This window comes from Aeromonas taiwanensis (genome assembly GCF_000820165.1).
GTDB classification, from domain to species: Bacteria; Pseudomonadota; Gammaproteobacteria; order Enterobacterales; family Aeromonadaceae; genus Aeromonas; species Aeromonas taiwanensis.
In genome coordinates, this window is sequence record NZ_CDDD01000101.1 from 56,502 (window position 1) to 110,184 (window position 53,683).

General features: G+C 62.0%; 62 protein-coding genes (2 of these 62 only partly in view). 22 read left to right on the top strand and 40 right to left on the bottom strand.

Translation table 11 applies throughout. The features are described 5' to 3' along the window. Together ptsP and rppH are read right to left on the bottom strand one after the other, a co-directional pair. A protein-coding gene (gene ptsP, locus BN1136_RS17855; protein ID WP_043757662.1) for a phosphoenolpyruvate--protein phosphotransferase crosses the window boundary here: on the bottom strand, window positions 1–304 show its 5' portion. 1,976 nt of this gene lie to the left of the window's left edge; only the first 304 of its 2,280 coding nucleotides appear in the window; its start codon is at window positions 302–304; its stop codon lies beyond the left edge, outside the window. A gap of 13 nt (window positions 305–317) precedes the next feature. Next, window positions 318–845, bottom strand: coding sequence for an RNA pyrophosphohydrolase (gene rppH, locus BN1136_RS17860; RefSeq protein ID WP_082035008.1), 528 nt, complete (start codon window positions 843–845; stop codon window positions 318–320). Between the two features lie 732 nt (window positions 846–1,577). Between rppH and mutH the strand changes: the two genes are divergently transcribed. Beyond that, on the top strand, window positions 1,578–2,252 hold the full coding sequence (mutH, locus tag BN1136_RS17870) for a DNA mismatch repair endonuclease MutH (RefSeq protein WP_043757658.1): 675 nt from the start codon (window positions 1,578–1,580) through the stop codon (window positions 2,250–2,252). Between the two features lie 83 nt (window positions 2,253–2,335). Beyond that, complete coding sequence (locus tag BN1136_RS17875; protein WP_043757654.1) at window positions 2,336–2,665, top strand: isoamylase early set domain-containing protein; 330 nt, start codon at window positions 2,336–2,338, stop codon at window positions 2,663–2,665. 105 nt (window positions 2,666–2,770) lie between these two features. Here BN1136_RS17875 and rplS read toward each other — a convergent pair whose 3' ends face one another. The 5 genes from rplS to ffh form a co-directional block, all read right to left on the bottom strand. Further along, window positions 2,771–3,118 (bottom strand): 50S ribosomal protein L19, encoded by a 348-nt coding sequence (rplS, locus tag BN1136_RS17880; RefSeq protein ID WP_005313505.1) that lies wholly within the window; start codon window positions 3,116–3,118, stop codon window positions 2,771–2,773. Window positions 3,119–3,153: 35 nt separating this feature from the next. Further along, the gene (gene trmD, locus BN1136_RS17885) at window positions 3,154–3,900 is read right to left on the bottom strand and encodes a tRNA (guanosine(37)-N1)-methyltransferase TrmD (RefSeq protein WP_043757649.1); all 747 of its coding nucleotides are present in this window, start codon (window positions 3,898–3,900) and stop codon (window positions 3,154–3,156) included. A gap of 34 nt (window positions 3,901–3,934) precedes the next feature. Next, window positions 3,935–4,456 (bottom strand): ribosome maturation factor RimM, encoded by a 522-nt coding sequence (gene rimM / locus BN1136_RS17890; RefSeq protein WP_043757647.1) that lies wholly within the window; start codon window positions 4,454–4,456, stop codon window positions 3,935–3,937. Between the two features lie 24 nt (window positions 4,457–4,480). Continuing rightward, complete coding sequence (rpsP, locus tag BN1136_RS20060) at window positions 4,481–4,729, bottom strand: 30S ribosomal protein S16 (protein ID WP_010673084.1); 249 nt, start codon at window positions 4,727–4,729, stop codon at window positions 4,481–4,483. Window positions 4,730–4,908: 179 nt separating this feature from the next. Then, window positions 4,909–6,285 (bottom strand): signal recognition particle protein, encoded by a 1,377-nt coding sequence (ffh, locus tag BN1136_RS17895; protein WP_043757643.1) that lies wholly within the window; start codon window positions 6,283–6,285, stop codon window positions 4,909–4,911. A 370-nt stretch (window positions 6,286–6,655) separates the two neighbouring features. Here ffh and BN1136_RS17900 point away from each other — a divergent pair, with 370 nt between their 5' ends. Both BN1136_RS17900 and BN1136_RS17905 read left to right on the top strand, forming a co-directional pair. Next, the gene (locus BN1136_RS17900; RefSeq protein ID WP_043757788.1) at window positions 6,656–7,447 is read left to right on the top strand and encodes a cytochrome C assembly family protein; all 792 of its coding nucleotides are present in this window, start codon (window positions 6,656–6,658) and stop codon (window positions 7,445–7,447) included. A 40-nt stretch (window positions 7,448–7,487) separates the two neighbouring features. After that, window positions 7,488–8,768: an HlyC/CorC family transporter gene (locus tag BN1136_RS17905; protein ID WP_043757640.1), complete on the top strand. Its 1,281-nt coding sequence runs from the start codon at window positions 7,488–7,490 to the stop codon at window positions 8,766–8,768. Window positions 8,769–8,800: 32 nt separating this feature from the next. Here the strand turns inward: BN1136_RS17905 and BN1136_RS17910 are convergent, their stop codons facing one another. Continuing rightward, window positions 8,801–9,268 (bottom strand): Rrf2 family transcriptional regulator, encoded by a 468-nt coding sequence (locus tag BN1136_RS17910; RefSeq protein ID WP_043757639.1) that lies wholly within the window; start codon window positions 9,266–9,268, stop codon window positions 8,801–8,803. Between the two features lie 111 nt (window positions 9,269–9,379). Between BN1136_RS17910 and hmpA the strand changes: the two genes are divergently transcribed. Further along, window positions 9,380–10,573: an NO-inducible flavohemoprotein gene (gene hmpA / locus BN1136_RS17915; RefSeq protein ID WP_043757636.1), complete on the top strand. Its 1,194-nt coding sequence runs from the start codon at window positions 9,380–9,382 to the stop codon at window positions 10,571–10,573. Between the two features lie 83 nt (window positions 10,574–10,656). On the opposite strand, the gene BN1136_RS20550 is transcribed toward hmpA, so the two are convergent. The 6 genes from BN1136_RS20550 to BN1136_RS17945 all read right to left on the bottom strand — a co-directional run bounded on the left by BN1136_RS20550 (window position 10,657) and on the right by BN1136_RS17945 (window position 15,635). Then, a complete protein-coding gene (locus BN1136_RS20550; protein WP_043757634.1) occupies window positions 10,657–11,244 on the bottom strand; it encodes a tetratricopeptide repeat protein in 588 nt (195 codons plus the stop codon). Window positions 11,245–11,635: 391 nt separating this feature from the next. Then, window positions 11,636–12,571 (bottom strand): malate dehydrogenase, encoded by a 936-nt coding sequence (gene mdh / locus BN1136_RS17925; RefSeq protein WP_043757632.1) that lies wholly within the window; start codon window positions 12,569–12,571, stop codon window positions 11,636–11,638. A 242-nt stretch (window positions 12,572–12,813) separates the two neighbouring features. Next, window positions 12,814–13,476, bottom strand: a complete 663-nt coding sequence (gene artM / locus BN1136_RS17930; protein ID WP_043757631.1) for an arginine ABC transporter permease ArtM — start codon at window positions 13,474–13,476, stop codon at window positions 12,814–12,816. Window positions 13,477–13,478: 2 nt separating this feature from the next. Then, the gene (artQ, locus tag BN1136_RS17935; protein ID WP_043757629.1) at window positions 13,479–14,129 is read right to left on the bottom strand and encodes an arginine ABC transporter permease ArtQ; all 651 of its coding nucleotides are present in this window, start codon (window positions 14,127–14,129) and stop codon (window positions 13,479–13,481) included. A gap of 3 nt (window positions 14,130–14,132) precedes the next feature. Then, window positions 14,133–14,870, bottom strand: coding sequence for a transporter substrate-binding domain-containing protein (locus BN1136_RS17940; protein ID WP_043809018.1), 738 nt, complete (start codon window positions 14,868–14,870; stop codon window positions 14,133–14,135). Window positions 14,871–14,894: 24 nt separating this feature from the next. Then, on the bottom strand, window positions 14,895–15,635 hold the full coding sequence (locus tag BN1136_RS17945) for an ATP-binding cassette domain-containing protein (protein ID WP_043757618.1): 741 nt from the start codon (window positions 15,633–15,635) through the stop codon (window positions 14,895–14,897). A gap of 200 nt (window positions 15,636–15,835) precedes the next feature. On the opposite strand from BN1136_RS17945, the gene argR reads away from it, so the two are divergent. Continuing rightward, window positions 15,836–16,306: a transcriptional regulator ArgR gene (argR, locus tag BN1136_RS17950; RefSeq protein WP_005308670.1), complete on the top strand. Its 471-nt coding sequence runs from the start codon at window positions 15,836–15,838 to the stop codon at window positions 16,304–16,306. 82 nt (window positions 16,307–16,388) lie between these two features. Here the strand turns inward: argR and BN1136_RS17955 are convergent, their stop codons facing one another. From BN1136_RS17955 to glnK, 5 genes are all read right to left on the bottom strand, one after another. Further along, window positions 16,389–17,294, bottom strand: coding sequence for a Dyp-type peroxidase (locus tag BN1136_RS17955; RefSeq protein WP_043757609.1), 906 nt, complete (start codon window positions 17,292–17,294; stop codon window positions 16,389–16,391). An 89-nt stretch (window positions 17,295–17,383) separates the two neighbouring features. After that, window positions 17,384–18,418 carry an ABC transporter ATP-binding protein gene (locus tag BN1136_RS17960; RefSeq protein WP_043757606.1) on the bottom strand — a complete coding sequence of 345 codons (1,035 nt, stop codon included), beginning with the start codon at window positions 18,416–18,418 and terminating at the stop codon, window positions 17,384–17,386. Window positions 18,419–18,518: 100 nt separating this feature from the next. Next, window positions 18,519–20,144, bottom strand: a complete 1,626-nt coding sequence (locus BN1136_RS17965) for an ABC transporter permease (RefSeq protein ID WP_043757602.1) — start codon at window positions 20,142–20,144, stop codon at window positions 18,519–18,521. Window positions 20,145–20,183: 39 nt separating this feature from the next. After that, a complete protein-coding gene (locus BN1136_RS17970; protein WP_043757599.1) occupies window positions 20,184–21,188 on the bottom strand; it encodes a Fe(3+) ABC transporter substrate-binding protein in 1,005 nt (334 codons plus the stop codon). Window positions 21,189–21,426: 238 nt separating this feature from the next. Further along, window positions 21,427–21,765, bottom strand: a complete 339-nt coding sequence (gene glnK / locus BN1136_RS17975) for a P-II family nitrogen regulator (protein WP_005332325.1) — start codon at window positions 21,763–21,765, stop codon at window positions 21,427–21,429. A 201-nt stretch (window positions 21,766–21,966) separates the two neighbouring features. Here glnK and arfB point away from each other — a divergent pair, with 201 nt between their 5' ends. Continuing rightward, the gene (gene arfB, locus BN1136_RS17980) at window positions 21,967–22,383 is read left to right on the top strand and encodes an alternative ribosome rescue aminoacyl-tRNA hydrolase ArfB (protein ID WP_043757587.1); all 417 of its coding nucleotides are present in this window, start codon (window positions 21,967–21,969) and stop codon (window positions 22,381–22,383) included. A 25-nt stretch (window positions 22,384–22,408) separates the two neighbouring features. Beyond that, the gene (locus tag BN1136_RS17985) at window positions 22,409–22,903 is read left to right on the top strand and encodes a methylated-DNA--[protein]-cysteine S-methyltransferase (RefSeq protein WP_043757584.1); all 495 of its coding nucleotides are present in this window, start codon (window positions 22,409–22,411) and stop codon (window positions 22,901–22,903) included. A gap of 386 nt (window positions 22,904–23,289) precedes the next feature. Here the strand turns inward: BN1136_RS17985 and BN1136_RS17990 are convergent, their stop codons facing one another. The 7 genes from BN1136_RS17990 to BN1136_RS18020 all read right to left on the bottom strand — a co-directional run bounded on the left by BN1136_RS17990 (window position 23,290) and on the right by BN1136_RS18020 (window position 30,697). Beyond that, the gene (locus tag BN1136_RS17990; protein WP_043757581.1) at window positions 23,290–24,486 is read right to left on the bottom strand and encodes a NupC/NupG family nucleoside CNT transporter; all 1,197 of its coding nucleotides are present in this window, start codon (window positions 24,484–24,486) and stop codon (window positions 23,290–23,292) included. 182 nt (window positions 24,487–24,668) lie between these two features. After that, window positions 24,669–25,604 (bottom strand): LysR family transcriptional regulator, encoded by a 936-nt coding sequence (locus BN1136_RS17995; protein WP_043757579.1) that lies wholly within the window; start codon window positions 25,602–25,604, stop codon window positions 24,669–24,671. An 82-nt stretch (window positions 25,605–25,686) separates the two neighbouring features. Continuing rightward, window positions 25,687–26,223, bottom strand: coding sequence for a glutathione peroxidase (locus BN1136_RS18000; RefSeq protein WP_043757576.1), 537 nt, complete (start codon window positions 26,221–26,223; stop codon window positions 25,687–25,689). Between the two features lie 59 nt (window positions 26,224–26,282). Then, entirely contained in the window at window positions 26,283–26,846 is a 564-nt protein-coding gene (locus tag BN1136_RS18005) for an NnrU family protein (protein WP_043757573.1), read from the bottom strand. 211 nt (window positions 26,847–27,057) lie between these two features. Next, window positions 27,058–28,191 carry a glycerate kinase gene (locus BN1136_RS18010; RefSeq protein ID WP_043757571.1) on the bottom strand — a complete coding sequence of 378 codons (1,134 nt, stop codon included), beginning with the start codon at window positions 28,189–28,191 and terminating at the stop codon, window positions 27,058–27,060. A gap of 9 nt (window positions 28,192–28,200) precedes the next feature. After that, window positions 28,201–29,463 (bottom strand): GntP family permease, encoded by a 1,263-nt coding sequence (locus tag BN1136_RS18015; RefSeq protein ID WP_043757568.1) that lies wholly within the window; start codon window positions 29,461–29,463, stop codon window positions 28,201–28,203. 118 nt (window positions 29,464–29,581) lie between these two features. Next, entirely contained in the window at window positions 29,582–30,697 is a 1,116-nt protein-coding gene (locus BN1136_RS18020) for a sugar diacid recognition domain-containing protein (protein WP_043757566.1), read from the bottom strand. Between the two features lie 213 nt (window positions 30,698–30,910). On the opposite strand from BN1136_RS18020, the gene BN1136_RS18025 reads away from it, so the two are divergent. From BN1136_RS18025 to BN1136_RS18035, 3 genes are all read left to right on the top strand, one after another. Beyond that, window positions 30,911–31,285: a YacL family protein gene (locus tag BN1136_RS18025; RefSeq protein WP_043809022.1), complete on the top strand. Its 375-nt coding sequence runs from the start codon at window positions 30,911–30,913 to the stop codon at window positions 31,283–31,285. A 52-nt stretch (window positions 31,286–31,337) separates the two neighbouring features. Further along, window positions 31,338–31,631: a hypothetical protein gene (locus tag BN1136_RS18030; protein WP_043757565.1), complete on the top strand. Its 294-nt coding sequence runs from the start codon at window positions 31,338–31,340 to the stop codon at window positions 31,629–31,631. A gap of 198 nt (window positions 31,632–31,829) precedes the next feature. Further along, window positions 31,830–32,660: a CPBP family intramembrane glutamic endopeptidase gene (locus BN1136_RS18035; protein WP_043757562.1), complete on the top strand. Its 831-nt coding sequence runs from the start codon at window positions 31,830–31,832 to the stop codon at window positions 32,658–32,660. Between the two features lie 72 nt (window positions 32,661–32,732). On the opposite strand, the gene BN1136_RS18040 is transcribed toward BN1136_RS18035, so the two are convergent. From BN1136_RS18040 to BN1136_RS18060, 5 genes are all read right to left on the bottom strand, one after another. Then, window positions 32,733–33,152 (bottom strand): DUF4426 domain-containing protein, encoded by a 420-nt coding sequence (locus tag BN1136_RS18040; RefSeq protein ID WP_043757560.1) that lies wholly within the window; start codon window positions 33,150–33,152, stop codon window positions 32,733–32,735. A gap of 4 nt (window positions 33,153–33,156) precedes the next feature. Next, window positions 33,157–33,465, bottom strand: a complete 309-nt coding sequence (yggU, locus tag BN1136_RS18045; RefSeq protein WP_043809026.1) for a DUF167 family protein YggU — start codon at window positions 33,463–33,465, stop codon at window positions 33,157–33,159. After that, entirely contained in the window at window positions 33,465–34,016 is a 552-nt protein-coding gene (locus BN1136_RS18050; protein ID WP_043809029.1) for a YggT family protein, read from the bottom strand. The genes yggU and BN1136_RS18050 overlap by 1 nt, the downstream gene beginning before the upstream one ends. A gap of 24 nt (window positions 34,017–34,040) precedes the next feature. Continuing rightward, window positions 34,041–34,865, bottom strand: coding sequence for a pyrroline-5-carboxylate reductase (proC, locus tag BN1136_RS18055; protein ID WP_043757530.1), 825 nt, complete (start codon window positions 34,863–34,865; stop codon window positions 34,041–34,043). Window positions 34,866–35,001: 136 nt separating this feature from the next. Further along, complete coding sequence (locus BN1136_RS18060) at window positions 35,002–35,709, bottom strand: YggS family pyridoxal phosphate-dependent enzyme (RefSeq protein ID WP_043757526.1); 708 nt, start codon at window positions 35,707–35,709, stop codon at window positions 35,002–35,004. A gap of 39 nt (window positions 35,710–35,748) precedes the next feature. Between BN1136_RS18060 and tapT the strand changes: the two genes are divergently transcribed. The 3 genes from tapT to yaaA are packed head-to-tail and all read left to right on the top strand — an operon-like array spanning window position 35,749 to window position 38,723. Further along, window positions 35,749–36,783 (top strand): type IVa pilus ATPase TapT, encoded by a 1,035-nt coding sequence (gene tapT, locus BN1136_RS18065; protein WP_043757522.1) that lies wholly within the window; start codon window positions 35,749–35,751, stop codon window positions 36,781–36,783. A gap of 23 nt (window positions 36,784–36,806) precedes the next feature. Next, window positions 36,807–37,916, top strand: coding sequence for a PilT/PilU family type 4a pilus ATPase (locus tag BN1136_RS18070; protein WP_043757517.1), 1,110 nt, complete (start codon window positions 36,807–36,809; stop codon window positions 37,914–37,916). Window positions 37,917–37,949: 33 nt separating this feature from the next. Then, complete coding sequence (gene yaaA, locus BN1136_RS18075) at window positions 37,950–38,723, top strand: peroxide stress protein YaaA (RefSeq protein WP_043757514.1); 774 nt, start codon at window positions 37,950–37,952, stop codon at window positions 38,721–38,723. 191 nt (window positions 38,724–38,914) lie between these two features. Here yaaA and srmB read toward each other — a convergent pair whose 3' ends face one another. Further along, window positions 38,915–40,135 (bottom strand): ATP-dependent RNA helicase SrmB, encoded by a 1,221-nt coding sequence (gene srmB, locus BN1136_RS18080; protein ID WP_043757511.1) that lies wholly within the window; start codon window positions 40,133–40,135, stop codon window positions 38,915–38,917. Between the two features lie 127 nt (window positions 40,136–40,262). On the opposite strand from srmB, the gene BN1136_RS18085 reads away from it, so the two are divergent. Together BN1136_RS18085 and brnQ are read left to right on the top strand one after the other, a co-directional pair. Beyond that, a complete protein-coding gene (locus BN1136_RS18085) occupies window positions 40,263–40,973 on the top strand; it encodes a tRNA1(Val) (adenine(37)-N6)-methyltransferase (protein WP_043757508.1) in 711 nt (236 codons plus the stop codon). A gap of 235 nt (window positions 40,974–41,208) precedes the next feature. After that, on the top strand, window positions 41,209–42,471 hold the full coding sequence (brnQ, locus tag BN1136_RS18090) for a branched-chain amino acid transport system II carrier protein (protein ID WP_043757542.1): 1,263 nt from the start codon (window positions 41,209–41,211) through the stop codon (window positions 42,469–42,471). Window positions 42,472–42,574: 103 nt separating this feature from the next. Here the strand turns inward: brnQ and BN1136_RS18095 are convergent, their stop codons facing one another. The 3 genes from BN1136_RS18095 to zur are packed head-to-tail and all read right to left on the bottom strand — an operon-like array spanning window position 42,575 to window position 43,717. Beyond that, window positions 42,575–42,802: an immunoglobulin domain-containing protein gene (locus BN1136_RS18095; RefSeq protein ID WP_043757505.1), complete on the bottom strand. Its 228-nt coding sequence runs from the start codon at window positions 42,800–42,802 to the stop codon at window positions 42,575–42,577. Between the two features lie 5 nt (window positions 42,803–42,807). After that, window positions 42,808–43,269 carry a chemotaxis protein CheX gene (locus BN1136_RS18100; protein ID WP_043757502.1) on the bottom strand — a complete coding sequence of 154 codons (462 nt, stop codon included), beginning with the start codon at window positions 43,267–43,269 and terminating at the stop codon, window positions 42,808–42,810. Further along, window positions 43,259–43,717 carry a zinc uptake transcriptional repressor Zur gene (gene zur / locus BN1136_RS18105; RefSeq protein ID WP_043757539.1) on the bottom strand — a complete coding sequence of 153 codons (459 nt, stop codon included), beginning with the start codon at window positions 43,715–43,717 and terminating at the stop codon, window positions 43,259–43,261. Before zur ends, BN1136_RS18100 begins: the two co-directional genes overlap by 11 nt. Window positions 43,718–43,853: 136 nt before the next feature. On the opposite strand from zur, the gene dusA reads away from it, so the two are divergent. Next, the gene (dusA, locus tag BN1136_RS18110) at window positions 43,854–44,840 is read left to right on the top strand and encodes a tRNA dihydrouridine(20/20a) synthase DusA (protein ID WP_043757499.1); all 987 of its coding nucleotides are present in this window, start codon (window positions 43,854–43,856) and stop codon (window positions 44,838–44,840) included. A 2-nt stretch (window positions 44,841–44,842) separates the two neighbouring features. Next, the gene (locus BN1136_RS20065; RefSeq protein ID WP_081843590.1) at window positions 44,843–44,992 is read left to right on the top strand and encodes a hypothetical protein; all 150 of its coding nucleotides are present in this window, start codon (window positions 44,843–44,845) and stop codon (window positions 44,990–44,992) included. 88 nt (window positions 44,993–45,080) lie between these two features. Here BN1136_RS20065 and BN1136_RS18115 read toward each other — a convergent pair whose 3' ends face one another. Next, on the bottom strand, window positions 45,081–45,506 hold the full coding sequence (locus BN1136_RS18115) for a hypothetical protein (RefSeq protein WP_043809030.1): 426 nt from the start codon (window positions 45,504–45,506) through the stop codon (window positions 45,081–45,083). A 113-nt stretch (window positions 45,507–45,619) separates the two neighbouring features. Continuing rightward, window positions 45,620–45,892 (bottom strand): nucleoid-associated protein HU-alpha, encoded by a 273-nt coding sequence (gene hupA / locus BN1136_RS18120; RefSeq protein WP_005305063.1) that lies wholly within the window; start codon window positions 45,890–45,892, stop codon window positions 45,620–45,622. A gap of 338 nt (window positions 45,893–46,230) precedes the next feature. Here hupA and BN1136_RS18125 point away from each other — a divergent pair, with 338 nt between their 5' ends. After that, window positions 46,231–46,713, top strand: coding sequence for an Rsd/AlgQ family anti-sigma factor (locus BN1136_RS18125; protein ID WP_043757493.1), 483 nt, complete (start codon window positions 46,231–46,233; stop codon window positions 46,711–46,713). A gap of 102 nt (window positions 46,714–46,815) precedes the next feature. Then, window positions 46,816–47,205 carry a PilZ domain-containing protein gene (locus BN1136_RS18130; protein WP_043757491.1) on the top strand — a complete coding sequence of 130 codons (390 nt, stop codon included), beginning with the start codon at window positions 46,816–46,818 and terminating at the stop codon, window positions 47,203–47,205. 67 nt (window positions 47,206–47,272) lie between these two features. Here BN1136_RS18130 and radA read toward each other — a convergent pair whose 3' ends face one another. Further along, on the bottom strand, window positions 47,273–48,637 hold the full coding sequence (gene radA, locus BN1136_RS18135) for a DNA repair protein RadA (RefSeq protein WP_043757488.1): 1,365 nt from the start codon (window positions 48,635–48,637) through the stop codon (window positions 47,273–47,275). A 100-nt stretch (window positions 48,638–48,737) separates the two neighbouring features. Between radA and BN1136_RS18140 the strand changes: the two genes are divergently transcribed. Beyond that, window positions 48,738–51,113 (top strand): PilZ domain-containing protein, encoded by a 2,376-nt coding sequence (locus BN1136_RS18140; protein ID WP_043757485.1) that lies wholly within the window; start codon window positions 48,738–48,740, stop codon window positions 51,111–51,113. A gap of 59 nt (window positions 51,114–51,172) precedes the next feature. Here the strand turns inward: BN1136_RS18140 and BN1136_RS18145 are convergent, their stop codons facing one another. Both BN1136_RS18145 and serB read right to left on the bottom strand, forming a co-directional pair. Continuing rightward, window positions 51,173–52,078, bottom strand: coding sequence for an alpha/beta fold hydrolase (locus BN1136_RS18145; RefSeq protein WP_043757482.1), 906 nt, complete (start codon window positions 52,076–52,078; stop codon window positions 51,173–51,175). 28 nt (window positions 52,079–52,106) lie between these two features. Next, window positions 52,107–53,111 carry a phosphoserine phosphatase SerB gene (gene serB / locus BN1136_RS18150; protein ID WP_043757479.1) on the bottom strand — a complete coding sequence of 335 codons (1,005 nt, stop codon included), beginning with the start codon at window positions 53,109–53,111 and terminating at the stop codon, window positions 52,107–52,109. Between the two features lie 150 nt (window positions 53,112–53,261). Between serB and BN1136_RS18155 the strand changes: the two genes are divergently transcribed. Continuing rightward, on the top strand, window positions 53,262–53,683 hold the 5' portion of the coding sequence (locus BN1136_RS18155; protein ID WP_043757478.1) for an AhpA/YtjB family protein. 196 nt of this gene lie beyond the right edge of the window; the window shows 422 of its 618 coding nt (coding positions 1–422); the start codon lies at window positions 53,262–53,264; its stop codon lies off the right edge, out of view.

A 53,683-nucleotide genomic window follows, 5' to 3' on the forward strand; every position in this document is an offset into this window, starting at 1 on the left:
CATCGGGCAGGAACTTGAAACTGGGATGTGCGGGCGCATCGGCCAGGTTGATCAGCTCTTCACGCTGACCCACCAGACCGACGATGCCCTGCTCGAATGGCAGGGTGGCCTTGCCCACGGCCGACTCGGCAAGACCATCGGTGGCCGCCAGCCGGTAGCGACGCATCTCGGGCTCGGCGACATAGACGGAGCAGCAGTCCACCGTCATGGCGAGCCTGGTCTGGCTTACCAATGCTTGCAGGGCCTGTTCGAGGGTATTGGCCTCGGCCATGCTCTCCACGATGCGTCTGAGTTCCGTCAGCAACTAGTCATGCTCCTTAGCGCGAGCGGTTGCGCCGCCCATCCTTTCGATTAGCCTGCACCACGGGGACTGGCATCGCCAGCGGGGCAAACTCCTTCATCACCCGGCGGTAAACTTCCCGCTTGAAGGAGACGACCTGGCGAACCGGGTACCAGAAGCTGACCCAACGCCAATCATCAAATTCCGGGTGACCATGACAGCCAAACTGGATCCTGGACTCTTTGCCGGGATCGAGCTGCAACAAAAACCATTTCTGCTTCTGGCCAATACAGACCGGTGAACTGTCCCAACGGACAAGACGCTTGGGTAAACGATACTTCAGCCAGTTGCGACTGGTCGCCAGTATGGTCACATCGTCCGGCTTGAGGCCTATCTCCTCATACAGCTCACGATACATGGCCTGTTCCGGCGATTCACCATCATCAACCCCCCCCTGCGGAAACTGCCAGGAGTGCTGCCCATAGCGCTTAGCCCACAATACTTGTCCGTCACGGTTACAGATCACGATGCCGACATTGGGACGAAATCCGTCACCATCTATCACGTGATCACCTTATAAAGGCTGAATCTATAAAGGGATTGTTCCACATTCACTCCGTGGCGGCAAACAGGGACTGTCATCTTCCATTCATGAATAACTTGCTATTTCAAGCAAAGTTATAAACAAACCAGAGGCACAAGCCGGGCAAGTTGCCCACCCAGACTGTGCATAAACCTGTGATCAAGCAGGTATATACAGTAGTTTGATACTGTGGCCTCTCACGGAGTCATATCATAACCGATTCATCAGATAACAGAATATGCATTTAAATACATAAACTTAGACTTTGATTACTGGATCTGGATCCATGCGTTTCGCCCCCAAGGATCCTCCATGTCAATTGTGAACAAGTTCGACTGCTCAAAGATCCATCAAGGCTGATTTATCCACAGATATGGCGCACTATCTGCACCGAAATGGCGAGAAAAATTGGCGTGCTCTCACATTTATTTCTGATGAAGAGCTCCGTATCACCACTTTCCCCCAGTTATCCAAGATTTCTGTGGATAAGTATGTGAAACAGCCGACCCAAACCCTTGGACAACTCATTCGAGCGGAGATCTCCCCCTTTACCAGGCTGGATAAAAAAGACAAATTCCTTTAAAATCATCGCGATATACATAAATCAACGATCTCCCCCCCTCTGTGCATAGCTGGACAGGGATCGGTTACAAAATCGACGATCCTTGGCAAGGATCCACCTTGCCAGGACCGTTCTCACTCACAGGAGCCCTCATGCCCGCCAATCCCCAGTCAGAACAGGAGCTGCTGGCCCGCGCCTACGCCATGGCGGGCCTCACCCTGGCCCAGCTCGCCGCGACGGCAGGGATCCCGGTTCCGCAGGATCTCAGGCGTGACAAGGGCTGGACGGGGCAGCTGATCGAGTGGCAGCTAGGAGCCAGCGCAGGCAGCCGGCCCGAGCAGGACTTCCCGGAACTCGGCATCGAGCTCAAGACGATCCCTGTCGATCCTCAAGGGCGACCGCTCGAGACCACCTTTGTCTGCGTGGCCCCCCTCATCGGGATCAGCGGCCAGCGCTGGGAGGAGTCGAACGTGCGCAACAAGCTGTCACGGGTCCTCTGGATCCCGGTGGAAGGGAGCCGCGAGATCCCGGTCGGCGAGCGCCGCGTCGGCATGCCCCTGCTGTGGAGTCCGAGCGAGGAGGAAGAACAGCTGCTGCGCCAGGACTGGGAAGAGCTGATGGACATGATAGTGCTGGGGGAAGTGGAGCAGATCAGTGCCCGCCACGGCCAGGTCATGCAGCTTCGCCCCAAGGCGGCCAACAGCAAGGCCCTGACCCGGGCCATCGGCCGCAATGGCCAGCCGATCCAGACGCTGCCCCGTGGCTTCTATCTGAAGATCGACTTCACCTACCAGCTGCTGCAGCGCCATTTTGCCCTCCCCGGTTGATCTTGCTTATCAACATCCTTGTCATAAAGTGGTATAAAAATAACCAACCCTACTTTCTTCGCAGCCAGTGACAAGGAGTCAACATGCCGATCAACAAGCAATTTCTGAAATCGCGTCCCGAGGTCAAGGTGACCTTCGCCGTGGAAAAGGAGGCCGCAGGCGAGGCCGAACAGGTACTGCTGCTGGGTGAATTCAGCCAGTGGCAGCCCATAGAACTGAAAAGAATGAAGAGCGGGGAGTTCAAGGCGACACTCAACCTGCCCACCGATGGTCCCAGCCATTTCGAATACTGCTATCAGCTGGTGCAACCGAACGGGGAGACCCTCTACGACAACGATTGGGAAGCGGATGACTATGTGCCCGGCCCCTTCGGACGGGACAACTCTGTGGTGCGGGTCAGCCAGACCGGCTGAGCTCGACGCTTGCAGACTCTGGAAACAAAAAAGGCTCGCCATTGGCGAGCCTTTTCACTACCTGTCGAGCTTTTCGCCGACATATCGACACCAATTCGAATCGAATTAGTTGAGCTTCTCTTTGATACGAGCAGCTTTACCGGACAGGTTGCGCAGGTAGTACAGTTTGGCGCGGCGAACATCACCACGACGCTTCAGTTCTACACTGTGGATCAGCGGAGAGTGAGTCTGGAATACACGCTCAACACCTTCGCCGTTGGAGATCTTGCGAACGGTGAAAGCAGAGTGCAGACCGCGGTTACGCTTGGCAATCACGATGCCTTCGAAAGCCTGCAGACGCTCTTTACCACCTTCTTTAACACGAACTTGAACACGTACGGTGTCGCCCTGGGCAAAAGCCGGGATGTCGGTACGCAGTTGCTCTTGTTCAAGCTGCTGAATAATCTTGCTCATTGTCTTTCCTTACCTAGGATAAACTGAAAACTCTACTAAACGTTGTCACGCAGTTCGCGGACATACTCGGCAAGAAGTGATTCTTGCTCGTCAGTCAGAGCTAGGTTGTTAATAAGTTCCGGCCTTCTTTGCCAGGTTCGTCCGAGCGATTGCTTGAGTCGCCAGCGCCGAATCACTTCGTGATTGCCGCTTGTCAGCGCCTCGGGCACCGTCAACCCATCCAACACCTCCGGCCGAGTATAGTGGGGATGATCCAGCAGGCCATCCGTGAAGGAGTCCTGCTCGGCACTGGCCTGATCGCCCAAAACCCCCGGGACCAGACGCGAAACCGCATCGATCAGGGTCATGGCAGGCAGTTCGCCACCACTTAACACGTAATCTCCGATAGACCACTCTTCGTCGACTTCGGTTTGTATCACGCGTTCATCGATACCTTCGTATCGACCGGCTACCAGAATCAGTTTCTGATTCGTCGCCAACTCGGTTACGCCCGCTTGAGTCAGCTTGCGTCCCTGAGGAGAGAGATAGATGACTTTCGCCCCGTCTCCCGCCGCTTGCTTGGCTGCATGAATGGCATCACGCAGCGGCTGAACCATCATCAGCATGCCGGGCCCACCACCATAAGGACGATCATCGACCGTACGGTGTTTGTCGTGGGTAAAGTCCCGGGGGTTCCAGCACTCAATCTGCAGCAGGCCACTCTTGACGGCCCGACCCGTTACCCCGTGCTCGGTAATGGCTCGGAACATTTCAGGGAAGAGGCTAATGACCCCAATCCACATAAGAAACCTCCGGCACCCGTATCAGCGCGGGAAACTAGAAACCAGGATCCCAATCAACTTCGATTGTTCGAGCAGTCAGATCAATGTTCTTGATCACCTGCTCTTCCAGGAACGGAATCAACCGCTCCTTTGCACCAAAGGCATCTTTTACATTGGCCTCAACCACCAACACATCGTTGGAGCCGGTTTCCATCAATTCGGTCACCTTGCCCAGGTCGTATCCCTTGGTGGTTACCACTGTGCAACCAATCAGGTCACGCCAGTAGAACTCCCCTTCGGGCAACGCAGGCAACAGATCGGCGGGGACGCCAATCTCGACGTTGGTCAATGCCAGGGCTTCCTCGCGCACGTCGATACCATCGAGTTTGCAGATCAGACCCTTGTTGTGACGCTTCCAGGACGAAACCCGAATCTCACGCCACGCCCCGTTCTGATTGATCAGCCAGGGGTTGTAATCGAAAATCGCTTCGGCAACATCGGTGAAGGAGTTCACTTTAAGCCAGCCCTTGATCCCGTAAACGGTCCCCAGGGTGCCCAGAACTACAGGTTTTTCCACCTTAACTCCCTACCGTTTGGCTGATTAAGCAGCTTTGGCAGCGTCTTTGATCAGCTTGGCAACGCGGTCAGAAACAGCGGCACCAGTAGCAACCCAATGCTCGATACGAGCCAGGTCCAGGTTCAGCTTTTCAGCGTTACCAGCAGCAACCGGGTTGAAGAAACCAACGCGCTCGATGAAACGACCATCACGGGCGTTACGGCTGTCAGCAACTACTACCTGGTAAAACGGACGCTTTTTCGCGCCACCACGTTGTAAACGAATGGTTACCATATCGTCCTCATTAACATCTAATGAACAAGGCCCGCAAACACGCGGACCCTAGCTTAAAATAAGCCGCATAATTCTACTTGGATTCGTAATAATTGCAACCAAGCCAGCCATTTTTTGCGCAGAGCCCTAATGAAAAGGGCCTGCCGATGGCAGACCCTCTCTCAATACGGCAGGGATGATCAGAACGGGCCGCGGCCGCCGCCGAAGCCGGGGGGGAGCATATTCTTCATCTGGCTCATCATCTTGCGCATCCCACCCTTGCCGGACATCTTCTTCATCATGCGCTGCATCTCGGTGAACTGCTTGAGCAGCTTGTTCACGTCCTGCACCTGCATGCCGGAGCCCGCAGCGATGCGGCGCTTGCGGGAGCCCTTGATGAGATCGGGGTGGGCACGTTCCTTCGGGGTCATGGAGCTGATGATGGCCTCCATCCGTACGGTGAGCTTGTCATCCATCTGATCCTTGACGTTGTCCGGTAGACCGGACATGCCGGGCAGCTTGTCGAGCATGCCCATCATGCCGCCCATGTTGCGCATCTGGGCCAGTTGCTCGCGGAAGTCTTCCAGATCGAAGCCCTTTCCGCTCTTGACCTTGCTGGCCAGCTTGGCCGCTTTTTCCTTGTCGACGTTGCGCTCCACCTCCTCGATGAGAGACAGCACGTCCCCCATGCCGAGGATGCGGGAGGCGAGGCGGTCCGGGTGGAAAGGCTCGAGCGCGTCGGTCTTCTCACCCATACCGATGAACTTGACCGGCTTGCCGGTGATGTGACGCACCGACAGGGCAGCACCACCGCGGGCGTCGCCGTCCGCCTTGGTGAGGATCACGCCGGTGAGCGGCAGCGCCTCGTTGAACGCCTTGGCGGTGTTGGCTGCATCCTGACCCGTCATGGCGTCGACCACGAACAGGGTCTCCACCGGCTTGATGGTGGCGTGAAGGTGCTTGATCTCCTCCATCATCTCGCCGTCGACGTGCAGACGACCTGCGGTATCGACGATCACCACGTCATAGAATTTCTTGCGTGCGTGGTCGATGGCTGCGGTGGCGATGGCGACCGGCTTCTGGGTGGCATCGCTCGGGAAGAAGTCGACGCCGATGTCGCCGGCCAGGGTCTCCAGCTGCTTGATCGCTGCGGGGCGATAGACGTCGGCACTGACCACCAGTACCTTCTTCTTGTTGCGCTCCTTGAGCAGCTTGGCCAGTTTGCCGACGGTCGTGGTCTTACCGGCGCCCTGCAGACCCGCCATCAGGATGATGGCCGGCGGCTGGGCTGCCAGGTTGAGCTGCTCGTTGGCTTCCCCCATCACGGTGACCAGCTCGCCGTGCACTATCTTGATGAAGGCCTGGCCCGGGCTCAGGGACTTGGCCACTTCCTGGCCTACCGCCCGCTCCTTGACGCGAGCGACAAAGTCACGCACCACCGGCAGGGCGACGTCCGCCTCGAGCAGCGCCATGCGGACTTCGCGCAGGGTATCCTTGATGTTCTCTTCCGTCAGGCGACCACGGCCGCTGACGTTGCGCAGGGTGCGCGAGAGTCGTTCAGTCAAATTCTCAAACATGACGCTTTCCGGTTCTTGGCGTGACGATGGGGGCATTATACCCCGATCCGCACTGTGGGGACGATGACTCGCCGCTTGTGGCGGCAACCCGCCATCGGGCGGGCAAATTAACCAATGAGGGCATTATACCCTCACTAACACTGCAGGGATGATTGCGTGCCGCTCTTGTGGCGGCCCCCATCGGCGAGCAGGTTAACAAATGGGGGGCATTATACCCCAGTCAGTGCCCGAGGACGATTATTCACCGCAAGGGGCAATCAGCGACTACTTATATGTGGGCAGTTAGCCCCTGGCACAACTGGCGAGCATATCTTGTGCAAGGTATACTGCCCCTCTTATTCCCTAAAGCTTGTTTGACAACGACCTGGTTATGATCGTGATCTCTGTTCTGGCCCTGGCGTTTTACCTGCTGGCCATCATCGCCTCACTGCACCTGCTGCTCAGCGCCAAGCCTGTCGGGCAAGTTCCGCTGTTTGCCTGTATCGGCCTGGCCCTGACCGCCCATGGCGTGGCGGTCGGCAGCGAAGTACTGGCCACCCATTCCGGCCAGAACCTCAGCATGCTGAACGTGGCCTCTCTGGTCAGCCTCATCATCAGCTGCTTCATGACCTGCGTCACCCGTCGCTTCAACGGCTGGATCCTGCTGCCCGTGGTCTACAGTTTCTCTGCGTTGCTGCTGGCTGCCAGCGCCCTGATCCCCGGCCGCTATATCACCCATCTGGAGGCACATCCCCAGCTGTTGCTGCACATCGGTCTCGCGCTGATGGCCTACTCGGTACTGATGATCGCCTGCCTGTTTGCACTCCAGCTTGCCTGTCTCGACCGGCAACTCAAATCCAGGAAGATCAGCCACCTGCCGGCCATGCCGCCCCTGATGACGGTAGAGAGACGCCTGTTCCAGCTCATCTCGGCGGGGTTGCTGCTGCTGACACTTTCCATCGCCTCCGGCCTGTTCTTCCTGGAAGACATGTTCGCCCAGGGCAAGTCCCACAAGGCCATCCTCTCCATCCTGGCCTGGTGCGTCTACGCCCTGCTGCTGTGGGGCCACCACACCCGCGGCTGGCGGGGCCGCAAAGTCATCATGCTGAGCCTCGTCGGCAGCGTTATTCTGACCCTGGCCTATTTTGGCAGCCGCTTCGTCAAGGAAGTCCTGCTCAGCTGACCACCCGCTTCCCCCTCAACCACCCATACAGGAGCCCTGCTTGGACAGTATCTCAACGAGTACATTGCTGATTGTTCTCGTTATCTTGATCCTTTTGTCAGCCTTCTTCTCCAGTTCCGAAACCGGTCTGATGTCCCTCAACCGTTACAAGTTGCGGCACCTTGCCCAGACCAAGCACAAGGCCGCCCGCCGGGTCGAAAAGCTGCTCGCCAGGCCGGACAGGCTGCTCGGCCTCATCCTCATCGGCAACAACCTGGTCAACATCCTGGCCTCCGCCATTGCCACCATCGTCTGCATTCGCCTGTTCGGGGATCTCGGCGTCGCCATCGCCACCTTCGGCCTGACCCTGGTGGTGCTGGTCTTCGGGGAAGTGACCCCCAAGACCCTGGCCGCCATGTTCCCGGAGAAGATTGCCTATCCCGCCTCCTGGGTGCTCAAGGGGCTGATGGTTCCCCTCTCACCCTTCGTCTGGCTGATCAATGGCATCACCAGCGGCCTGCTCAAGATGCTGAGGATCAACCCGAACACGGACGACTCCCTCAATACGGAGGAACTGCGCACCATCGTCAACGAGGCGGGCAGCCTCATCCCCCAGCACCACCAGGAGATGCTGATCAGCATCCTGGACCTGGACAAGATGACGGTGGAAAACATCATGGTGCCCCGCAGCGAGATCTCCGCCATCGACATCAACGATGACTGGAAGGTCATACTGCGCCAGCTGGCCCACTGCGCCCACACCAAGACCCTGCTCTATCGCGACAACATCGACGACGTGGTCGGCTTCCTGCACGCGCGCGACGCCCTGAGGCTGGTCGCGCGGGATCAGTTCAGCAAGTCCAGCCTGCTGCGGGAGGTCGATCCCATCTACTTCATTCCGCAGGGCACCCCTCTCAACGTGCAGCTGGCCAAGTTCCAGCGCAACAAGGAGCGGATAGGGCTGATTGTCGACGAATATGGTGACATCCAGGGGCTGATCACCCTGGACGACATCCTGGAAGAGATTGTGGGCGACTTCACGACCTCCATGGCGCCGGCTCCCAGCGACGAGATCCATCCCCAGCCGGACGGCACCTTCCTGGTCGAGGGCTCGGCCAACATCCGCGAGCTGAACAAGGAGATGAACTGGCACCTCCCCACCGACGGCCCGCGCACCCTCAATGGTGTGATCCTGGAGTACCTGGAAGAGATCCCCCAGCCTAACATCAGCGTCAGGCTGGCGGGCTATCCCATCGAAATCGTCGAAGTGGAGAACAACATGGTGAAGATGGCGAGGATCATGCCGCACCTGTACCGTGACGACTCGGATTACGAAGATTGAAAAAAAGGCTGCCGATGGCAGCCTTTTTCGTCTCACTCGTTCTCGTCATCCGGCTCCAGCACCAGGGTCGGGATCAACTCGCCAAACACCTGCTGCAGCTCGTCACGGTTGGCCAGCAGATCTTTCAGTGTGTAGCCATCCATCACGGCGAGGAAAGCGTTCATCGCCTCCTTCAGGGCGCTCTTGAGCAGGCAGACGGAGACGATGTGGCAGACCGGTGAACCGCAATCGATGCCGTCCAGATTGCCTTCCAGCGCCCGGATCACCTGGCCTATGTTCACCTCTTCCGGCGCGCAGGCCATGCGGATGCCGCCGTTCTTGCCACGCTGGGACTGCAGGTAACCCAGCTTCACCAGCTGGTTCACCACCTTCACCATGTGGTTGCGGGACACGTCGTACAAGGCGGACACCTTGGCCACGCTAGACAGTTCACCCTCCGGCAGGGTGGCCAGATAGAGCAGGGCTCTCAATCCAAAATCGGTATAGCTAGTCAGTCTCATAGTGCCTGCGGCGCATAGCGCAAAGAATTGATGATTGATCCAGGTCAATTAAACATTTAGGATGCAACTTAGTAAGTGACATTCCAGATGCTTAATTAAAAGGGACCTCCTATGTTAGACCAAGCCACCATCGCCGTCATCAAGAGCACCATTCCTTTGCTCGAATCGGCGGGTCCTGCCCTCACCCAGCACTTCTACCAGCGCATGTTCAGCCATAATCCGGAGCTGAAGGATGTGTTCAACCTGGCGCATCAGCGCAGTGGCGGACAGCCGCTGGCGCTGTTCAGTGCAGTGGCAGCCTATGCCAGGAATATCGACAACCTGGGGGCCCTGGCCGGTGCCGTGGAGCGCATCGCTCACAAGCACACGGGCTTCCTGATCCAGCCGGAACAATATCACATTGTGGGTAGCCATCTCTTGGCCACGCTCAAAGAAATGGGCGGTAGCGCGGTCACCGACGAGGTACTGGCGGCCTGGGGCAAGGCGTATGGGGTGCTGGCCGACATCTTTATCGGCCGGGAGGGTGAACTCTACCGGGAGAAGGCAAGCCAGGAAGGTGGCTGGCAGGGGACCCGCCCCTTCCTCATCAAAGAGAAACGCCAGGAGAGCGAGCTCATCACCTCCTTCGTGCTGGCGCCCGTCGATGGCAAGCCCGTGCTGCACTTCAAACCGGGGCAGTACATCAGCATCAAGCTGGTCCATCCCGATCTCGAGCATCAGGAGATCCGCCAATACTCCCTCTCCGATGCACCCAACGGCCGCGACTACCGCATCAGCGTCAAGCGCGAGCCACAGGGACAGGCCTCCAACCTCTTGCACGACAAGCTTCACGTCGGTGACGAGGTGGCACTGATGCCGCCGGCGGGTGACTTCTTCCTGCAAGAGGAAGCCACCACCCCGGTGGTGCTGCTCTCTGCCGGGGTGGGGCTCACCCCCATGCTGAGCATGCTCAACCACCTGCTGGCCGGTCAGCATCAGGCCGAGATCCGCTGGCTGCACGCCTGCGAACAGGGTGCCCTGCATGGGTTTGGAGAAGATATCCGGGAAAAGAGCCGGCAGCACGCGCACCTGCAGAGTCGCACCTGGTACCGGATCCCCGGCGAGCGGGACGTGCAGGGGGTGGACTACGACTTCAGCGGCACCATGCAGCTGGAGCAGGTCACCGACCTCATCCCGGCCAACGCCCACTACTATTTCTGCGGCCCCGTCCCGTTCATGAAGTCGGTGAAGGAGCAGCTGGGCAATCTGGGCGTACCTGCCGGGCGGATGCACTACGAGGTCTTCGGTCCCCATCAGGAGATCTGATCCCGACTCACCGCCATGCACAGATGACAAGGCCCGGACACCTAGGTGTCCGGGCCTTCTTCATGATGTCTGGCCGCCTGGGATCAGCGCATCGCCTTGGCGCGGGCGATGGCATTGGCGGGCATGCGATTGCCGAGCCGACTGAGCAGGCTCGCCGCCTTCTGGTGAGCCGCCTTGTCGCCGATGACGGCACCGTGCAGCCAGTGATAGGCCTCCTCGTAATCCAGCGGGCTCCCCATGCCCTGCAGCAGCATCTCGACCCACTCCATCTGTGCTCGCAAGAAACCGAGGCTGGCGGCTTCCCGCATCAGGGTCTCGGCCCGCACCAGATCCTTCTGGACCAGAATGCCCTTCCAGTAATAGCGGCCGAGCTGTTCCAGCGCGGGTGCCAGCCCCTGGTTGGCGGCATCCCACATGTACTGCACGCCTATCTGGGCGTCTGGCTTGATGCAGACCCCCCAGGCGAGCATGTCCCCCCACAGGAACTGATAGGCGGGGATCTTCATCACCGAAGCCCTCGCCTCGATGTCCTGGGTCAGCTGGCATCTGTCCTGCTTCACTCTGGCCAGATGGCGCCCCTGCTCTATCCAGTTGAGCAGCTCGTCCTGCCGATAGAGCGGCACCGCCTGCAGATCACCGGTGGCGGGTGACACGGGCGCCGCCTTGGGCAAGGGTGCCGCAGCTGGCGCAGTCGCTTCCGGGACTGCGGCTGCCGGAGTAGGCGCCGGTGCCGTCGACTCCGGCACTGGAGCCGGGGTCGCAGCCGAGGGCAATTGTGCCGGCGAGGGCGTTGTCGAGGCGGGGGCGAGTGCCGTGGCAGCCGAGGGGGCCTGAACAGACGCAGCCGTTCCCCCCTGAGTGGGCGCGGCAGCCGACACCGGCTCGGCCCCCTGCACGGGGAGGCTGCACAAACCGACGATGGCGATGAGGGTACTGGGTTTCATCATAGGGATCTCCTGCTGCCCTCTGTTATCGGCAGCCGGGTCCATCTCCTTAGCCCGCCACACGCCGCCAAAAACGACAAAGGGGAGCCGAGGCTCCCCTTATGAACGGCGCTGCGTCTTATTTGACGAAGTCGACGCCCAGCTGGATGTCGGCCTTCAGAGTGGCCAGCATGCTGTCCATCGCTTCCTGCTCGAAGGCGCTCAGCTTGCCGTAGTCCAGCACGGTCTCGACGCCGTTCTTGCCGAGCAGCACCGGCTGCGCGAAGAAGGTGGCGTGCTCGCCGTTGCCTTCCACATAAGCGCACTCGATGACGTTGGCTTCGCCCTGCAGGCCCTTGATGAGCGACAGACCGAAGCGGCAGGCCGCCTGACCCATGGAGAGGGTGGCAGAGCCGCCACCGGCCTTGGCTTCCACCACCTCGGTACCGGCGTTCTGGATGCGCTTGGTCATGGCAGCGACTTCTTCAGCGGTGAAGCTGGCACCTTCGACCTGGGAGAGCAGCGGCAGAATGGTCACGCCACTGTGGCCACCGATAACGTTGACGCGCACCTTGTCGACGTTCAGACCCTTGGCGGCAGCCACGAAGGTCTCGCCACGGATCACGTCCAGGGTGGTGACGCCGAACAGGCGACGCTTGTCATAGACACCGGCCTTCTTCAGCACTTCGGCGGCGATGGCGACGGTGGTATTGACCGGGTTGGTGATGATGCCGATCAGCGCTTTCGGGCAGGAGGCGGCACACTTTTCCACCAGATTCTTGACGATACCGGCGTTGATATTGAAGAGATCGGAACGATCCATGCCGGGCTTGCGCGCCACGCCGGCGGAGATCAGCACGACATCGGCGCCGACCAGAGCCGGGCTCGGATCTTCACCGCAGAAACCTGTTACTTTCACGTCAGTCGGGATATGGCTCAGATCTGCCGCCACGCCCGGGGTGACCGGTGCGATGTCATACAGGCTCAGTTCGGAACCGGCAGGAAGGCGATTTTTCAACAGCAGAGCGAGGGCTTGGCCGATGCCACCGGCGGCACCCAGAACGGCAACTTTCATGATCAACTCCATGTCTAAGCGTAGGTTTAAGGTTGTTTCTAGTTGGGGTATGGCTGTCTTTTATTGTGCGCCTCACCTTAAAGGATCCCCTCCTAAAAAACAATCTGATAACAGTTGTAATCACAGGTTCTGTGAGCCAGGGAACAAGCGGCGACGAAAGCGGAGAGGAATATGCGATAAATGGGAGGAAAGACACAGATTTCCTGTGCCACCCTCACCATTAAGAGGTAAATACGACTGCTTCAGGACTGGAATGCCAGTGCCCTGCGCTCACACCAGCGGAAACCTATTGTTAACAATCCATTCATGGTCAGGTAGAGGGCGCCGGCCACGGTAAACACCGCCAGGGTGTCATAGGTCTGGGCGTTGAGACGCTGAGCCAGCCCCATGATGTCCATGATGGTGATGGTACTGGCGAGCGAACTGCCCTTGAGCACCAGGATCACCTCGTTGGAGTAGGCGGGCACCAGTCGCCGGGCGGCGTGGCGCACCTTCATCCACAGGGTCTGTCCGGCGGAGAAGCCGAGTGCGCGGCAGGCCTCTACCTCACCGGCGGGGATGGCGTCGAGCGCCCCCTTGAACAAGCGGGTGGAGTAGGCGGCGGTGTTGAAGCCAAGCGCCAGCACGGCGCAGAACCAGGGCTGCTTGAGCAGCGGCCAGAGCGCGCTCTGTTTAAGCCACTCGAACTGTCCAGGCCCATAGTAGATAAGGAAGATCTGGATGAGCAGCGGCGTACCGGTGAAGACCAACACCCAGAGCTGCACCAGCTGGGTCGCCACCGGCAGGCGGCGCTCCAGCACCCAGGTCATGCCGGCCGCCAGCAGCACCCCGAGCAGCAGGCTGAACGCCGTGAGCTGCAAGGTGATGGCCAATCCTCCCAGCAGGGTCATCAGGTAATCCTGCATCATCAGCCTCCGTAACGGCGGGTATAACGGGCCGCCAGCTTGAGACCGAACTCACTCACCAGGCTGATGGCCAGATAGATGAGGGCGGCGGCGGCGTACCAGGTAAAGGGTTGATAGGTACTGGCAGAGGCCATCTGGGCCTGGCGCATCATCTCGTTCACCCCGATGAGGGAGACCAGGGCGGTGTCCTTGAGCAGCACCAGCCACTGGTTGCCCAGCCCCGGCAGGGCGTGACGCCAGGCCTGGGGCAGCACGATGCGAAAGAAGGTGTGCCCCTTGCCCAGTCCCAGCGCCAGCGCGGCCAGCCGCTGCCCGGCGGGCACCGCATTGAGGGCGGCCCGCAGGGTCTGGGTGGCATAGCTCGCGAACAGCAGGGAGAGGGCCAGCACGCCGCAGGCGAACGGGCTGAACTCCACGTATTCACCTGTGATGAGGAAGAGCACCTGGGTCGAGCCGAAGTAGATGAAGAGCACCACCAGGAGTTCGGGCAGGCCGCGGATCAGGGTGGTCAAGGTGGCCACCGGCCACACCAGGGCAGGCCGCTTGCTAAGCTCGGCGGCGCTGAACGCCAGCGCCAGTACCATGCCCCCGACCAGGGATGCCAGGGCCAGCCCTAGGGTCATCCAGGCTGCATCCAACAACAGGCTCAACATGGCTTACTGCGCGAAGTACTTGTCATAGATCTTCTGATAGGTGCCGTTGGCCTTGATCTCGGCCAGCCCCTTGTTCAGCTGGGTCAGCAACTCCTGGTTGCCCTTGGCCACCGCGATGCCGAAGCCGGTGCCGAAGTACTTGGCGTCGGTCACGGGGGAGCCGATCACGCTGTACTCCTTGTGCTGCTTGAGCCAGTCGGCGGCGACTGCGGTATCGGCAAACACACCGTCGGTACGGCCGTTCATCATGTCGAGGAAGGCGCTCTGGTAGCTGGCGTACGGCACGGTCAGCAGACCCTTGCCTACCCAGTTGTCCACCAGATAGGACTGGTGGGAGGTGCCGTTCTGCACGCCGACTGTCTTGTCCACCATCTCTTCCGGCCCCTTGAAGGCGCCCTTCTTGGCGACGAACACGGCGGAGTTCTCGTAATAGATGTCGGAGAAGTCGACCTGGGCAGCCCGCTCCGGGGTCACGTCCATGGCGGCGATGGCGGCGTCATAGCGACGGAACTTGAGGCTCGGGATCAGGCTGTCGAAGGCCTGGTTGTGGAAGCTGCATTCCAGCTTGGCCTGGGCGCAGATGGCGCGGGCCAGATCGATGTCGAACCCCTGAAACTCGTTCTTGTCGTCCAGGTATTCGAACGGCGCGTAGGTAGCCTCGGTGGCGAACTTGATCTCTTTCGCCAGCACCTGGGTGCTCAGCAGGCCCATGGCGGCGACCAGCAACAGACTCTTTTTCATGACAGCTTCCTTATCGATTCAATATCAATGCATCAAGAATTCGGCAAACCGGCTGGTTTGCGGGGCCTGGAAGATGGCGGCGGTGCCGGATTCGATGATCCGCCCCTTCTCCAGATAGATCACCTGACTGGCCACCTTGCGGGCGAACTCCACCTCGTGGGTCACCACTACCTGGGTGATGCCGGTCTGGCTCAGGGTGCGGATGATCTCCGCCACCTCTTTGGTAATTTCAGGGTCGAGGGCCGCGGTCGGCTCGTCAAACAGCAGCACCTGGGGATCCATCATCAGGGTACGGGCGATGGCCACCCGCTGCTGCTGGCCGCCGGAGAGGCGAGCCGGCCAGGCATCGCGCTTGTCGGCCAGTTGCAGCTGGGCCAGCAGGTAGGCGCCCTTCTCGATGGCGGCCTCACGGCTCATCCCCAGCACCTTGACCGGGGCTTCAAGCAGGTTCTCCATCACGGTGAGGTGAGGCCACAGATTGTACTGCTGGAACACCATGCCCACCTTGCGACGCAGCGCCTGAGCCTGACGGTTGAACTCGGCGGCGGGAAGGGTCGACGGGAAAGAAAATTCACTGCCTGCGATGCGCAGCACACCGGCATCCGGGGTGTCCAGCAAGTTCATCATGCGCAGCAGCGAGCTCTTGCCCGCCCCGCTCGGTCCCAGCAATACCAAGGTCTCGCCGGGGGCAGTCCGAAAACTCACCTGTTGCAGCACCGGCACCTTGTGCCAGGATTTTTCGACGCCGATTAATTCGATACCCATACAGCCCAACTGAATAAGTTTTCAAAATTTCGTCCTGATTCTAGCGTCAGCATACGTTGATGCAAGCTATATTTGAATCAATATGCAGAACAAGCGCCGCTTCCTTGCCAAAACAGGCATATGAATGCAAAATAGCAGCGCTGTTCGTATCTGCCGCCTGAGCGTGACAGGCGGTCACCACCCTCACTCGTGAGTCCAAGATGAAACATAACGACAAGCAAGAAAAACTGGCCAAGGCCTTTAAAGCCTTGCTGAAAGAGGAGCGATTCGGCTCCCAGGCAGAGATAGTGACTGCCCTGCAAGAGATGGGCTTCGAGAACATCAACCAGTCCAAGGTCTCGCGCATGCTGAGCCGCTTCGGCGCCGTTCGCACCCGCAATGCCAAGATGGAGATGGTGTACTGCCTGCCGGTGGAACTGGGCGTCCCCACTACCTCCAGCCCCCTCAAGAATCTGGTACTGGACGTCGACCACAATGGTGCCCTGGTGGTGATCCACACCAGTCCGGGTGCGGCCCAGCTCATCGCCCGCCTGCTCGACTCCCTCGGCAAGGCCGAAGGGATCCTCGGCACCATCGCCGGTGACGACACCATCTTCATTACCCCGACCAGCGACACCGACATCGAGGAGCTCTACCTCTCCGCCCTCGAGCTGTTCGAACAGACCCCGTAAGGGGATCCACCGCCCAGCGGCGGTCGCGCCAGAACGCAAAATCCCGGCCAAGGCCGGGATTTTTGTTATCTGCAGACCGGGCTTATTTGCCCTGGGCCACCAGGAAGTCGACGGACGGCGCGAAGAAGGCCGCCCCGGTCACCGCCCTGGTGAAGCGCAGCAGGTGATCGAAGTGGCTGCCCTCCCCCTTGTACATGCTGGCCAGCATGGCGTTGAAGTGCAGCGGCGTGCGGCAGCAGGAGATGAAGTAGAGCCCCTGCTCGCTCATGGTGCCCCAGGGCATGCTCTGGCGCAGGATCTCCATGGACTCCCCCTTGGGGGTCTTGAGGTTGACCCGCTTGATGTGGGAGGTGAGCGGTTTGTCGGCAGACTCGTACTCGATGTTGTCGGCCTTGGTGCGACCTATGATGTCTTCCTGCTCCTTCAGGGCCAGCTTCTCCCAGTCGCTCATGGCGTGGACCCAGCGCTGAACATGGATGTAGGAGCCACCGGCGAATTCGCCCCCTTCGAGCAGCGCCACCTCGGCCCTGTGATCCTCCTGCGGGTTCTCGGTGCCGTCGACGAAACCGGTCAGATCGCGACAATCCAGATTGCGGAAACCACGCACCTCTTCGGCCAATTCCACCAGGCCGGCCAGCAGGGCCATGACGCGCTGACCGGCATGATGCAGCACGTCCACCCGATCGGCACGCAGTTGCACGAACAGATCGAAGGGAGTATTCGGCGCAGTCTGGCCATTGGCGGACTGTGCCATGAAGCCGCGGAACTGGGGCGGACGGGCGGCGGGGTAGAGGTCATCCCAGGCATCGGCGCCCACGGCGATCAGACCGCTGAAGCCGGCATCGGGGAAATCGGCGCTCACCGACTCCCACAAGGTCGGCAGCCTGGCCAGACGGGCCGTCAGTTCGGCGGCATCACCGGTGCGGTTGAACATCAGATAGAGGGCGTGCAGATTCGGCTCTGCGCAGATCCCGGCTTGGGCTTTCATGTCTCTCTCCAAAGGCGTTGGCTATGGGCGTGGCGCGATTATAAACCAGTGCCATTTCAGTTCATTGATTTCGCGACGATATCGCGCGCTCAGGGCAAGGGGTCAAACAACACCAGGGAATGGGGGGCCACGGCCACCCGCGCCCTCTCTCCCTCCAGGGGCTCCCCTATGCTGGCCTCCAGCTGCTGCCCCGCGCACTCCACCAGCACGCGGCAGTGATGACCCAGGAACTGCTGCTCCCGCACCGTCAGCTCGCCGTCAGCCGCCGTCGTCAGCGCCAGCTGCTGGGGCCTGAGCATGAGCTGCAGCCGCTCCCCGACCGCACGGCCATGAGGCTCGTGACCACAGATGGTCCCGAGGATGGTCTGCACGCAGTGGCTGTCCACCACCTCGGCGTCCAGGTAGTTGACCCCGCCGAGAAACTCCGCCACGAAGCGGTTCTCGGGGCGGCGATAGAGCTGCTCCGGCTGCCCCGCCTGCTCGATGTGGCCGGCCCGGAACAGTGCCAGCCGATCGGCGAAAGCGAAGGCCTCCTCCTTGCTGTGGCTAACGAAGATGGCTCCTATGCCCTGTTGCTTGAGCAGGGTGCGGATCTCGAGGATGAGCTTCATCCGCACCTGGGTGTCGATGTTGGAGAAGGGTTCATCCAGCAGCATCAACCGTGGCTTGCACACCAGGGCACGGGCAATGGCGACCCGTTGCTGCTGGCCGCCGGAGAGCTGATGGGGATAGCGCTCCCCCAGCCCCTGCAGATTGACCAGCGTCAGCGCCTCCTCCACCTGCTGCTGGCGCACGGAACGCTCGAGCCGCGTCAGGCCGAAGCCGATGTTGTCCGCCACCGTCAGATGGGGAAAGAGGGCGTAATCCTGGAAGATCATGCCGATGTTGCGCGCCTCGGGAGGCACATTCTCCCCCGGTCCTTCCAGCAGTGTCTCGCCGAGGCGGATCGCCCCCCCGGCCAGCGGCAACAGCCCGGCAATCGCCTTGAGCAAGGTGGTCTTGCCACAGCCACTCGCCCCCAGCAGGCAGACAATCTCGTTGTCGGCCACCGTCAGGGACAGCTGCTCCAGCACATTGCGACCGTTGTAGCGGCAGCTGACATTCTCAACCTGCAGGCAAGACACGACTGACATCCTCATATTTCTGTTGTTCCAAAGCGGCGGCAACCGCTCGACACCCTGCACGCCAAGGCGCGATGGCGCCGTTTATATCACGTTTTCGGGCTCAATGGCCCGGGCCATCCAGGCTGCGGTTGATCCAGACCAGGGGGATGAGCCCCACCAGCACGATGACGATGGCGCCGAGCGCTCCCCGCTCCAGCATCTCGTCCGAGACGAACTGGTAGACGTGGGTCGCCAGGGTCTCGAAGTTGAACGGTCGCAGCAGCAGGGCGGCGGGCAACTCCTTCATGGATTCGATGAATACCAGCATGGCGCCGGCAAAGAGGCCGCGCCGCACCAGCGGCAAATGGATGCGACGCAGCATGCCGCCCGCCCCCTGCCCCAAGGATCGGGCCGCCATGTCGAGGCTGGGGGAAATCTTGTTCATGCTGCTCTCCACCGAGCCGATGGCGATGGCCACGAAGCGCACCAGGTAGCCGAACACGATGGCGGTGAGGGTGCCGGTCAGGAGCAGACCCGGCCCCTGCATCCCCAGCCACTCGGCCAGATCGTTGATGCCAAAGTCCAGCGCCGTCAGCGGCACCAGCACCCCGATGGCCAGCACCGTGCCCGGCATGGCATAGCCCATGGCGGCGATGCGCAGGGGCAGCAGACTGCGCGTACTTCCGTCGAGGCGGCGGAAGAAGCCGAGCAACAGGGCGATCCCCATGGCAAGCAGGGCAGCCAGGGTCGAGACCGCCAGGCTGTTGCCGGCGAAGCGGACGAACTCCGGCGTCCACGACAGCGCGAAATAGCGCACCCCGTAGTCCAGCAGGATGGCGAACGGCAGGGCGAACCCCGCCAGCACCAGCCCCCAGCACCAGAGGCCAGCCAGCACGCACCGCATCCCCGTGAGGGGGTAGCACAGCGGCTGCTCGAACCCCATGGACTTCTGGAACACCTGCTGGCGTTGGCGTGAGCGGCGCTCCACGGCGATAAGCAGCACCACCGCCAGCAGCATCAGACAGGAAAGCTTGGCGGCGGTGGCCAGGCTGCCATAGCCGAGCCAGGTGTCGTAGATGGCGGTCGTCAGGGTATTGATGGCAAAGAAGTGGACGGTGGCGAAGTCCGCCAGGGTCTCCATCGCCACCAGGGACACCCCCACCATGATGGCGGGACGGGCAAGGGGCAGGCTCAGGCGGCGAAAACTCTGCCAGGGTGTGCAGCCGAGCAGGCGACTGGAGTGAATGAGACTGACCGACTGCTCCAGGAAGGAGGCTCGCGCCAGCAAGTAGACATAGGGGAAGAGCACCAGGGCCAGCACCCAGGCGGCGCCGCCAAGGGAGCGAATGGCCGGAAACCAGTAATCGGCCGGACTGTTCCAGCCAAAGAGTGCTCGCAGCCCCGCCTGCAGCGGGCCCGAATAGTCGAGCAGGTCGGTGTAGACGTAGGCGACGATATAGGAGGGCATGGCCATGGGCAGCATCAGCGCCCACTGCAGGGCGCGTCGTCCCGGCACCTGGCACATGGCCACCAGCCAGGCGGTGGGCACCCCGAACAGCAGACTGAGCAGCACGACCCCCAGCACCAGACCCGAGGTGTTGCGAAGGTAATCGATCAGTACCGTATCGGCGAGGTGGGCAAACAGATCCCCGTCAGCCGAGAGGGCCGAAAAGACGAGGGCAAGCACCGGCAAACCCAGCAGCAGGGCGGTGGCCCAGCTGCCGGCAATCCATCCAAAATTTTTCATGAGTCCACAGAGGTTGATGGGGCCCTTGGCCCCATCTGATTACAAGTCGAATTTCACTTCATCCAGCAGCTGCAAGGCGTCCTTGCGGTGCTTGGCGTAGTCGCTGACCGGCAGGGCGTCAGCCTTGAAACTGCCCCAGGACTTGACCATGGCGGAAGGCTCGACACCGGCCTTGACCGGGTACTCGGCATTCACATCCGCATACATGTGCTGGGCGGTGTCGCCGGAGAGGAACTCCATCAGCTTCCGGGCGGCGTCCTTGTTCTTGGCATACTTGGTCATGGCCACGCCGCTCACGTTGACGTGGGCACCGCGATCACCCTGGTTCGGGAAGTTGATCTCAACTGCATCAGCCCAGGACTTCTGCGCCGGATCCTTCAGCATGGCGCCCAGGTAGTAGCTGTTGCCCAGGGAGATATCGCAGATGCCGTCCTTGATTGCCTTGACCTGATCCCGATCGTTGCCCTGTGGCTTGCGTGCCAGGTTGGCCTTGACCCCTTCCAGCCAGGTCTTGGCATCCGCCATACCGTGATGGGCGATCATGGAGGAGACCAGCGCCACATTGTACTCGTGCTTGCCGCTGCGAGTACAAATTTTTCCTTTGAATTCAGGCTTGGCCAGATCTTCGTAGCTGATGGTGGCCAGCTTGCCGAGGCGCTCCTTGCTGGAGTAGATGGCGCGCACCCGGGTAGTCAGGGCGAACCAGCGGTTCTCCGGATCCCGATAGATGGAGGGAATGTTCTCCTGCAGGGTCTCGCTGTCCACCGGCTGCACCAGGTCCTTGTCCACCAGGTCGGTCAGACGGCTGATGTCGACGGTCAGCATCAGATCCGCCGGGGAGAGCTTGCCTTCCCGCTCCAGACGCTCGTTCAGCCCCTCTTTGGCGAACACCACGTTGACCTTGATCCCGGTCTCCTTCTCGAACTGCTGGATGATGGGCTTGATCAGCTCATCCTGGCGGGTGGAGTAGACGTTCACTTCAGCGGCGAATGCCGACTGGGCGGCCAGGGTGGAGAGAGCCAGCGCCAGCATCTTCATTTTCATTGTCCGTTCCTTGTGTGCGTATCGATTGATAACCATTTTCGTTTGCATTCTGCACGAGGCGCGGCCACCGGATCAAGGCGGTTCAGGGAGGTAGGATCACATATTTAACCATTGACCAAAGGAAAAGGGCCGGATGGTGTTCCATCCAGCCCCTTGAAGGCCAGTTTTTCATGCTACAGGCATCGCACTCCGGCCATCCCTGCCGCCCCCCGCGGCAGCGACATGACCGGTCGCGGCATCAGAGCGCCTCGTCGTCGCTCTCGCCGGTCCGGATGCGCACCGCCTGCAGCAGGTCGTAGACGAAGATCTTGCCGTCACCGATCTTGCCGGTATAGGCCGCCTTGCAGATGGCCTCGATCACCCCTTCCACGTTTTCGTCGGCGGTGGCGATCTCCAGCTTCACCTTCGGCAGGAAGTCGACCTGGTACTCGGCCCCCCGATATAATTCGGTATGCCCCTTCTGGCGACCAAAGCCCTTGACCTCCGAGACGGTCAGGCCTTCCACCCCCAGGTTGGCGATGGCCTCGCGCACGTCGTCCAACTTGAAGGGTTTGATAATCGCAGTAATCAGCTTCATCTGGTTGCTCCCAATCCATGGTATGTCATGAATGGGTCATCAATTCTTGTGCCAATTATTTTTATTGTTTACTTTCATAAAGATAGCCATTAAACCTCGAGCCTTTGCGGCTCCGGATCACCAAGGACGCGCATCTCGCCCCATTATGAGGCACCAAGCTGCACCAGACTTCCTTGATGCACCAAATGAGAGCATCACCCCATGTTAGTCATCTCCAACAGCGTGATCATCCCCTGGCACGAGCTGCAGTTTCAGACCATGCGCGCCCAGGGAGCCGGGGGCCAGCACGTCAACAAGACCGACTCCGCCGTCTGGCTGCGCTTCGATTACCGCGACTCCCCCAGCCTGCCGGATCTCTATAAGGAGGGGCTGGAGAAACTCAGTGACAGCCGGGTCCACGACGGCTTCATCCAGATCAGGGTCGAGACCCACCGCAGCCAGGACATGAACCGCAAGGAGGCCATGAGCCGCCTGACCGAGCTGCTGAAAAAAGCCGCCTGGCGCCCCAAGGCCCGCCACGCCACCAAACCGACCCGCAGCTCCCAGCGCAAGCGGGTCGACGCCAAGAAGCGCAAGGGGGAGATCAAATCCACCCGTGGCAAACCCGTGCTGGATTAGCTCGCCATCCTTCGGAGGAGACACCGTGAAGTACAGTTTTTGTGAGTGCCGCCAGGGGCCCCTGCTCGTCGCCATCGATCAGGGCGGCCTGCGTCACGTGGAGTTCATGCAGGGGGAGCGCCCCATCCTGCCGCAGCCGGACTGGCAGCGGGATGACCAGGCCCTGGCCCCCTTCGTCGAGCAGTTTGACGCCTACTTCGCCGGCCGGCTGCGCCACTTCGATCTGCCCATGGCCGCCCGGGGTACCCCGTTCCAGCAGTCGGTGTGGCGCGCCCTGTGCGACATTCCTTACGGCCAGACCGTCAGCTACCTCGAGATAGCCCAGGCCATCGGCAACCCCAGGGCGGTGCGGGCGGTGGGCGCCGCCAACGGGCGCAACCCCTTGAGCATCATAGTGCCCTGCCACCGGGTGATCGGTCGCAGCGGCGAGCTGACCGGCTATGCGGGCGGCATCCCCATCAAACGCTGGCTACTGGCGCTGGAGCAGCAGGCTGCCGGCGACTTCGTACTGCGCCCCTGAAAATGACATCCCCACCATCAAGTGCTGACTGCTGGCGCTAGAATCACAGCAAGCCGTGACCGGGAGCCAACCCCTTGCCAGCGGATAAAACACTGATCATTGAAATGAATGCAGCATGAGCCCTGCACCTCACAGGCATCAGCCAGTGTTTCCAAAATGAACGGAATATGAAGCATCACCTCAGAAGGGCTTCAGACACCCTCAGGCATCATGACTTCACACTTGGATGACATGGCTCATCCCTCATTCAAGTGGCACCCATGTGACGCTTCCAATCTGTCTTTTTCCCCGCGCCTCCTCTGAGGCGCTTTTTTTTTGCCGACGAACAGCCACAAAAAAGCCCGCCGAAGCGGGCTCTGACCGGTGGTGCCGGTTGAGTGGATCAATCAGAGGGCGAGGAAGAGCCCGGCCAGCGAGGCGCTCATCAGGTTTGCCAGCACCCCCGCCATGATGGCACGCATGCCGTAGCGGGCGATGAAAGACTTGCGCTCCGGCACCATGGCCCCCAGGCCGCCGATCAGGATCGCCATGGAGGAGATGTTCGCGAAACCGCACAGGGCAAAGGTGACGATGGCCTTGCTCGAGGCATCCAGCGTCTGATCCTGCACCAAGGCGATGAAGGCGACGAACTCGTTGATGACAATCTTGGTGCCGATCAGGGCGCCTGCGGCCTGGGCCTGCTCCCAGGGCACACCGATCAGCCAGGAGACGGGGGCGAACAACCAACCCAGGAGGATCTGGAAGCTCAGCTCCAGCCCCACCAGGTCACCGGCCCAGCCCAGCAGACCGTTGAGCAGGGCGATCACCCCGACGAAGGCCAGCAGGGTGGCGCCCACGGCGACGGCGATGTTGAGACCGGACATGGCGCCATCGGCGGCCGCCTCAATCACGTTGGTGGCGCGGGGGATCACCACGTCCTCGTGATGATCCACCTCTTCGGCAGCGGGCGGCACCAGGATCTTGGCCATGGCAAGCCCCGCAGGCGCCGACATGAAGGCCGCCGCGATCAGGTATTTCAGCTCGACACCTATGCTGGCATACCCCACCAGGGTGCCGCCAGCGACCGAGGCGAGGCCGCAGCTCATCACCGCGAAGAACTGGGAATCGGACATTTTGGAGAGATAGGGTTTGACCACCAGGGGCGCCTCCACCATGCCGACGAAGATGTTGGCGGTGGCGGAGAGGCTCTCGGCCCGACCGGTGCCCAGCAACTTCTGCAGGCCGCCACCTAGAAGGGCAATCACTTTCGGCATCAGGCCGATGTGGTAGAGGATGGCGATCACCGCGGAGAAGAAGATGATCACCGGCAGCACGTTGAAGGCGAAGATGAAGCCGAGCTTGAACTTGGCCAGATCGCCGAACAGGAAGGCGATCCCCTCCTGACCGTAACCGATCACGCTGCTGACGCTCTCGCTGACGCCGTTGAGCACCTGCTGACCAGCGGGCAGCCAGAGTACCAGGGCAGCGAAGAGCACTTGCAGGCAGAGGGCCAGGCCCACTGTTCGCAACGGGATACGACGACGATTATCAGAGCAGAGCGTGGCCAGGGCCAGGATGCTCAGGATGCCGAGCAGGGCAATCATAGGAACTCCATCAGGTGGGGCAAAAGATGGGCGCGGATTCTGCGCCCCCTGCCCCGCCACTGCAAGTCCAGTTGGTTACAGCCCTGTTAGCAAAAACGTTTGCACGATACCGGTTGCGGCAACTGACTGATTTGGCTCGATTTTGGTATCAAGCGAAAGTCAGTGTTCTTATATGGAAACGATCATTTCTCCAGGCCGGACAATTTTCCCCCGAGCCAGGGGGCGAGATGCTGCTCCCAATAGGGATGGGGGCCGAAGCTCTCCTTGAGGAAGTCGATGAAGAGACGGATCTTGGGGTCCAGGTGCTCCCTTCTGGCGTAGACGGCGTGCACCGCCATCTTCTGGTTCGGCTGCCACTGGGGCAGCAGGGGAATGAGCTGGCCTGACTGCAGCTCCTTGTCCAGCAGGTAGTTCGCCACATAGGCGATGCCGAGCCCGGCCAGGGCGGCGTCGCGCACCGCCTCCGCCAGATCCACCCGGTAGTTGCCCGCCACCTGCACCGTCTGGCGCTCCTTGCCCTGACGAAACGACCACTCGTGGTAGCGCCGCTCCCGGCTCTGGTAGGTGATGCAGTTGTGCTGGGCCAGATCCCTGGGGTGCAGCGGCGTGCCGTGGCTCAGCAGATAGTCCGGCGAGGCCACCAGCACGAAGCCGATATCCGCCAGCCGCTGCCCCACCAGCCCCTGGGGCTTGTCCTCAAAAGTGGTGATCCAGAGATCCAGCCCCTCATCCACCAGATTGGTACGGCGATCGAACAGGGAGACTTCCAGCTCCAGATCGGGGTAACGGGTCTGGAAGGCCTTGAGCAGCGGGATCACGTGCAGCCGGCCGAAGGACTGGCCGACCCCCAGATGCAGCACGCCGCTCACCTTGCCGCGACGCTCCGCCACCATGGACTCCGCCTCCTGGGCCACCGCCACCAGGGCATGGCAGTGGCGGGCATACTCCTGGCCGAGCTCGGTCAGGGCGAAGCGGCGGGTGGTGCGCTGTACCAGCTGAGCCCCGAGTCCGGTCTCCAGCAGGGCGAGCTGCTTGCTGATGTGGGACTTGGAGACCCCGAGCCGGCGCGCGGCCGCCGAGATGCCCTGCTCGCGAACCAGGGCATCGAAGATCACCATTTGGGGAAGACGTTGCAGCACGGGATAACCAGAGTGAGGGGCGGGCCCCCATTATTCCAGAGCGGCCCGCCAGGGGGTAGGGTCAGCGTGCCAGCGCCTCGATGATCTGCCCCTTGAGCGGATCCCTGGCCGGATTCTGGTTGGCGCCATAGCTCGCAATCAGTTTGCCATCGCGGCCCACCAGGTATTTGTGGAAGTTCCAGTTGGGGGCGTCACCGTCGGCAGCAGCGGCCAGCCCCTTGAACAGGGGCACCGCATCCGAACCCCGCACCGCCACCCGGTTGAACATGGGGAAAGTCACCCCGTAATCGCGCCGGCACACCTCGGCGGTCTTGTTCTCGTTGCCCGCCTCCTGCCAGAAGTCGTTGGAGGGGAAGCCCAGCACCATCAGCCCCTGCTCCTTGTAACCCTGATAGAGCGCCTCCAGATCCCGGAACTGGCCGCTGTACCCGCAGTAGGAAGCGGTGTTGACCACCAGTACCACCTTGCCCTCGGTCAGCTGGCAGAGGTTGTGGCGCCGGGTGCTGTTGAGCTCCCGCATCTCCACGTTGAGGTAATCGGGGCAGGCGGCAGACGCCGCGCCCGAGCCGAGCAACAACAGCAGGGTGAACCATTTCATCGACGTGACTCCTCGCGTTTTCTCCATCATACGCAAGATCCACGCACTAGGTTCAGGGATCAGTGCAGCGGGATCCCGGTCAGCCAGCCATGGCCCCAGAAGATGAGCAAGGCCGTGATCGCCAGACCGGCACCCAGGCTGATCCCGGTTCCCTGCCAGCTCGCTTCGGGCCGCGGCTTCTGCTGCCAGTCCCGCACCGAAATCCAGACGATGCTTACCAGCGCCCAGAGGCCGATACCCCCGAACAGCACCAGGGAGCGGGCCTCGCTGTTGACCGTCAGGTGGGCGCCGGCCCAGAGCAGGGTACCGAGCAACTGGGGATGCACCAGCCAGCGGCGCAGGTGATTCTGGCCCTGCCCGCTGCACAGCAGGATCAGGGATACCGGCATGGCCGCCATGGTCAGGATCGGGCCCCAGGCGGGCAGCGGGTAGAGCGGCAATGGGCTGGCGCTGCGCCAGCCGGCCAGGATGCAGGCAATGGCGACGAACACCAGCAGCGAGAAGAGCCCCTTGTAGCGGTTCTCCCCCAGCCGTTCGCGCAGGCGGGCCCGGTGGGCCGCGGCGAAGCAGGGATAGAGGTGGGTCAGGGTAAACAGCACTACCCCCAGGGTCAGCAGGATCATGGGTGGCTCCTCGCACATTGCCCCTCGCAATTGAGGAGATCACTATGCCGCAAAGCCTCGCGTCAGAATACAAAAACCATATAAAAGACAGCAGGATAATAAAAAAGCCGATCCGGGGATCGGCAAGTGCGTCGAAGGCGCGGCAGGCAAGCTGCCGCCTCGGTTGCACGGGGCAGGGTGAGGCCGGTGCCAGGCACCGGCCAGAAGAGCATCAGTTGCGCAGCAGATAGAGGGCGGCCACGTTGCGGGCCGTGAGCTGCAGGTTGGTGGTCGCGGTGGCGAGCGCCTCCGGCAGGGACATGGCCCGGTTGACCACGGCGAAGACCGCGTCCAGCCCATGCTCGTGCACCACGCCGCAGTCGTCGGTGAGACAGCCCGCGATGCCGATCACCGGCTTGCCAAACTGCTTGGCGCAGCGGGCCACGCCGATGGGCGTCTTGCCGTGGATGGTCTGGCTGTCGATCCGCCCCTCACCGGTGATCACGAGATCCGCATCCGCCACCGCGTCCGCCAGCTTCAGCGCCTCAATGACGATCTGGATGCCGGGCTTGAGCTCGGCGCCGAGCAGGCCGATCAGGGCGGCCCCCATGCCACCGGCGGCGCCGGTGCCCGGGATCTCCTTCACCTGATGGCCCAGCGCCTGTTCGATGCAGTCCGCATAGCGGGCCAGGTTGGCATCCAGCTCGGCCACCATCGCCGGTGTGGCCCCCTTCTGCGGACCAAACACGGCAGATGCCCCCTTGGGCCCGCACAGCGGATTGTTCACGTCGCAGGCCACCTCGATGTGAAGCCCACTCAGACGCGAGTCCAGCATGCTCAGGTCGATGCTGGCCAGCTCACTCAGGCCACCGCCCCCCAGGGCGATGGGCGAACCGTCCGCCTTCAAGAGCTTGCCGCCGAGGGCCTGGATCATGCCGGCACCGCCGTCGTTGGTGGCACTGCCACCGATGCCGAGGATGAGGTGGGTCACCCCCAGATCGAGGGCCGCCAGGATCAGCTCGCCAGTGCCAAAGCTCGAGGTGAGCAGCGGATTGCGCAGCTCCGGCTCCACCAGATGCAGGCCGGAGGCTGCCGCCATCTCGATGACGGCACGCTTGCCATCCCCCAGCAAGCCGAGGAAGCCCTGCACCCGGTTGCCAAGGGGCGCGGTCACCTCGACCGGCAGGATGCGGCCTCCGGTGGCATCCACCAGGGACTGCACCGTCCCCTCGCCACCATCGGCCATGGGCAGCTTGACGTAGGTGGCATCCGGCAGCACCTGCTTGAAACCGGCCTCGATGGCATCAGCCACCGCCATGGCGCTCAGGCTCTCCTTGAATGAATCCGGGGCGATCACAATTTTCATATCAGTTCCTTAGGCGAGGCCAAACACGCCAAACATCAGGGTGGAGACGGCGGCAATGGTCAGGCCGACGGCGGTTTCGTAGGGGATGAGCTTGAGCCGCTCGCTGACCCCCATGTGGACGCTGCCCCCGGTAGCGTGGAAGAAGGAGCCATGGGGCATGTGGTCAAACACGGTGGCACCGGCGTGGATCATGGCGGCCCCCGCCAGGCTGGTAACGCCGAGCTCGATCAGGGTGGCGCTGAACACGTTTGAAGCAACCACTGTACCGGCCGTGGTCGAAGCGGTCGCCAGCGACATCAGGGCGCCCGAGATGGGGGCCAGCAGGTAGGAGGGCAGGCCGGAGGCGGTCAGGCCGCTGATCAGCACATCCTTCAGGCCGGAGTTGGCGATGATGCCCGCCAGAGTCCCTGTCCCCAGCAGCATGATGGCGACCGGCGCCATGCGGGCGAGGCCCGAGACCGCAAACTGGTTCACTTTGGAGAACTTGCCCATCATCAGGGCGCCGACCAGACCGCCCAAGGGCAGCGCGATGAGCGGATCCACCACTATGCCGGCGACGGGGCGCAGGGCCAGCAGCAGGATGGCCACCAGGGGCGCACTGATGGCGGCGGCAAAGCCCGGCAGCTTGACGCCGTCGAAGCTCACCACCTCGTCGGCAGCTACCTTGCTGCCCCTGTTGTTGAGGCGCTTGGCAAGCCAGTAGGCCATCACCAGGCCGAACAGGCCCGGGATGATGCCGGCCGCCATCACCGAGGTGAGGGGCAGGTGGAAGGCATCGGAAGCGGCAATGGCATTGGGGTTCGGGGACATGACGTTGCCCGCCTTGCCGCCGCCTATCATCGCCAGCAGGATGGCCGCCTTGGAGAGATCGGCACGGCGCGCGATGGCGAGCGCTATGGGGGCGACCGTGATGACCGCCACGTCCACGAAGACGCCGACCGCAGTCAGGATCAGGGTGGCCAGGGCCAATGCCAGCAGGGCACGGGTCTCACCGAGTTTGCGGACTATGGTCTCGGCGATGGTGGTGGCGGCGCCCGACTCGATGAGCACGCCGGCCAGCACGCCAGCCGCCAGGATCCGCATCACGGCGGTGGTGATCCCCTGGGCGCCGCCGATCATCAGGGCGACGGTCTGGGTCAGATCGGCCCCGCCGATCAGGCCGCCGGCCAGGGCGCCGACGATCATGCCGTAGGCGGGCGGCACCTTCTTCAGAATGAGGAAGATGGCGATGGAGAGCGCGGCGAGAGCGCCGAGCGCGGATACAGGGATCATGACGGGCACCTTTTGTTGTAATGAGTGGCGCCATTATGGAGATCCCCGCCCGGAATGCTTTGGCAAAAAAGCCAAAAATCACCGTTTTAAAATCAACATTTATGTTCAAAAAAACAAATCAACTGTCGAGACTGAGCCCGAGATAGAGCAGAAACTTGTCGTCTAACTTGTTGAAATTCAACCCGGTTATCTGCTCTATCCGGGTCAGCCGATAACGCAGGGTATTGGGGTGAATGAAGAGGGCATCGGCACAGGGATGCAGATCACAATCCTGCAAGAAATATTGGCGCAGCGTCTTTTGCAGCACCCCCTTGGTGTCCTCTTTCGCGAGCGCCAGCAGGGGCGCCCGCAGCTGATCCGCCTGCCAGGAGTCCGCCAGGCTGCCGAGCAGCACGGGCAGCCGGTAATCCTCGAAGAAGTAGACCTGCTTGCGGGGCGCCTGGCGCATGCCACGGTGCAAGGTGTCCCGCGCCGTCTGGTAGGAGAGCGCCAGCCCCTCTATCCCGGCGAAGTAATCACCCACCCCGATGCGCACCCGGAAGTGGGGAATGCGGGCGAGCAGCTGCCTGATACGGCTGCGCTCCTGGGCCGACTGCCACACGCCGTCGCTCAGTTGGGCCGGCTTGAGCACCACTATCTCGTCCAGGCCGTTGATGGCCACCAGGTTGTCCCGCTCCGGGTGCTCCAGCAGATGCACCAGCTCCCGCAGGCGGGCGGGCTCTGCCTCCTCCAGGGCCAGTACCGCCACCACCCGGGGCTGGGTCAGATCCAGTTCTAGGAAGCGGGCCGCCTGCTGCAGCTGGTCCACCCGCCCCTCGCCACGGATGAGTTGCAACACCAGTTCCTCCTTGTGGCGCTTGTCCCACTGCAGCTGCTCGGTGAGCGCCGCCTGCTCCAGGATGAGCTCGGCAGTCATGCGCACCAACTCGGCGTAAGCACGAACGATGTCCGGATCCCCCGAGATGCCGATGACCCCGAGCAGCTCCCCCTGGTAGGCGATGGGCAGGTTGATGCCGGGCCTCACCCCTTTGAGCTGCTGGGCCGTCGCCTCGCTGATCTCCACCACCCGGTTCTCGGTCAGGGCCAGCACCGCCCCCTCGTGGCGCTGATGCAGCCGCTCCGGATTGCCGGATGCGATGATCAGGCCATGCTCGTCCATGACGTTGACCGAGAAGGACAATATCTTCATGGCCCGGCTGACGATCTGCCGCGCGAGAATGGCATCAAGCTGCATGAGGACTCCGCTCTAGGAAGGGGGAACAGGATATGAAGGGCATGGAAACTCCGTGTAAAAGCCTGGGTAGCAGCGCAAAGATGCCACATCATCAAGACAAGCGAGGGGGGGATCGCTAGAATAGGCCACTTTACCTCAGGTGTGACCCGCCCGGGATCACGGATTTGACGCGACCCTTGGCGATGCACCTGCCGTTATCTGATGGATTCCGCTATGGACTATGAATTTCGCCGCGACCCGTTCGGTGGCTATCGCGCCCGGTTCTCCATGGGCCACGAAGCCATCGGCCAGTGGCTGATCGACGAGGTGGGCAAGGATGAGGAGAAGCTCGACGAGCTGTTCTCCATCATCGACGAGCTCTCCAGCCGTACTCGCGTCGAGTACCAGCTGGCCGGGGGGGACTACTCCCTGCTGCTCACCCATGAGGAGGCGGAGGTCAAGGCCAACGTCCTCAATATCGCGCTGGACGAGGATCTCGACGATCTCGCCTACTACGATGATGAACAGCTGGCCATGTGCGGGCTGGAAGATTTTGCCCAGGTCCTCACCTCCTGGCGCGCCTTTATCCGCAACGAGGATATGGGCTAGACCCTTTTATCGACCGGGCGCGACCGCCCGCTGCAACCCAACAGGATTGACTATGTCTATTTACGATTTTGACGACGAACTGCCAGAAGAAGACGAACAGGATCAGCCGAAGAAAGCCGCCCCGGCCAAGAAAAAGGGCAAGCAGGTGCTGAACACCCAGGTCAACCTGAGCCCACGCGATGCCAGCCGCCTGAACGGCATGCACGTTGAGGCCATCACCACCCTGGACGACGTCAGCCTGCCGAAGAACGTCATCTTCAAGGCCGGCCTCATCGCCCTGGGCGAGCTGGAAGCGACCAAGCGCGCCGACATCATCGCCCGGGTCATCGCCGAGTCAGGCCGCTAAGGCCCACGCTCACGCCGATGGCGAGACATGCCGACCCGGTCGTCAGACCTTGCAAAAAGCCGGAGCCCTGCTCCGGCTTTTTTTATGGTGCCGGAAGCGGGCTCACCGGCAGCCAGGGCTACGACCACGCTATTGACCCTTGTGTCATGGCGGGACGGCTCGTTAAGGTGCGTCCCCTCGAAGATCAAAGGAGACTCAATGCTGCCACTTCCTGATTCCCTGATCTGGGCCGTACTGGCGCTGGCCGTGCTGCTCTGCCTGGTCCGCCAGCGCATCCCTGGCCTCTTCCTGCTTGGCATCGCCCTGCTCGGCGCGCTCTGGCTGGGCCGCATCACGCCGCTGGCCCTCACCGTCAGCGTCGCGGGCTTGCTGCTCGCCTGGCGTACCCCCGCCCTGCCCCAGCCCTGGCGCGGGATGGCCCTCGCGCTGGTGATGCTCTGGGCCATCGCCCTGACCCTGCACCTGGTCCCGGGTTTTGACAACTTGCGGGTGCTGGACAGGGTGCAGGCCGGCCCCGCCAGCGTGCCCTTCACCCTCTACCTCAACCTGGACAAGCCGCTCATCTTCTTCGGCCTGTTGCTGGCCTGGCCCACCCTGCTCGGCCCGGGAGGCCCCCTGCGCTGGCGACCACTTGCCCTGTTGCTGTTACCCCTGGCCGCCCTGCTGATCGCCGCCTGGCAACTGGGCGCCCTCAAACCCGAGGTCGGCCTGCCCCGCTGGTGGTGGCTGTTCGCGTTCAACAACCTGTTGTTCACCTGCGTGGCGGAGGAGGCGCTGTTTCGGGGGGTTATCCAGCAGGCCATCACGACGCGCAGCCGTGCCTGGGCAGGCATCTGCGTCGCCAGTCTGCTGTTCGGGGCCGCGCACCTGGCTGGTGGCCCGCTGCTGGTGCTGTTCGCCACCCTGGCCGGCGCCTGCTATGGCCTGGCATTCCAGCTGAGCGGGCGGCTCGGCGTCGCCATCCTGCTCCACTTCCTGTTCAACCTCGCCCATCTGGCCCTGTTCACCTACCCGCTGGCCAGCCGCTGACAAGCCTCGGTTTCACGGATAAAAAAATGCCCCGCACCGGCAGGTGCGGGGCATCTCGTCAGGCCCGGGGTGTCAGTCCACGTAGAAGGTCTGCTGGAAGGTCAGCGTCTGCTTCTGCCCCTCCCCCATGATCGTCAGGGTGAACTGGTAGGTGTCCTCGTTGCGATAGGGCAGCACCGCCAGGTAGTAGATGGAATCCCCCTCCTTCACCTCCTGAAACTGCAGGGTACGGAGTGTCCCGGTGAGGTTCTTGGCCTCGCCGCTGATCCCCACCGCCTGCGCCACCCCCTGCTTGTTTTGCACCGCGATGTTGACGATGCCGTTGTAGCGACTGCGCTCCAGACCATAGGCCTTGGCCACCTCGGGGGTGAGGAAGCTGGAGTTGAAGGCGCTGTAGTGCACCCGCCAGGGGCCCAGCTCCTTCATCTGTTCGGCCCGCACCGGCAGCACCATCAGGAGTGCCAGCAGGCAGCTCATCCAGACTGTTTTCATGATGTCATCCTTCTCGTGTTCCACTCTCCAGCAGGGCGGCGATCTCGGCGGGGATCTGCCTCGGCGCCTCGATGGCAACCGTCTTGTGGCGACCCAGCTCCCCCCGCACGATGCGAACCTGCCCCTTGGCCACCTTGCACTGCTTGGCCAGGTACTTGATCAGGTGACTGTTGGCCTGACCATCCACCGGCGGCGCCGTGATGGCCACTTTCAACTCGTCCCCGTGCAATCCGACGATCTGATCCCGGCTTGCCTTGGGCTGGATCATGAGATGCAGCACAAGCTCGTTCCCTTCCCGCAGGACGGCTGGCATCAGATCATCCACCACAGCTGACCGAACAGATCCCCCAACAGATAGTTTATGGCCTGCAGCGCGATGAAGGCGACCAGCACGGAGAGATCCAGCCCGCCCAGGGCCGGCAGGATGCGGCGGATCGGCGCCAGGAAGGGCTCGGTCAGCTGGTGCATCACGTATTCGATGGGGTTGCGGCCCTGGCTGACCCAGCTCAGGATGGCGCGGATCAACAGGATCCAGAAGATCATGGAGCCCGCCTTCTTCAGCACGGTGAGCGCCGCAAACAGGCTGAGGGTCAGCCAGTCGGTCAGCAGCACGTTCATGCTCTTGAGCAGCGCCAGCTTGGCGAAGGCGATGAGGAGCGCCAGCAGCACCGAGGCCATGTCCAGCCCGCCAAAGCCGGGAATGACGCGACGCAGAGGCACCACCAGCGGATTGGTCAGCTTGACCACCATCTGGCTCATGGGGTTGTAGAAGTCGGCGCGGGCCCACTGCAACCAGACCCGCAGCAGCACCACCATGAGGTAGAGATCAAAAACCGTGTTAATCAAAAAGTAAGCCGTGTTCATCCGGGCTCCTTGCTCAAAGAGGGTTCAAAAAAGGGTTTCCATCTCGCCGGCCCGGGTAACGGCCGCCTGCATGGCACGCGCGGTCAGCGGCATCAGCCCCTGCTCCTGGAATGTCTTGACGGCTTCGGCCGTGGTGCCGCCCTTGCTGGTCACCTGCTCGCGCAGGGTCTGCAGCGACAGATCGGGATTCTGCGCCACCATGGCGGCAGCCCCCAGCGCCGTCTGCTGTACCAGCAGGCGGGCCTGCTCCGGTGTAAAGCCCATGGCCTCCGCCTCTTCGGCAATCGCCTGCATGAACAGGAAGAAGTAGGCCGGGGCACTGCCCGCCGCCGCGATGACGCCGTTGATACCGGACTCCTGCTCCACCCAGAGGGTCTTGCCCACCGACTGCATCATCTGCTCGGCAAAGTCGCGATCGGCCTGCTCGATGCCTGACGGCGCGTAGAGCCCCGTCATCCCCAGCCCCAGCAGGGAGGGGGTGTTGGGCATGGTGCGGATGATGCGGCCATGGCCCCCCGCCATCTCCTGCAACCGCTCAACCCGGATGCCGGCGGCGATGGAGACGAGCAGCTTGCCTTCCAGCGACCCGAGTTTGGCTACCAGCGCGGCCAGCATGCCCGCCATCAGCTGGGGTTTGACCGCCAGTACGATCACTTCGGCCTCGCGGGCCGCCTCGGCATTGTCCTGGGTGATGCGAATGCCGAACTGGCTGGCCAGTTCGTCAAGCTTGGGCCGGCTGGGGTTGGCCGCGATGATACGTTCAGCCGGATAGCCAGCCTGGATCAGGCCTGCGATGATACTGCGGCTCATGTTGCCTGCGCCGATGAAGGCCAGCACTCTGTGTTGCATCACTCTCTCCTGTCGCAGGGGTGAAGGGGACTGCCGTGCCTGCCCGCTCCGGCGGCAACGTGGCGTACCATCCCGCACTCCTCATTGATGATATGAATGGGGAGCCCGCGCATCCTGGTGCGAGCCCTTGTCTGTGTCATGCCTGTGAATAGTCGCGGGCGCCGAAGATGGCGGTACCGACCCGCACCATGGTGCTGCCATGGGCGATGGCGAGCTCGAGGTCCTCGGTCATGCCCATCGAAAGGGTGTCGACGCTCGGATATTGTTGCGCAAGCTCGGTGAACAGAGCCTGCATGCGCGCCATCTGGGCAGCGAGGACCACCTGGTCCCGGGTGTGCTCCGGAATGGCCATCAGACCGCGCAGCACCAGCCGCTCGCTGCGGGCCACCAGGGCGGCCAGACGGAAAATCTCTTGCTCCGACGTACCGGATTTGCTGCTCTCTCCGCTAATATTGATTTGCAGACAGACATTTAGCGGTGCCAACCCGGCAGGACGCTGGCTGTTGAGCCGCTCGATGAGCTTGTCGCGATCGACGCTTTGCACCCAGTCGAACCGCTCCGCCACCAGTTTGGACTTGTTCGATTGCAGCGGGCCGATAAAGTGCCACTCTATGTCTGTACAGGCGGCCTGCTCGCGCAGGGTATCTATCTTGAGCGCCGCCTCCTGGGCATAGGATTCGCCAAAGCGCCGTTGTCCGGCGGCATAGGCGGCCTGGATGTCCACCAGCGGCTTGGTCTTGCTGACCGCAAGCAACTGGATGTGATCGGCGCCACGGCCGACGCGCCGGGCGGCCTCTACAATACGTTCCTTTACCTGAAGCAGGTGCTGGGCAATCTGGCTCATATTTCGTTCGTGATCTTGTGATGGGAGAATAACAAATCTATGGATATCACAGAGTTATTGGCATTCAGTGTAAAGCATAAGGCCTCGGATCTACACCTCTCCGCCGGGGTTCCTCCGATGATCAGGGTTGACGGAGAGGTTCGCAAGATCAATTTGCCCGCCCTGGAACACCGGGAAGTTCACGCCCTCATCTACGACATCATGAACGACCACCAGCGCAAGGAGCTGGAGGAGAACTTCGAAGTGGACTTCTCCTTCGAGGTGCCCGGCATGGCGCGTTTCCGGGTCAACGCCTTCCAGCAGGCCCGCGGTTCGGGCGCGGTGTTTCGGACCATCCCGAGCACTGTCCTGACCCTGGACGATCTGGAGGCCCCGAGGATATTCAAGCAGATAGCTGAATTTCCCCGCGGCCTGGTGCTGGTGACCGGACCGACCGGCTCGGGCAAATCCACCACCCTGGCGGCCATGGTCGATTACATCAACGACAACTTCCACCACCACATCCTCACCATCGAGGATCCCATCGAATTCGTGCACGAGAACAAGCGCTGCCTGGTCAATCAGCGGGAGGTGCACCGCGACACCAAGAGCTTCAGCAATGCCCTGCGCTCGGCCCTGCGTGAAGACCCGGACATCATACTGGTGGGGGAAATGCGCGACCTCGAGACCATTCGCCTCGCCATGACGGCGGCCGAAACCGGTCATCTGGTGTTTGGCACCCTGCATACCTCCTCGGCGGCCAAGACCATAGACCGTATCATCGACGTCTTCCCGGGCTCGGAGAAAGACATGGTGCGCTCCATGCTCTCCGAATCCCTGCGGGCGGTCATCTCCCAGACCCTGCTCAAGCGGATCGGCGGCGGCCGGGTGGCGGCCCACGAGATCATGATGGGCATCCCGGCGGTGCGAAACCTCATCCGGGAAGACAAGGTGGCCCAGCTCTACTCCGTCATCCAGACCGGGATGACCCACGGCATGCAGACCATGGATCAGAGCCTCAAGCAGCTCGTCAATCGGGGCATAGTCGCCGCCCTCGATGCCAAGGCCAAGGCGGTCGATCCCAACACCATTTAAGCCAGCACACCCAAGGAGACGCTATGAACATGGATGTTCTGCTCGCAGCACTGGTTGAACAGAAGGGCTCGGATCTCTTCATCACCGTCGATGCCCCTCCCACCCTCAAGGTGAACGGGCGCTTCGTCCCCCTCGGCGATAAACCGCTGGACAGGGAAGCGGCGCTGGCCCTGGTCAAGGAGAGTCTGGATCAGGCCCACTTTGAGCACTACACCCGCACCCGGGAGGCCAACTGCGCCATCCAGCGGGCAGCCCTCGGCCGGTTCCGGGTCAGCGCCTTCTGGCAGCAGGATATGCCGGGCATGGTGCTGCGCCGCATCGAGACCAAGATCCCCACCTTTGACGAGCTGATGCTGCCCTCCATACTGCAGGACGTCGTCATGGCCAAGCGCGGGCTGGTGCTGTTCGTCGGGGCCACGGGCGCCGGCAAGTCCACCACCCAGGCGGCCATGATCGGTTACCGCAACCAGCACGGCGAGGGCCACATCCTGACGGTGGAGGATCCGGTGGAATTCGTCCATCAGCACGATCGCTGCCTGGTGACCCAGCGGGAGGTGGGGATAGACACCGAATCCTTCGACACAGCGCTCAAGAACTCCCTGCGCCAGGCGCCGGACGTCATCCTCCTCGGCGAGATCCGCTCCCAGGAGACCATGGAGTTCGCCATCCAGTTCGCCGAGACCGGTCACCTCTGCCTCGCCACCCTGCACGCCAACAACGCCAACCAGGCACTCGATCGCATTCTCCACCTGGTGCCGCAGGAGAAGCACCGCCAGTTCCTGTTCGATCTCTCCTTCAACTTGCGCGCCATCGTCGCACAGCAGCTGCTGCCCGCCGTCCATGGGCAACGCCGCGTCGCCGCCTTCGAGATCCTGCTCAACACGCCTCTCATCACCGACATCATCCGCAAGGGGGAGATGCAGCGGCTCAAGGAGGTGATGACCAAATCCAGCGAACTCGGCATGCAGACCTTCGATCAGGCGCTGTTCACCCTGTTCTGCGCCGGCCAAATTGGCTACAGTGAGGCCCTTGCCCATGCCGACTCCGCCAATGACCTGCGGCTGCTCATCAAGCTGTCCGGTCGCGAGCAACTGGGAGCCGGCACACTCGACAACGTCACCCTGGATGAATGAGGGGGCGTCCGTCACCGCAATGAAAGGAGAGTTATGCTGATTGTGGTTTCCCCGGCCAAGACGCTGGATTACGAGTCGCCTCTGGTGACGTCCCGTTTCACCCAACCCGAGCTGCTGGACCACTCCGCCGAGCTGATAACGCGGGCCCGCGAGCTGAGCCCGGACCAGATCGCCAGCCTGATGAAGATCAGCGACAAGCTGGCCGGCCTCAACGCTGCCCGGTTTGCTGAGTGGCAGCCGGACTTCACCCCGGCCAATGCCCGCCAGGCCTTGCTGGCCTTCAAGGGGGATGTCTACACCGGGCTCGCGGTGGACGACTTCAGCGACGGTGATCTCGACTTCGCCCAGAACCATCTGCGTATGCTCTCCGGCCTGTACGGGGTACTGCGCCCGCTGGACCTGATGATGCCCTATCGCCTTGAGATGGGCATTCGCCTGGACAACGCTCGTGGCAAGGATCTCTACCAGTTCTGGGGCGACATCATCACTGCGCACCTGAACAAGGCGCTGGCGGCCCAGGGGGACGACGTGCTGATCAACCTCGCCTCTGACGAATATTTCAAATCGGTACGCCCGAAATCCCTGCAGGGGCGCATCGTCACGCCGGTGTTCAAGGACGAGAAGAACGGCCAGTTCAAGATCATCAGCTTCTACGCCAAGAAGGCGCGCGGCATGATGGCCCGCCACATCATCAAGCACCGCCTGACCAGGGTGGAGCAGCTGACGGGCTTCGACGCCGAAGGCTACTACTTCGTGCCGGAAGAGTCCGATGCCAGCACGCTGATGTTCAAGCGCGCTGAAAATTAATTACAAACGGAGGGAACCAAGTCAGGGATCCTCGGGTCTGACTCTGTGAATCCTCTGTTGTAAGCACTTTTTGTTGGCCGACGTTCATGCGTCGGCTTTTTTCTGCCCGCTGCATCCCGGTGCTGGCCCGCCCGGCAGCAGGCAGCAAAACGGCCATCCGAGGATGGCCGTTGCAGCTGCGTTCTGGGGCATTACTTCTTTTTCTTCTTCGCCGACTTCTTGGCATCCTTCGGCTTTTTCTTCTTCACCGGCACTCGCGCCTCCTTGTGCTTGGGGCGCAGCTCGTCGATCACCCGGCGCTTGAGGCGCTCCTCGGTGTAGCGTTCGATCTTGGCCACCATGGCCATGTCGTGGGCTTCCACCAGGCTGATGGCGCAGCCGCGGTTGCCGGCACGGCCGGTACGGCCGATGCGGTGCACATAGACATCGGCGCCGTAGGGCATGTCGTAGTTGATGACATGACTGACGTTCGGCAGATCGATGCCACGGGCGGCCACGTCGGTGGCGATGAGGAAGGGCACCTCCCCTTCATGGAACTTGCGGATCGACTCGATGCGCTTGGCCTGCTCCATCTCGCCGCGGATCCAGGCGCAGGGCACGCCCGCCGCCTGCAGCTGGCCGGAGAGCTCCGCCAATCGCTCGCGGGTCTTGACGAAGATGATGGCCTTCTGGGTTTCCGGGTTCTTCAGGATGTGCACCAGCAGGGCCAGCTTGTGGGCGGCGTCGTCCGCCAGGTGGACCCACTGGGTGATGGGGCGGCGTTCGCTGCGGGGCGGCTCGGCGTGCAGCTCGACCGGATCTTTGAGGATCTCGCTCGCAAACTTCTCGAGACCGGCCCCTTCCAGAGTGGCGGAGAAGAGCATGGTGTGCTTGCGGTAGCGCGCCTCTTCCACGATGCGGTTCACGTCCTTGATGAAGCCCATGTCCAGCATGCGGTCCGCTTCATCCAGCACCAGCACCTCGATGTCGTGGCTCTCGAACTCCTCTTTCTCGATGTACTCGAGCAGACGGCCCGGGGTCGCCACCACGATGTCGGTGGTCTTGGTCAGGGCGGGCAGCTGCTCTTCGTGGCTCACACCGCCGATGATGGTCTCGATGCTGAGATGGGTGTGCACCGCCAGCGCCTTGGCGTGGGCGCTCACCTGCAGTGCCAGCTCGCGGGTCGGGGTCAGGATCAGCATGCGGCAGGGGCCCGGCTTGCGGCGCGGGAAATCCAGCAGGTGCTGCATGGCCGGCAACAGGAAGGCGGCGGTCTTGCCGGTCCCCGTCGGGGCGGATGCCAGAATATCGCGGCCGTCCAGGGCTGGCTCCAGCACCATCTGCTGGATGGTGGTGGGGCGGGTGAATCCCATCTCGGCCAAGGCCCGGCTGAGGGCTGGATTCAGGTCGAAATCATCAAAGGACTGGCTCATGGCAATACTCGGTCATTAAGGAAACGGCAGATTATAGGCGATTATGTCGTCGGCTCCTATGGTGACTGTGTCTTAGCCGCTATAATCGCCGACCATTTTCTGCGGGCAGGCACAGGACGGGAGCCGGATGGGACGAAACAGCGGTTTTACCTTCAAGCAATTTCACATCGATCACGACCGTTGCGCCATGAAGGTGGGGACCGACGGCATCCTGCTGGGGGCCTGGGCCCCCGTTGCCGGTGCCCGCCGTGTGCTGGACATCGGGGCCGGCAGCGGCCTCATAACCCTGATGCTGGCCCAGCGCACCGCCGACCATTGCATGATTGACGGGGTCGAGCTGGACAAAGATGCAGCCGAACAAGCCAGGGAGAACGTGGCGGCCTCCCCCTGGCACGGCCGGGTCAACATCATAGAGAGCGCCATCCAGGACTATAGTGCCACCCCCTACGACCTCATCGTCTCCAACCCCCCCTACTTCGTGGCAGGCCAGACATTTAGCGACCCGGCAAGGGCGCTGGCACGCCATACGGGGGCGCTGGGTCCCCGCGAATTGCTGGCCGCCAGCCAGCGCCTTTTGAGTCAGGATGGTCTGCTGGCTCTGGTGCTGCCCACGGCGATGGCGGATGAAATTTTATGCATTTCGTCGAGTTATGATCTGCACGCCGTTTGTTATACAGCTGTTATCACCAGGGCCGGAAAAGAGGCAAATCGTGTTTTATTGCTGCTTGGCAGAGGATTAAACAAGTGCGAGAGGGGTGAAATTGTGATCCATTCTGCTGATGGAACCTATTCCGACAGATACATCCAACTAACCAGCCCCTTCTATTTGAAGATGTAAATTTTGCCTTGAACTATTTTTTCACATCATTATGCTGACTACCAAATGAGCGCCCGCTCAAGACCAGTTCAAACCACTGGTCGTGATGAAAAAATCAGCGGGGCTCTTTTTTTTACCCCCGAACAGTACCGGTCACTGACCAATAAAAAACTATAACAAGCAATAGTTTACAAGACAGACGAGGTTGAACTTGACGAAATCACTCACATTGTCCGACGTACTCGGATTGGGCTTCATGACCTTCGCCTTCTATCTGGGCGCAGGCAACATCATCTTCCCGCCCCTGGCCGGCTTCATGGCCGGTGAGCACCTCTCCCTGGCCATGCTGGGCTTCCTGGTTACCGCCGTGGGTCTGCCCCTCATCACCATCATCGCCGTCGCCAAGGCCGGCAACGGCTGGGCCGGCATGACCAAGCTGCTGCCCGCAGGCGTGGCCACCGCACTGGCCGTCGCCATCTACATCATCATAGGCCCGGCCTTTGCCGCCCCCCGCACCGGCCTGGTCGCCTATGAAATGGGCCTCAAGCCCTTCCTCGGCGACATGGGCCAATCCGGTCTGGCCGCTTATACCGTGCTCTTCTTCGGGGTCGCCATCCTGGTCTCTCTCAACCAGGGCAAGCTGATGGACGCCATCGGCAAGTACTTGACCCCGGTCCTGATGGTGCTGCTGCTGACCCTGGCCATCGGCGTCTTCGTCGCCCCCCAGGGCACCATGCCCGCCGCATCCGGTGACTACCAGAGCGCGCCTTTCGTGAAGGGCATCCTGGAAGGCTACAACACCATGGATACTCTGGCGTCCCTGATGTTTGGCGCCCTGATCGTCGATCTGCTGCGCCAGAAAGGCATCAACGACTACCAGAGCCAGTTCAAGTACCTGGCCATCGCGGGCATCATCTCCGCCATCGGCCTGTCCGTGGTCTATGTCTCCCTGTTCCAGCTCGGCAACACCGCTGCCGGCGTCGCCACCGACGTGACCAATGGCGGTGCCATCGTCAACGCCTATGTGCTGAGCCTGTTCGGACAGCCCGGTCAGTTCATTCTGGCCGCCATCATCACCCTGGCCTGCTTCACCACCGCCGTGGGTCTGATCTCCGCCTGTTCCGACTTCTTCCACAACCTCACCGGCATGAGCTACAAGAAACTGGTGGTCTTGCTGGGCGTCATCTGCGCCGTGGTGGCCAACGTGGGCCTGAGCCAGCTCATCAGCCTCTCCATCCCGGTACTGGTCGCCATCTACCCGGTTGCCGTGGCACTGGTGCTGGTCACCTTCCTGAAGGGTTACTTCGGCCGTCCCCGCCTGGTGTTCCGCTCCGTGCTGCTGGTCGCCTTCCTGTTTGGCTGCCTGGACGGCCTGGGTGCTGCCGGCATGAAGATGGATGCATTCGCCTTCCTGCCGCTGTTTGACAAGGGCCTGGCCTGGTTACTGCCGACCCTGCTGGCCTGCGGTCTGGGTGTCATGGTGCGCGGTGGCGATAAACTGGCTGCCGAAGCCGCCTGATATCACGACATCACAAACCAGATAAAAAAAGAGGCCAGCATCCGCTGGCCTCTTTTTTTTGAGTGATCATGGGGACGGGAACGCGCCCCCTATCGACAGGGGATCAGAGCAGGGACACCGGCTTGGGCTTGCCGGCCAGGCCGTACCAGTGGTGCTCAATCCGACCGGCATGCCAGCGCAGGGTGCACCAGGGCTGATCGGCCTGCCAGCGCGGGAAGTTGATCTCCACGCTGTTGTCTTCGTACTTGTAGATGGAGGTGCTGATCTCGATGTCCGACATGATGAGCAGCACGACCCCACCGATGAAACTCCATTTCAGCATCTTCCACATGGCGGTTACTCGAAGCAGATCTCGATGGTGGCACGGCCATACTCAGAGTCGAACGGCATCATGATCTTGGCGCCGTCGGCCCGGTGAGTGATGGTATGATTGGGACCGGAGACGATGACGGGGGTCGCCATGTCGAACTCATACCCCTTCTCCCCCAGCATGCGCTTGGCGCCGCCCGTCACCATATTGGTGATCTCGCCCACCATGTCGGTCACTTCCTCATTGATGGTGGTCGGCGCTTCCCCCAGCATGCGGCGCATGATCTCCAGCGCCAGCCCCTTCTCGAAGCTGATGGAGAGGGAGCCCCGGGTCTGCGGACCCACCATGCCGATGAGGCCGGAGACGTCCCCCCGCGCCAGCTCGTCCGTCTTGCGCTTGGGGGCACCGGGTTTAAGCTCCAGCTGCGCCATGGTGGAGAGCACGTTGAGCAGGGAGAGCAGGAACGGGTTTACAAAATCAGCCTTCATCTTGACTCCCTACGGTGGCAGAGCAGCTCGCACATTGACCATGGGCTTCTATGGTCTTGTTGGTAATAGTAAAACCATGCAGGCGAGCCTGCTCGGAAAAGGCGGCGTCGATGGCCGGATCGTGCAGCTCCACCACCTCCTTGCAGCGATCGCAGATCAGCAGCTGCATCGGATGGGCATGGTCGAAGTGGCAGCAGAAGATGAAGGCGTTGAGCGACTCCACCTTGTGGGCAAATCCCTGCTCGAGCAGAAAGTCGAGGGCCCGATAGACGGTAGGGGGCTTGGCATGGGCCTCGGTCTGCTGCAACTGGGCCAGCAGATCATAGGCGCTGATGGCATTGCCATGGGCGGCAAGCAGCCGGAACACCTGGCGCCGGGTCGGAGTGAAACGGATCCCGCGCTGCTCGCAGAGGCGCTCCGCTCGTTGTAGAAGTTGGTCTTGATTCATGTTCACGCAGATACCCTGTCAATTAGCCGGATACTATCACAGGGCCTCCCTGGCGCGGGGACAAAATTCATTTTCGGAGCCTGTCTCACGTTGTGGTAGAATCCGCCCCCTTGTTTGGCCAACCCGGATGATTTTTATGCAGGCGCAGCGCTTCTCCATCGCCCCCATGCTGGACTGGACCGATCGGCATTGCCGTTACTTCCACCGTCTGATGACCCGTCAGACCCTGCTCTATACCGAGATGGTAACCACGGGCGCCATCATCCACGGCAAGGGGGACTACCTGGGCTACAGCGAGCAGGAGCACCCCATCGCCTTGCAACTGGGTGGCAGCAACCCGGCGGATCTGGCTCGCTGTGCCAGGTTGGCCGAGGAGCGTGGCTATGACGAGGTCAACCTCAACGTGGGTTGCCCGTCTGATCGTGTCCAGAACGGCCGCTTCGGCGCCTGCCTGATGGGCGAACCCGCCCTGGTGGCCGACTGCATCAAGGCGATGCGCGACGTGGTGGATATTCCGGTGACCGTGAAGACCCGCATCGGCATCGACGAGCAGGACTCCTACGAGTTTTTGCAGGCTTTCATCGAGCAAGTGCGGGATGCCGGCTGCGATACCTTTATCGTCCACGCCCGCAAGGCCTGGCTGAGCGGCCTGAGTCCGAAAGAGAACCGCGAGATCCCGCCGCTGGACTACCCCCGCGTCTACCAGGTCAAGCGAGATTATCCGGATCTGACCATCGCCATCAACGGGGGCGTCACCAGCCTGGAGCAGTCCCTCGAACACCTGCAACACCTCGACGGGGTCATGATGGGACGCGAGGCCTACCAGAACCCCTACATCCTGGCCGAGGTCGACAACCGGATCTTCGGCATGACCGGCGAGGTGCCAAGCCGCCACGAGGTGGTGCGGATGATGCTGCCCTATATGGAGCAGGAGCTGGCCAAGGGCAACTACCTCTCCCACATGACGCGCCACATGCTGGGCCTGTTCCAGAACATGCAGGGCGCCCGTGCCTGGCGCCGTCATCTCAGCGAAAACGCCTGCAAGCCCGGGGCCGACATCCAGGTGGTGCTGGACGCCATGGCCAAGGTGCCGGAATTCGCGCCAGCCGACTCGGTGGAATAAGCATGTATCGCTTCACCGGTTCCTGGCTGCACAAGGCGCTGGTCCGCCTCTGTGCCGGCCTGCTCGCCATCCTGGGCATCAAGCTCAGCGCCTTCTACTTCATCGGACTGCTGATCGTGCTGGGGCTGCACCGGGATCAGATCCTGGGCTGACCCTGGCTGACAAGATAGAGACAAGTAAAAGCCGGAGCAGCGATGCTCCGGCTTTTTTGTCTGCGGCGCGGACCATTCTGGGCCAGGCTCACTCCTCCAGCGCCACGAATTGTAGCTCCGGGGGAGAAGAGGTCAGCACGTCGGCGCAGTAATCCCAGGTCGAGATGCGATAGTGCTGCAAGTCTTCATCCAGATGCAGGCCATCGGATTCCTGATGGAACCAGCTGGCGAAACGGGACGGGGTGATCAGCTGGATCTGCTCCTCGATGACGTGGCTGTCACGCCCTTCCGCCAGATCACAGTCCTCCATCACCCTCACCGCGAAGATGTGGCGGAAGCTGACCCGGCACATGGGCTGTGGCGGCAGGTCGATGCTACGGGCGCGACCCAGCATGACGATCAGGGTATCGCTCCAGATGTCCTGGTGCAGCTCGGCCACCACCAGGCCGGGGGGAAGCTGGCGAGCGGGGGCCCAGGGGATGGCCACCTGCCGAATGGCATTCTTCTGTTCCATATCCACCTCACTACAGCGCATGCCATATCCTGAGTGTATCTGAAACCAATTCCAATGAAGATGGCAAGAAAAAACCCGGCAGGTGCCGGGTTTCATTTGATTACTTAACGCGATTACTTGACGGCGTCTTTCAGCGCCTTGCCTGCCACAAAGGACGGCACATTGGCGGCTGCAATCTGGATCTCTTTGCCAGTCTGCGGGTTGCGACCGGTGCGGCCCGCGCGATGGTTGACCTTGAAGGTACCAAAACCCACCAACTGAACGGCATCGCCCTCTTTCAGGCTCTGGGTAATACCATTGATGATCTCTTCCAGAGCGACTTTGGCCTGAGCTTTGCTCAGGTCTGCTTTGGCGGCAATTGCATCGACAAGTTGAGCTTTGTTCATAACATTTCCTTTATGATCGGGCATTTAGCACCGGGCCACTCTATTCAAAAAAAAACACTCAGGCAAAGGCTTTATCAGCCGGATTGGCTTGAATGCTGGGGTTTTCATCAAGATCTGCGGAAATAGTCACATATCTCGTCCCTTTGCCTTCCAGATGGGTGACGGGACGCGAGAATCCGGCGGAGACTTGTATGCGGCCCCCTGCCTGATGTAACAATATCCCTACACTCCTATTGACGGTCAACAGGATTTTCCCTAGTTATAGGAGTGTCGTCAGTCGATGAGAATGACCGGAGGCGTGCGGCCAGGGTGTCGCAGGCCATGCCCATGGAGGGACTATGTTAACTGAACTGGAAAAAACCAAGCGCGCACTGGCAGGCAAGCACAGAGCGATAGACGACTGGCTGGATGCCAGGCAGGCGTTGCTGGTCGAGTACATGCGGCTCGCCGGGCTCATGCCGACCCGCGCCAAACAACGCTCCCTTCCCGGCCATGTCGAGCTGCAACGCTTCTGCGAACAGCTGGTCGACTACGTCAGCGCCGGTCATTTCGAGATCTACAACCACGTGGTTACCGCCTTCGAGCAGGCCAGCGGCGACAAGCTGGAACTGGCCAAGCGCATCTACCCCCACATCCGGGCCTGCACCGAGTTCGCACTGGAATTCAACGACAAGTACAGCAATGCCGACGAGGCCCAGCTGCTGCAACTCGACGAAGATCTGAATCAGCTGGGGCCCGTCCTGGAGGACAGGTTCAAGCAGGAAGACAGACTGGTCAAGGCGTTGCAGGTCGTCGAGTCCCTCAGTCATCAGCGGGTCTGATAGCCAATACCGGAGCCAGTTCAAGATCCTGATGTGCCAGCTGCATTACACTCTGGGACATGAACGACTAGCCCTGTGCTCGCACGCAGACCGGAGACGACCATGGCCGAGCGCCGCCACTTTACACGCATCTTCTATTTGACCGCCGCCAAGCTCACCCAGGGCGCGAACCGGTGGCACACCCAGCTGGTCGATGTCTCCCTGCAGGGAGCCCTGCTGCTCAGGCCCGAGGAGTGGTCCCCCGGCGACGACAAGGAGTACGAGATCAGCTTCATGCTGGGGGGCAGCGACATCGAGATAAGGATGCAGGTCGAGCTGACCCACGTGGCCAGCAAGAAGCTCGGTTTCTATTGCCACCACATCGACATCGACAGCGCGACCCATCTCAAGCGGATGATCGAGCTGAACATAGGGGAGGAGCAGCTGCTCTATCGCGAGCTGGAACAACTGCTGCAAGAGCACAGGGAGCACATTCCCCCGACCGCGCCCTGACAAGGGTCAGAGAACAAAAAGGAGCGTCTCGACGCTCCTTTTGTTTTCCATCACTTTTTGCTTTGTCTCACAAGGCCTCGAGGGCATCGGAGAGCTTCTTCACCGGCACCACCTCCATCCCCTCGATGGGATGCTTGGGGGCATTGGCGTGGGGCACTATGGCTCTGCGGAAGCCGTGCTTGGCCGCCTCCTGCAGCCGCTCCTGACCGGAGGGCACGGGCCGGATCTCGCCGGACAATCCCACCTCCCCAAAGACCACCAGATCCTTGGGCAGGGCCTGATCCCGGAAGCTGGAGACCATGGCCAGCAGCAGTGCCAGATCCGCGCTGGTCTCCTCGACCTTGACCCCGCCGACCACGTTGATGAAGACGTCCTGATCCGCCATCTGCAACCCGCCGTGGCGATGCAGCACCGCCAGCAGCATGGCGAGACGGTTGTGATCCATGCCCACCGCCACACGGCGCGGATTGGAGAGCTGGGAGTAGTCCACCAGCGCCTGCAGCTCCACCAGCAGGGGACGGGTTCCCTCCCAGATCACCATGACGATGGATCCCGGAGCCTGCTCCTCCCCGCGGCTCAGGAAGATGGCGGAGGGGTTGCTCACCTCCTTCATTCCCTGCCCCGTCATGGCAAAGACGCCGAGCTCGTTGACCGCGCCGAAGCGGTTCTTGTGGGAACGCAGGGTCCGGAAACGGGAGTCATGCCCGCCATCCAGCAGCACGGAGCAGTCGATGCAGTGCTCCAGCACCTTGGGACCGGCCAGGGTGCCGTCCTTGGTGACATGGCCCACCATGAAGATGGCCACGTGGTTCTGCTTGGCATAGCGGGTCAGCAGGGCGGCCGCCTCCCGCACCTGGGAGACGGAGCCCGGCGCGGACTGCACGTCCGCCACGTGCATCACCTGGATGGAGTCGATGACCATGATCTGGGGCTGCTCCTGCTGGGCGATGAGGCAGATCTGCTCGACACTGGTCTCCGACAGCATGCGCAGCTTGTCGGTGGGCAGGCCCAGACGACTGGCACGCATGGCCACCTGCTGCAGCGACTCCTCGCCGGTGACATACAGGGTCTTCATGCGCTCCGCCAACCCGCACATGGTCTGCAACAGCAGGGTCGACTTGCCCGCCCCGGGATTGCCGCCGATCAGGATGGCAGAACCGGGCACTACACCGCCCCCAAGCACCCGATCCAGCTCCTTGAAGCCCGAGCTGAAGCGGGGGATCTCGGTCGTGGCGATCTCCGCCAGCGTCTGCACCTGACTGCCGATGGCACCGGCATAACCGGTGTAGCGGGCGCTCTTGCCGGGTGTCGCAACCCCCAGTCTCACCTCGGTGATGGTGTTCCACTCCTTGCACTCGCCACACTGGCCTTGCCAGCGGCTGAAGGCGGCACCACATTCGGAACAAACATAGGCGGTTTTGTTTTTGGCCATGGATAACTCGGGGACAGGATGAATTCCTGCTTGATATACTGGTTTGCGACCGACAGATCAAACCCAGAATCGGAAAAGTGACTTTCCGCGGCAGGAATACATGGATTCAGAACAGCCCCTACACCTGATAGAACAACTCGTCCCCCTGCTTCGGGAAAAGGACTTCGACGACATCTTCAACCGCTTGACCCAGAACGAGAATACCAACAGTCGTTTCTTGCTGAAGATGGAGCTCAAGCGCAAGTGTACCCCCTGCCGGCGCGTGATCGACATGCGCAACGAGCTCGGTGCCCTCTGCCATGTCCACGAGTTCGACGGGGTGATCCACTTCATGCCTGCCGAGGCCATCGAGCTGTTTCAGTCCCAGTGCTACCTCTACCGGGACAGCTATACCCTGGGGGTCTACGAGACGCTGCAAGCCTGGTACAAGCTCAATCAGGGGCGCAGCGACAACCTCGCCCTGCCGCTCAACCCAGTTCGCGCCTTCGATGTCAGCGCCATACCCTTCGCCAGCCACTATGGCCGCCAGGAGGAGCGCATGCACTTCAGCTCCCCCATGGTGCTGCGCCTGGCCAGCGGGGAAAAACTGCAGGCCAAGAGTTCGGACATCTCCCTCGGCGGGATCCGGGTCTCGGTGCCCTATCTGCCCCAATACCAGAGCGGCGATCAGGTCGACGTCTTCTTCACCGGCCTGGAGCGTGAGCACCCCCACCCCATGCTGCGCCAGCCGATCGGCTACCAGATCCTGGGGGAGGAGCAGAAAGAGGGCAAATACTGGCTCCGCCTGCTCAAGAGCGGCGACACCCCTGCCTTCGACGACCTCCTGCGCGACTTCATCGAGCGCAACCGAAGCCGTTACCGGGTCAGCGTCGACTACCTGCTGTCGGCCGCCGTCATCAAGGGGTATGAGCAGTTCTATCTGCCGCGCATGACGGGCATGCCGCTCTTCTTCGGCAAGGGCAGCACCCCGGCCCTCGAGATCGCCCTGCGCACCGAGAACAACCAGCACATCCTCGAGTACTGGCGCGACGCCAAGAACCGCGACATGCTCGCCACCCTGTTCACGGCGGCGCGGATGCCCTCCCTGCTGCCGGGCAAGGAGGGGCTGCGCGAAACCCTGATCTACAGCTTCACCCATTCGGTGCGCAGCCACCTCTACTTCTTCTCCGCCACCCGGGAGGAGCTGGAGCAGAGCGGGCTGACGGCCCTGTTCTTCCAGATAGGCTCCCGCCGCCCCAGCTGGCGAGTCTACAAATTCAGCCTGGAGGCCTGCACGCTGCACGAAGCCGACCTCGACAGCCAGAAGGGCGGCGCAGGGCACCACCTGCAGGACATGCTGCTACGCGAGCGGCTCGGCCGCCTGGGCTATGTGGGCATGCTGCAGGAGATCGGGCTCGACACCCAGCGCGACGAATTCCAGTTCGACGCCAGCCAGACCCACAATGCCAACGCCTTGCAGCGCTTTGGCCACGACATTCATGCCGTCCCCTTCGAGACAGAGACGCTGCACTATGTGCAGCTGCGCAAGGAGGCCCGCTATGTACACAAGACAGCCATAGTGCTGCGCCACAAGGAGCGCGCCTGGGTCGGCTGGACTCGCGACATCTCGGCCCACGGCATGCAAATCGAGCTGGAGGAGCCCCTCGACGGGGAAAAGGGGGACATCATCCGGGTCGCCCTGCCCCGTTTGCAGGATCTCGCCAGGAACATGGATCTGCAGCACCTGCCCTATCGGCTGGTCAGCCTCAATCTGAGCCGTACCGTGCTGCACCTCTGCATCGAGGGGGAGGCGGAGCGCCACATCGGCCACCAGTTCTTCAGCCTGCTCATCGAGAGCAACCAGAACAAGCTCAAGACCACGGTGGAGCACAAGCGCTATCGCGGCATGGCCCGTGCCCTGCGCAACCTCTATACCCATCACCTGTTCAATACCCCTATCTATGTGAACAAACTCAAGGCGGCCCCCAGGCCGGCCGCAGCCGGCCTCTCTTCCCGGCCGCGCAGCCTCTCCCGGCTGCTGCGAAGCTGTGCCGAGCAAGAGGACCAGCTCAACCTCTACCCCCTTCTCCAGGGGGCGCTGCTCAAGACGCTGCTGCTCGACCCCCTGCGCACCATCGTTCGGGAAGACAAGCCGGAAGAGGAGGAGGTCTACATCGCCAACCTCCACTCACAGGGCGGCGCCCCCCTGTTTCGCAGCCACCTGGCCAGCAGTTTTGTGTCGGTGGAGCAGAAGCGCCACTTCATCGAACTGGCCCTGCAACAGGGGGAGTTCTACTCGGTACTGGTCGGCATCTCCCGTACCGGCCGCCCGGATACCAGCTTCATCGCCAACGAGCTCGACTACATCGCCAAGTTCGCCATTCACAAGGCCAAGAAACTGGAGGAGGAGCTGTGGAGTGTCGTGGGGGTGGTTGAGCTGACCGACACCACCGAGGCCACCCTGTTCCGCCTCGGCATACCGTCAGGTACGCCTTAGCCGGTGGAGCCAGGCGCCACAACGAACAACGGGCACCAGAGGTGCCCGTTGTTCGTGTATCACGCCGCCTGGGGATTGCGCAGCCAGGCGAGGATCTCGGGGAAGTGATCCTCCTGGGCCTGGGGCGCCGTCAGCATGTTGATGTGGTCGTAATCGAGCCGATTGCCGTTGTCCCGTCCGAGGCGGGTGTGCCGCACGGCCGAGCCCATCTCGTCGCTGAAGCGCCGCACGTCGACGGGATGGCCCAGCACCTTGTCGGCCTTGGCCGAGATCATCCAGAGCGGTGGCCAGTTGACCCCGGCCGCCGCCTCGTCATAGGCAAAACCATCGAACGGATCCCGCCAGGGGCCGCACTTCACCCAGGGAATGGTCTCCTGCAGATAGCGCAGGGGCTCGTCGTCGGCCCCGATCTTCAACCTGCGAGCCGCAAGGAAGCCGCTGTGCCGTGCCAGCCAGGGGGCCAGGCGGTTCCAGATCAGATCCACCTTCAACCAGCGCTCCGGGCTCTGTACCGAGACCCCCCGCTTGGTGCCGAAGAACACCAGGCTCGCGATCTCGTCCGCCAGCGCGGGGAAGCGCACCAGGGTGGACGCCATGATGACCCCGCCCCAGGAGTGGGCCATCCAGTGCACTCGGGCACCGGCATGGCGGGCAGACACCCAGCGTTGCAGGGCGGGCAGATCCTCGGTGATGAGCTCATGCTGGCCGTGACCGGCCCGCTCGGCGATGGCCGGGGTGCTCTGCCCCCGGCCACGCAGGTCCGCCACATAGACCTGATAACCGTGCCGTGCCAGGAAGCAGGCCAGCCCCTTGCCGGACTCGGTGTAGAAGATGCGGCCGTTCTCGATGGCGCCGTGCACCATCAGAATGGGATCCGCGTGCACGGCCACACCGGGCTGGATATGGCGTACGTGCAGCCGGTGTTCGCCGCAGGGGACGAACAGGGATTGTTGCAACAGTTCCATCTTGTTCTCGGCTCCTCCTTGAGCAGACTCAGCCCCAGCGCAGATCTCGGCAGGCGAGCGCACCGAGCAGACAGAGCACCCCTTCCAGATCGTGGTGATTGAGGGTCGCCGCCGCCTGGGCGCGCACCAGGGGTTTGGCGTGGATGGCGATGCCAAGACCGGCCACCCCCATCATCTTGAGATCGTTGGCGCCATCGCCGACGGCCACCGTCTGTGCGGCGGGGATCCCGTGCTCCTCGGCCATGCGCTGCAGCACCTCGGCCTTGACGGCGGCATCGACGATGGCGCCGCTCACCTGGCCAGTCAGCAAGCCCCCTTCCACCGCCAGCTCATTGGCGAAGATGGCGTCCAGACCCAGTGCCCGCTGCAATGCCCCGGCAAAACGGGTGAAGCCGCCCGATGCGATGGCCACCTTCCAGCCGGCCTCTTTGAGGGTATCGACCATCAGCTGCAGGCCCGGCATCCAGGGCATGTCGGCCGCCACCTCGTCGAGGATGGTGACAGGCGCCCCTTCCAGCAGGGCGACTCTGGCCCGCAGGCTGTCGGCGAACTCCAGCTTGCCCTGCATGGCAGCCGCCGTGACGGCCGCCACCTGCTCACCGACGCCAGCCAGCCGTGCGATCTCGTCGATGCATTCGATCCGGATGGCGGTGGAATCCATGTCCATCACCAGCAGGCCTGGCTCACTCAGGGTGGGCAGGGCGGCCAGATGGCAGAGATCGATGTCCCACTCCTGACTCTTCAGGGCCTGCACCAGCTCGGGAGAGAAACGGTCCGTCCCGAGCAGCAGCAGGGGAATGCCGGCCTGCCCCCCCACGGGATAGAGGCTCGCCGCCATGTCATGACTGGCCAGCAGGCCGGCCAGGCGGGCCAGATGACCGGCCTCCAGCCCCTTGCCAAACAGGACGATCCAGGCACCGTCATGGGCACTGGCCGCCGGCAGCAAGGCTTCGGGAGTGAGCTGCCAGCAGGGGGCGCTGCACAGGGCGGTGGACCAGTCGTGCAGGGAACGGGGGAGTTGGGACAACAACATAAGAGAGACGCCTTCCTTGGAAATCATGGGGTTCATCATGCCGACCCAGAGTAGCGTATTGCTTTTTGTACAGGCAAGCGCCAAGATCCCGCGTGCCGGGCGGGCAAGCCGTCCGCCTTCCTAGTTCATCCATCACCAGAGGCCTGCGCCGTGCGTCACCTTCCCATCAAACGAGTCATCAGCCTGGCGGCGGGGATCCTGCTCGGTCTCTGGGTGCTGGTGCTGCTCATTCACATGCAGGGAGAGAGTCAGGCCGCGCTGCACAGTGCTGCGCGGGAGCGGGCCCAGGCACTGGTCGCCTATGCCGCCCGTGACATGAGGCGCTGGATCAAGGAAGACAAGGAGAGCGAGCTGGAGAGGCTGGCCCAGGATCTGGCTGCCGAGCCCGACATCCTGGATGTCACCCTGTATGACGCCCGCGGCATTCCCCTCGCCCAGTCGGACAAGGCCGTGCCCCTGGACAGCCTGCTGCCCATCGGCACCGACAACAAGTCCCTGCCGGAACAGGGCAAGGGGCGCGTCCAGTTCGTGCAGGAGATCCTGGAGGGGAACCTGACCCTGGGCTACCTGAG

Excerpts from the sequence above, each read along its gene's own strand:
- hmpA (WP_043757636.1), top strand. The coding sequence starts at position 9,380 with ATGTTAGACCAAGCCACCATCGCCGTCATCAAGAGCACCATTCCTTTG.
- zur (WP_043757539.1), bottom strand. The coding sequence starts at position 43,717 with ATGAATCAAGACCAACTTCTACAACGAGCGGAGCGCCTCTGCGAGCAG.
- BN1136_RS18030 (WP_043757565.1), top strand. The coding sequence starts at position 31,338 with ATGTCTATTTACGATTTTGACGACGAACTGCCAGAAGAAGACGAACAG.
- BN1136_RS18005 (WP_043757573.1), bottom strand. The coding sequence starts at position 26,846 with ATGATCCTGCTGACCCTGGGGGTAGTGCTGTTTACCCTGACCCACCTC.
- BN1136_RS18000 (WP_043757576.1), bottom strand. The coding sequence starts at position 26,223 with ATGAAATGGTTCACCCTGCTGTTGTTGCTCGGCTCGGGCGCGGCGTCT.
- BN1136_RS18020 (WP_043757566.1), bottom strand. The coding sequence starts at position 30,697 with ATGCAGCTTGATGCCATTCTCGCGCGGCAGATCGTCAGCCGGGCCATG.
- BN1136_RS18095 (WP_043757505.1), bottom strand. The coding sequence starts at position 42,802 with ATGTGGAAGATGCTGAAATGGAGTTTCATCGGTGGGGTCGTGCTGCTC.
- BN1136_RS17875 (WP_043757654.1), top strand. The coding sequence starts at position 2,336 with ATGCCGATCAACAAGCAATTTCTGAAATCGCGTCCCGAGGTCAAGGTG.
- proC (WP_043757530.1), bottom strand. The coding sequence starts at position 34,865 with ATGCAACACAGAGTGCTGGCCTTCATCGGCGCAGGCAACATGAGCCGC.
- BN1136_RS18025 (WP_043809022.1), top strand. The coding sequence starts at position 30,911 with ATGGACTATGAATTTCGCCGCGACCCGTTCGGTGGCTATCGCGCCCGG.
- argR (WP_005308670.1), top strand. The coding sequence starts at position 15,836 with ATGAAACATAACGACAAGCAAGAAAAACTGGCCAAGGCCTTTAAAGCC.
- BN1136_RS18070 (WP_043757517.1), top strand. The coding sequence starts at position 36,807 with ATGAACATGGATGTTCTGCTCGCAGCACTGGTTGAACAGAAGGGCTCG.
- BN1136_RS18125 (WP_043757493.1), top strand. The coding sequence starts at position 46,231 with ATGTTAACTGAACTGGAAAAAACCAAGCGCGCACTGGCAGGCAAGCAC.
- BN1136_RS18100 (WP_043757502.1), bottom strand. The coding sequence starts at position 43,269 with ATGAAGGCTGATTTTGTAAACCCGTTCCTGCTCTCCCTGCTCAACGTG.
- BN1136_RS17990 (WP_043757581.1), bottom strand. The coding sequence starts at position 24,486 with ATGATTGCCCTGCTCGGCATCCTGAGCATCCTGGCCCTGGCCACGCTC.
- rplS (WP_005313505.1), bottom strand. The coding sequence starts at position 3,118 with ATGAGCAAGATTATTCAGCAGCTTGAACAAGAGCAACTGCGTACCGAC.
- BN1136_RS17945 (WP_043757618.1), bottom strand. The coding sequence starts at position 15,635 with ATGGGTATCGAATTAATCGGCGTCGAAAAATCCTGGCACAAGGTGCCG.
- trmD (WP_043757649.1), bottom strand. The coding sequence starts at position 3,900 with ATGTGGATTGGGGTCATTAGCCTCTTCCCTGAAATGTTCCGAGCCATT.
- artQ (WP_043757629.1), bottom strand. The coding sequence starts at position 14,129 with ATGTTGAGCCTGTTGTTGGATGCAGCCTGGATGACCCTAGGGCTGGCC.
- BN1136_RS18130 (WP_043757491.1), top strand. The coding sequence starts at position 46,816 with ATGGCCGAGCGCCGCCACTTTACACGCATCTTCTATTTGACCGCCGCC.
- dusA (WP_043757499.1), top strand. The coding sequence starts at position 43,854 with ATGCAGGCGCAGCGCTTCTCCATCGCCCCCATGCTGGACTGGACCGAT.
- BN1136_RS18010 (WP_043757571.1), bottom strand. The coding sequence starts at position 28,191 with ATGAAAATTGTGATCGCCCCGGATTCATTCAAGGAGAGCCTGAGCGCC.
- brnQ (WP_043757542.1), top strand. The coding sequence starts at position 41,209 with ATGACCTTCGCCTTCTATCTGGGCGCAGGCAACATCATCTTCCCGCCC.
- tapT (WP_043757522.1), top strand. The coding sequence starts at position 35,749 with ATGGATATCACAGAGTTATTGGCATTCAGTGTAAAGCATAAGGCCTCG.
- BN1136_RS17965 (WP_043757602.1), bottom strand. The coding sequence starts at position 20,144 with ATGAAAAATTTTGGATGGATTGCCGGCAGCTGGGCCACCGCCCTGCTG.
- mdh (WP_043757632.1), bottom strand. The coding sequence starts at position 12,571 with ATGAAAGTTGCCGTTCTGGGTGCCGCCGGTGGCATCGGCCAAGCCCTC.
- BN1136_RS18140 (WP_043757485.1), top strand. The coding sequence starts at position 48,738 with ATGGATTCAGAACAGCCCCTACACCTGATAGAACAACTCGTCCCCCTG.
- BN1136_RS17910 (WP_043757639.1), bottom strand. The coding sequence starts at position 9,268 with ATGAGACTGACTAGCTATACCGATTTTGGATTGAGAGCCCTGCTCTAT.
- srmB (WP_043757511.1), bottom strand. The coding sequence starts at position 40,135 with ATGAGCCAGTCCTTTGATGATTTCGACCTGAATCCAGCCCTCAGCCGG.
- rpsP (WP_010673084.1), bottom strand. The coding sequence starts at position 4,729 with ATGGTAACCATTCGTTTACAACGTGGTGGCGCGAAAAAGCGTCCGTTT.
- BN1136_RS18040 (WP_043757560.1), bottom strand. The coding sequence starts at position 33,152 with ATGAAAACAGTCTGGATGAGCTGCCTGCTGGCACTCCTGATGGTGCTG.
- BN1136_RS18050 (WP_043809029.1), bottom strand. The coding sequence starts at position 34,016 with ATGAACACGGCTTACTTTTTGATTAACACGGTTTTTGATCTCTACCTC.
- BN1136_RS18015 (WP_043757568.1), bottom strand. The coding sequence starts at position 29,463 with ATGATCCCTGTATCCGCGCTCGGCGCTCTCGCCGCGCTCTCCATCGCC.
- BN1136_RS17970 (WP_043757599.1), bottom strand. The coding sequence starts at position 21,188 with ATGAAAATGAAGATGCTGGCGCTGGCTCTCTCCACCCTGGCCGCCCAG.
- BN1136_RS18085 (WP_043757508.1), top strand. The coding sequence starts at position 40,263 with ATGGGACGAAACAGCGGTTTTACCTTCAAGCAATTTCACATCGATCAC.
- BN1136_RS17995 (WP_043757579.1), bottom strand. The coding sequence starts at position 25,604 with ATGGTGATCTTCGATGCCCTGGTTCGCGAGCAGGGCATCTCGGCGGCC.
- yggU (WP_043809026.1), bottom strand. The coding sequence starts at position 33,465 with ATGCCAGCCGTCCTGCGGGAAGGGAACGAGCTTGTGCTGCATCTCATG.
- hupA (WP_005305063.1), bottom strand. The coding sequence starts at position 45,892 with ATGAACAAAGCTCAACTTGTCGATGCAATTGCCGCCAAAGCAGACCTG.
- artM (WP_043757631.1), bottom strand. The coding sequence starts at position 13,476 with ATGCAGGATTACCTGATGACCCTGCTGGGAGGATTGGCCATCACCTTG.
- BN1136_RS20065 (WP_081843590.1), top strand. The coding sequence starts at position 44,843 with ATGTATCGCTTCACCGGTTCCTGGCTGCACAAGGCGCTGGTCCGCCTC.
- BN1136_RS17900 (WP_043757788.1), top strand. The coding sequence starts at position 6,656 with ATGATCGTGATCTCTGTTCTGGCCCTGGCGTTTTACCTGCTGGCCATC.
- BN1136_RS18035 (WP_043757562.1), top strand. The coding sequence starts at position 31,830 with ATGCTGCCACTTCCTGATTCCCTGATCTGGGCCGTACTGGCGCTGGCC.
- serB (WP_043757479.1), bottom strand. The coding sequence starts at position 53,111 with ATGTTGTTGTCCCAACTCCCCCGTTCCCTGCACGACTGGTCCACCGCC.
- glnK (WP_005332325.1), bottom strand. The coding sequence starts at position 21,765 with ATGAAGCTGATTACTGCGATTATCAAACCCTTCAAGTTGGACGACGTG.
- radA (WP_043757488.1), bottom strand. The coding sequence starts at position 48,637 with ATGGCCAAAAACAAAACCGCCTATGTTTGTTCCGAATGTGGTGCCGCC.
- mutH (WP_043757658.1), top strand. The coding sequence starts at position 1,578 with ATGCCCGCCAATCCCCAGTCAGAACAGGAGCTGCTGGCCCGCGCCTAC.
- BN1136_RS18115 (WP_043809030.1), bottom strand. The coding sequence starts at position 45,506 with ATGGAACAGAAGAATGCCATTCGGCAGGTGGCCATCCCCTGGGCCCCC.
- BN1136_RS18145 (WP_043757482.1), bottom strand. The coding sequence starts at position 52,078 with ATGGAACTGTTGCAACAATCCCTGTTCGTCCCCTGCGGCGAACACCGG.
- BN1136_RS17940 (WP_043809018.1), bottom strand. The coding sequence starts at position 14,870 with ATGAAAAAGAGTCTGTTGCTGGTCGCCGCCATGGGCCTGCTGAGCACC.
- ffh (WP_043757643.1), bottom strand. The coding sequence starts at position 6,285 with ATGTTTGAGAATTTGACTGAACGACTCTCGCGCACCCTGCGCAACGTC.
- arfB (WP_043757587.1), top strand. The coding sequence starts at position 21,967 with ATGTTAGTCATCTCCAACAGCGTGATCATCCCCTGGCACGAGCTGCAG.
- BN1136_RS18060 (WP_043757526.1), bottom strand. The coding sequence starts at position 35,709 with ATGAGCCAGATTGCCCAGCACCTGCTTCAGGTAAAGGAACGTATTGTA.
- BN1136_RS17955 (WP_043757609.1), bottom strand. The coding sequence starts at position 17,294 with ATGAAAGCCCAAGCCGGGATCTGCGCAGAGCCGAATCTGCACGCCCTC.
- yaaA (WP_043757514.1), top strand. The coding sequence starts at position 37,950 with ATGCTGATTGTGGTTTCCCCGGCCAAGACGCTGGATTACGAGTCGCCT.